This window comes from Stackebrandtia soli, from assembly GCF_965137155.1.
Taxonomy (GTDB): Bacteria; Actinomycetota; Actinomycetes; order Mycobacteriales; family Micromonosporaceae; genus Stackebrandtia; species Stackebrandtia soli.
Genome location: NZ_CBCRZX010000016.1, coordinates 30,694 through 87,828, shown reverse-complemented (window position 1 = coordinate 87,828; position 57,135 = coordinate 30,694). Strand labels below are relative to the sequence as shown.

Here is a 57,135-nt window from a genome sequence, read left to right as displayed (position 1 = left end):
GTCCCAGTCCCCGTTCCCGTTCCCGTCCCCGTCCCGGTTTCGGGTGTCGGGGTGCCGTGCGCGGTGGTCGCGTCGGGCCGCAGGACGAGTGGCGGTGTCCGGTCTCGTTGTCGGCGTTCCCGCGATTGTTCGTCGACACGGTCGCGGTGGGCGTTGAGGACGCGTTCACGCCAACCGAGCCGATCCCACCCGGTACCGGTCGGCTCGGGTATCGGGTACCGAGCCCGCCGGATCTCCCTCGCCACATCACGTTCGGCTTCGCGAGCGACGCGTTCTCTATGCGGATCCCGTTCACCCGGAACCGGCCGGACAGTCCTCAACAACGACACCACCGACACACGATCAGACCGAACACAACCAGTACCGAAACCCACGTCGGACCCGGTGTCAGTAACGGCTTCCGTCCCGGTATCGGGCACCGAAACGGAACTGAGTCCAGGAACCCTCCCGGCCCCGGGAACCGAGCCGAGTCCAGGAACCGGCCCGATTCCAGCGCGGGCGTCGGGACCGGCCCCGACCCCAGTTCTGATGCCTCGACCGCTGTCCGTATCGGAGCGTCGCGACGTCAGTGGTTCTTCTTTCGGGTTGGTGGGGCTGTTGACGGGACCGCGAGCCGACACACCGGCCGGACGAGAATCCCACCGAGCCGGGGAACCCGAAACCGTTCCGGTAGGACGATCGTCAAGGTCAACGCCGGGACCGAAAGCGGGACCGGGCTCTGGATCGAGGTCGAGGTTCCAGACGAGCGTCGTCACGACCGCACCCCCATTCGCACGGCGCGAGCACTACCGACAGCGGGTGTCGGATCGGGATCCGTTGGCGGACAGGTTGATCCGCCAGCGCTTTCAGGACTGATGCCGGTCTCGGTGTCGGAGTCGCGGACGGTCCCGGTGTCGGGAACGGTGTCCATGCCGGTGCCGGGTCCAGTGTGGAAGGCTCGCGGCGTCGACGGTTCTCCTTTCGACGTGGTGGGGCGGTTGACGGAACCGCAGGACACACCGGCGGGAGGAGAGACCCACCGAGTAGGGGAACCAGCCGAAACCGTCCCTGTCTGACGATCGGGTTCGGGTGGTCCGGTCGGGATGGTGGTATCCGGTGTCGATCGGTACCGGTCGGTGGTGGTGCGGGTGAGATACCAGACCGTGGCGGGTTCGGACAGCCAATACCGCTGAGTCGGATGCGGGAAGAACACCGGATCCGTCAGGTCGAGCCCGGTGATCGCCCCGACGGGTGACGCGATCGCCCCACCGGCACCGAGAAGATCTAGACGAGCCTCACCGGCCCCGACATACGTCGCGGCGATCAGACGATGCCCAAGCTTCAACAGACCCAATGGACGCGGCGAATCACCATCGGGACATGACTTGTCCGACGACGACTCGGCCGAAAGCTGAGCGATGGATGCATGGGGAGGCATTGGAACGTGTGACGGCGACAGGGAATACGTGAGCGACGTCCGTCCGGCGGCAGTACGGTCCGTGTTTCGCGGCGCGGGATGGTCGGCCGTGGTGCGGTCGGTGATGCCCGGTGCGGGATGTTCGGCGGCGGCGCGGGGCGCGGTCCGGTCGGCGGTACCCGATGACGACGTGATGGGAAGCGGCTCGATGGAACCGTTGGGGAGCAACGGAAGCCGCGACGGCGACAAGCACAACGTCCGTTCGGGGGTGGTGCGGTCGGTGGTGACCTGCACGTGATGATCGGTGGCGCCCCGGTCGGACGTGGGGTGAGCGGGTGGGCTGTGCCGGTCGGTCGTGGCCGCCGGGTGGTGGGCTGGGTCGTGAATGGGCATGACGATTGAACCCCCATAGAGGACGTGGCGTATGACCGTCGTGTCATCCCTAACGGACGGTCGATGGTGGTGGTGGGTTGAGAGGGCACGCGCGTTGACGGGTTCGTCGCGTGTGTCCGTTGTGGTGGGTCGCGGCCAGGCAGGCTCCGCCACGGTTGACATGCGCGGGGAGGACGAACCGGGGTCGCGGGCGTTGGGTCCCTCTCAACACCACCGGGGAGCCTCGCGTGCCCATCGTGTGGGGCGCGAGGTCAAGGCCGACCCGAGCTCAGGGCGCGGAAGTGCGACTTCGCAACGGTTCGGGTATCACCGCAGGTCAGTGGAGTCGATGTATCGACGCTGGTGGACGCGTGCGGTATGGGGTAGCCGGGTTGTCACCCGGCTGGCACAATGGGTGCAGCAGAGGGTCGGTTACCGTCCATGACGGGAACCTCCTTTCTTGTGAGACCGGAGCGGAAGGCTGTCTAGGACTAGCCGCTCCGGTCGTTCTATGTCTCCACACCCGATACGGCACTGCCGTATCGGGCGGGACTCTTGTGGAGTGACCCCACCCGCGTTACGCAGTGTGACGGCCACTCCGAAACCGTAGCGCATGGTGTGTAGTCGATGTCAAGCACCACCGCCCACATCGGCACAAACTTTCTTCCCTACACGCCTACCGGTCCCTTCCAGACAGATGACCGACGATCGGGCGCACCGACGTCGATGTGCGCCTTTCGGGTGCGCCTCCTATTGCGGGCCAGGCGTTCCCAACTTTGCCGGGTGGCCCGGTTTCCCGGCTTGGTGGGTCTCGACCACCGTCCCCGCAAAAAGGCGCCAGTCCGTACATCACCCCACCAAGCCGAAAGTCTGTGGGTACCCAGGCAGACCGGATTCGGAATCCTGTGGTGTGTCGCCCCCACCAAGCCGAAGGAAGAGGTTCGGTCAGGTGTTCCGCTTGGTTGGTTAAATTGCTCGCTTGGTTGGGCAAATTGCGAAAACACGCCTAATTCGAGAATTTGCCCAACCAAGCGGAACTTTTGCCCAACCAAGCGGAGTGGTGGGAGTCGGGGTTCAAGTCGGAGCCTTCGTGGCGTTTCCTTTAGGACGCCAGTGATTGCCCGTTGGGGCCGGGTGGTCCGAGAGTTTCGGCTTGGTGGGGCGGGCGTACGTGACTACTGTTTTCTGCGGTGACGGCAACGGAGACCCACCAAGCCGGGGAAGGTGCCCACTGGGGGTTGCAAGGCTCTTGGTCGGGTTCGTTTTGTGAGTCGGTGGCCCGGTTTCCCGGCTTGGTGGGTCTCGACCACCGTCCCCGCAAAAAGGCGCCCGCGCCGTACATCGCCCCACCAAGCCGAAAGTCTGTGGGCACCCAGGCAGACCGGATTCGGAATCCTGTGGTGTGTCGCCCCCACCAAGCTGAAAGTCTGTGGGCACCCAGGAAAGCTGGGCCGGTATGCCCGTGTGTCGCGTCGTCGAACCGAGAGTCTGTGGGCACCAGGCGAAGGGGGCAAAGGGGTCGGTCTGCGTGTGAGCGCGGCGAACCGAAAGTCTCTGGGCACCCGGGAAAGCCGGGGCCGAGCGTCTGCCCCTGTGCCGCGCCGTCACGCCGAAAGTTCGTGGCAACAGCGAAAACGGGGCGGGACCGTCGACGGCGGGTCGAGCGTGGACACTCGACCCGCCGTCGACCGCTACTACTTGTCGCGGCCCAGCGCGAAGCCCTTCATAAAGGGGCGCTGGAGAAGCAGGAACACGAGAATCGGCGGGATCGACGCGATCAGCGCGCCGAGCATGAGCGGTCCGTAGTTCGTGCCCTCACCGGACTGTTTGAGCGAGGCGAGGCCGACCTGGACGACCTGGTCGTCGCCCTGCATCGTCAGCAACGGCCACAGGTACATGTTCCAGCCGTAGAGGAACTCGATGACGGCGAGCGCCCCGAGAACGTTCCACGACAACGGAATGAGCACCTTGACGAGGAACTGAAGCGGGTTCGCCCCGTCGAGTTGGGCCGCCTCGGAGAGGTTCGCGGGAAGGTTCGCGAAGTGCTGCCGGAACAGGAAGGCCGCGGTCGCCGACGCGAGGAACGGGATCGTCAACCCCGCGAGGTTCCCCGACATGCTGAGGTCGTCGGCGATGCCGAACAGCGCGAGGATGGAGATCTCCGTCGGCATCATCAGGGTGATGAGGACGAAGAAGAACACGATCCAGCGGCCGGGAAAGCGGAAGTACACGAAGGCGAGACCGGCGAGCATTCCCGTGGCGGCCTTGCCAACGGAGATGATGATCGCCATGATGGCGGAGTTCACCATGTACTTGCCGAGGTCGCGGCTCTCCCACACGGTCGCGAAGTTCTCGGCGAAGGACTCTCCGGGGAACAGGTCGAAGCTCGTCATCTGAGCGTTGTCCTGTGTCGACACGAGCAGTGCGTACAGGACGGGCGCGCACGATACCGCGCAGATGATCGCGAGTGCCACGTGCAGGTACCAGGATCGCCCGCGCCGCTTGCGGTTCATGGGCGGTTCCACTGCGTCCGTTGTGGAGGAGCCGACCAGTTCGGTCACGTTGATTGCCATGACGTCCTCCCTAAGATCCGTAGTGGACTTTGCTGCCCGTGGCACGGAACTGCCACGCCGTCACGGCGAGCACCATCGCGAACAGCACGAGCGAGGTCGCCGCGCCGTCTCCGATGTTGCCCTTCTGGGTCTCCACGATGTACGTCATGGCGTCCGTGGTCGCCTTCGCCGGTCCGCCGCCGGTCAGATAGTCGATCGTCCCGAACACCTGGAAGAACGCGTAGGTCACGTTAGTGACGATCAGGAAGAACGTGATCGGCATCAGGCTCGGCAGAATGAAGTGCCGGAAACGCTGCCACGCGTTCGCGCCATCCACTTTGGCGGCTTCGAGCATCTCGACGGAGACGTTCTGGAGCCCCGCGATGTAGAACAGGATCGTGAAGCCGAGCGTCTTCCACACGCTCGCGAGGATCACGACGATCCGGGCGAGCGTCGCGTCGGTGCGGTAGTTCGGCATCGTCCACGGCGTGAACGTCTCCCACAGGTGACCGATGATGCCGGTCAACGGGTCGAACATGACGAAGAACAGCACACCCGCGATCGGCGGGCTGATCGCATACGGCCAGATCAACAGGGTCCGATAGATGCCGCGTCCACGGATCGGTTGCGACACGAGCAACGCGATGGCCAGGCCGACGGCGAGTCCGGTGAGGACGACGCCGCTCGTCAGGATCATCGTCGTCGTGAAGACGGGACGGTAGTCCGGGCCGAACACGGAGGCGGTCGCCGCGACGACTGTCAGGATCATCAGCAGGCCACGGACGCGACGCCAGACGGAGGCCGAGTTCCCGAGGTTGTCGGGGTCGCGCCGCTCGGCGACGATCGTCGCCACCCAGGCGAGCGCGAGCCCGGCGGCGGCCGTGATGAGCCACCATTCGAGGCTCGGTCCGAGCAGGGCCGTGTAGTTGTCGACGCAGACGAAGCGCTCGATGGGGGCGCCGCGCCGAGTCAGCAATGTCGACAGTCGGAACGTCTCGACCAGCGGCCAGTACAGGAAGACCGCGAGGATCGCCAACGTCGGCAGCAGCAGGCCCCACGGGATGAGGTTGCGGTGCCGGTAAGTGCCGGAAGCGTCACTCGTGTCGAGGTTGGACAATCCGCCGGGTTGGCTGAGCGCCTTGCCGATCCAGGCGACGACGCCGATCAGGACGGCCGCGCCGGCAACGAAGGCGACGACGCCGACCGCGACGTCCATGGTGCTGCGCCCCGGCTCGAAGGTGCACGACTCGAGGGGGACCATGGTCAACAGTGGACCGAGTGCGCCCGCTGGGGCGACGATCAACGCGCCGGAACGGCCGGACAGCCCGGCAGAACGCCAGACCGCCCGACCGACCAGGGCTCCTGCCGCCGCCGTCACGATGAACAGCGGCAGCATCAATGGATAAAACGCCACGGTGTCGACTCAGCCGACGTAGAGCGCGTTGTAGTCGTCGAGCAGCTTCTGCGCGTTCTCCTGCGCTTTGGCGAAGCGGTCGGCGGGATCGGCGCCGTCGGTGAGGATCTCCTCGATGGCCTGGGTCACCTCGGCGCGGATCGCGACGAAGCTGCCGAGCAGCACGCCGGTCGCGGCGGGGGAACCGTCGGTCTGGGCGAGCTGGTCGGTCGCGACCTTGTGGTACGGGCGTTCGTCGTACCAGCCCTCCTTCTCCAACAGTTCGACGGCGGCGTTCGTGATCGGGATGTAGCCGGTCGTCTTGTGCCAGTCGGCGGCGTTCTCGGGGTTGTTCAGGAACTGCATGAACGCGAGCGCGCCGTCCTGCGTCTTGGTCTCCAGACCGTCGACGAGCCACAGGGTGGCGCCGCCGATGAGGTTGCCGTGGTAGTCCTTGTCGGCGAAGCGAGGCAGCATGCTGACCTCGACGTCGAAGCCGGTCTTCTCGGCGTCACCGACGACGGCGGTCGCGTCGCCCGAGGAGGTCATGAGGAACGCGACCTGCTGACCGCCGAAGGCGTTCTTCGGTCCGTCCCAGTCCTCCTGGACACCGGAGTAGTAGTAGTGGCCCTTGTCGTTGAGCTCCTTCCACCAGTCGATCCACGACAGCCATTCCGGCGAGGTCATGTCGACTTCGGTGGCGCGGTCGGAGCGGCCGTTGTCGGCGTTGGCCAACAGGCCGCCCTGCTCGGCGAGGACCTGCTCGGGGAACCAGGCGTGGTTCGGCCAGCTGATGCAGCTCTTCGGCGCGTCCTTGAGCTTCATGATGGCGTCGCACGCCTCGGTGAGCTCTTCCCACGTCTGCGGCGGCTCGATGTCGGCGGCCTCGAGGAATTCCGAGTTCGAGTAGAAGATCGGAGTCGAGGTGTTCCACGGCATCGACGAGAACTCGCCATCCACAGTGTAGTAACTGCTGGCGGCCTCGACGATGTCGTCGAGGACGACCGGCTCGCCGAGGATCTCGTCCCGACCGTCGATCGCCTTCTCCACCGAGACGAAGAGCGGGTCGCCATCGGCGTTCACCGCGTCGCGCGACTCCTGGGTCGCGGCCTCGAAGTTCTGGACGATCGTGGGGGGCTTGCCCTGCTGAGTGGCGGCCGTGAGCGCGTCGAACAGCGTCTCGTAGGTGTCGTAGCCCTCGACGTTGATCTTGTAGTCGGGGTGCTTCTTGACGAACTCGGCGGCGCGTTCCTTCGCCCAGTCGAGACGGTAATCGGTGAACCCGATCCATACGTCGATGACGCCTTCGTCCTTGGCCTCGCCGGAGCAGGCGGTGACGCCCGTCAACAGCATTGCGGCCATCGCGGCGCCGACAAGCTTTTTAGCCCGTCGCATTTGTCCTCCATTATGGGCGTGAGGGGAAATGCCGAGCCGAGGAGACACGGGCACGCCTCACTGGACGAATGCCCCGGAAGCCACCTCGGTTCCGGCGAATGGACGATACCCATACACTCCGCGCTCGCGCAACAGCGGCCACGCGACCCTCCACTCAATTCAATGTGAATCGCGCGTGAACAGCCGTTGCGCCCCAAGGCTTCGATGTGACGCTCAGATGGTCACGTGGTTGCTCACCGATGAACGGGACATGACATCGCAATGATGGTGATCGATTGATGGCACATTGTGAAATCTGAAAGCATCTATGACCTTGTGGTGTCGACTTTCTGCTTCAAGTGGACTTCGGTGGCGCGGTCGGGTGTGGGTGCCTTCGCCCTGCGACCTTCTGGTGGTCGTCTTTTGCGGCTTGGTGGGTCTCCCTTCCTGTTGGGTGGTTCGTGTTGGGGCCTCGTACGCCCGCCCCACCAAGCCGTGGGTCTGGGGCCACCTGGCCTCGGCGGAAGTCGATGGCGGGCAGGGGAAGGCGTGCCCGGTGGGCACTCGTCGAACTCAAGGCGACCAAACGTCTGACCAGGCATCTTCTTCGGCTTGGTGGGTCTCCCTTCCTGTTGGGTGGTTCGTGTTGGAGGCACGTATGCCCGCCCCACCAAGCCGTGGGTCTGGGGCCACCTGACCTCGGCGGAAGTCGATGGCGGGCAGGGGAAGACGTGCCCGGTGGGCACTCGTCGAAGTTGAGCGGTCGACGTCTGACCGGGCTTTTTCTGCGGCTTGGTGGGTCTTCCTTCCTGTTGGGTGGTTCGTGTTGGGGCGTCGTACGCCCGCCCCACCAAGCCGTGGGTCTGGGGCCACCTGACCTCGGCGGAAGTCGATGGCGGGCAGGGGAAGACGTGCCCGGTGGGCACTCGTTGAACTCAAGGCGACCAAACGTCTGACCAGGCATCTTCTTCGGCTTGGTGGGGCGATGTACGGACAGGGGCCCTTCTGCGGTGACGGCAACGGAGACCCACCAAGCCGGGAGACCGGGCCACCCGGCGATCGTTGGCGTACGAGAAAAGGTGCCCGGAGGCACTCGTCGAGATCAAACTGAGCGACGTCGATAACGAGAAATTGAAGAATGCCGATGTCGCCCGTTCGTCGCTCCGTGACATCATCGTTGCCGTGTCAACGGATGGACCGTCGACGATCCGGCCGGGAGCCCCGCATATGACCGCCATTCTCATCACCGGAACCTCCTCGGGCATCGGACGCGCCACGGCGCTACGGCTCGCGCGAACCGGGCACACCGTGTACGCGACCGCCCGCGACGTCGACGCGATTTCCGACCTGGCCGAATCCGGTTGCCGGACCCTCGCCCTCGACGTCACGGACGAGAAGTCGATGCGCGCCGCCGTCGAGACGGTCGAGGCCGAGCACGGCGCGGTCGGAGCCCTCGTCAACAACGCCGGCTACGGCGAATACGGGACCATCGAAGAGACCGACCTGGACGGGGTGCGGCGCCAGTTCGAGACGAACGTCTTCGGCCTGGCCCGGATGACGCAACTGGTCCTGCCGGGCATGCGCGCCGCACGCTGCGGGCGGATCGTCAACATCGGCTCGATGGGTGGTCGCCTGGTGTTCCCCGTCGGCGGGTACTACCACGCCAGCAAGTACGCGATCGAGGCCATCAGCGACGCCCTGCGGTTCGAGGTGGCGCCGTTCGGCATCAAGGTCAGTCTCGTCGAGCCCGGCCTGATCCGAACCGGCTTCGGAGCCGTGGCCGCGAGAAGCCTCGCCGAGACCGCGACACCGACGGGGCCGTACGCCGCCCTCAACACCGCCACCGACCGGCAGATCGCCGAGTCCTACGCTTCGCGGTTCCTCAGCGCCGACCCCGACGCCGTCGCCGCGGTGATCGCGCGAGCCGTCACGGCCTCCCGGCCCCGGATACGCTACGTCGTCACCCCGGTCGCCAAGTTCCTGGTCCACACTCGACGACTGTTGGGCGCGCGATTCTTCGACGCCTACCTGCGCGGCCAGTTCCGGGGTTGGCCGTCCGCGCCGTCGATCGCGCCCGACAGCGGCCAGAAAGTACGGTCCACATAGGCGACCGGTTTGGTGACCGGGCGCGGCGTCAACACCTCGTCGACGATCGCGATGACGACGGTCGAACCGCCGACCGGGCGCCGCTCGAACACGTGACAGCGCAGCACCGACGGGACGTCCGTCAGGTACGGCTCTCCGGTCGGCAGCCGACCCCACGATTCCGGGTCGGTGAAGCGCGTCGTCCCGCGAGTCGCGAAGACGCGGGCCAGTTCGATGTTCTCGGCGTCGAGCAGATGCACCGCGAAGGTCTCGGCGTCGAGGATCGCCTTCGCGGAACCGCCCGATGTCGCCAACGAGAAGACGATCGCCGGGGGATCGATGGCGACCGATGTCACTGACGACAGCGTGAGCCCGGCCGGTCCGGTGCCGGAGTCTCCGGTGACGATGGCGACCCCGCCCGCATGCTGCCGGAACGCCGCCCGCAACTCCGCCTCGACGCTCGACGGCGGCGTGGACGCCCCCGCGTCGGCGGCCTGTGTGTCCTCAACCATGCCGCCACCCTATGCCGGTTCCCGGTTTCGAAACAGATCCGGACGGCATCGCCCGTCTCACAACTCGGCACCGCCTAGCCCGGGCAGTGCGGCGTCCGGCCCCGTCGCCGAACCGCTCGGACGGTTCGCCGCGTCGTGATCCAGCCGGAACGGGTCCGCGGACAGTCGAGAACCGGTCTTCCGCGGCGAGCACCGGGACAAAGGACCGGCGCATCCACCCGGAGCCGCTCGCGATCGAATTCCCAGGGACAGCCTCTAGACGTCGAACAGGGTGTCCTGGTGCGAGATCTCGCCCTCGTCGCCCGGCGCGTCCTTCAACCGGACGAACGTCGGCTTGTGAACCCGGCCCGGTTCCTCGCGGACCTCCGTCGTCCACCGTCCCGGGTACAAGCGGTCGAGCGCGCGGGTGACCAGTCCGACTCCCCACTCGAAGCGTTCGTCCGAGGATTCCGCGAACGGCGCCTTCTCCCCGAGCAGGTGCGCGATGTGACCCCACTTGATACCGCGCCCGCTCGCCATCAGCTCGTGGAACTCCGGCTTCCTGTTCAGGTGGTCGATCGCGATGGCGCTGTCGTCGGCCGCCGGTTCGGCGTCCGGGGAGTCGGGGGACGGCGCGAGTCCGTGCGGCAGCCGCGCCTCCGCCTCGACGGCCTCCCGTCGCCGCGCCTCCACGGACGCCCGCAGCCGCGCCGCGAAACTGTCGGGCGTCGGTAGTGTCCCGTCCGGGTCGAGCGGTGTGTAACCGTCCTCGAAACTCAACACCCGCAACGGAACCGGGTACGGACGCGAATGCCGATCGCTGCCCGGCGCGCTCGACCAGTAGACGCCGCTGCCGACGAGCGGTTCGTTCAACAGCGCCGCCAACAGGTCGTCCGAGAAGTGCGCGTTCGCGTTCCGCAGCGACGCCAGGTCGCCCTGCGAGAGGAGGTGGAACACGAAGAAGTTGTCGCCCTGACTGATCAGCTCCTGCGGGAGGCTGCCCGGTTGCTGAGTGACGAGCAGCGCGCCCAGGTCGTACTTGCGGCCCTCCTTCACCCACGACACGAACGGGCTGTCCTCGCTCGGCGCCGTCCCGCCGAGGACGGACTGGGCCTCCTCGACGACCGCGATCGTCGGTATCGCCTTCGGTTCGGCCTCCGTGAACTGGGACTGGTTGTGCTCGAAGATGTCGGCGAGGATCACGCCCGCCAACTGCAGACCCTGAGCGCCCCGCATCTGCGAAATGTCGACGACGCACAGTTTTCCCTGGCGCAGACAGTCCTTCAAGGACGTGAGCAGTCGACTCGCCGGATCGTGCAGGGCGGTGACGACCCGGGCCATGTTGCCGATCGCGGCGTTCGTCTGCGCCTCGTCCTTCGCGTCGAGGCCGAGTAGCCGCTGGACGACCGATCGATCCACGCGGTACCGGTCTCGATGGATCACGTCGACGAGCTTCGCCCACTTCGACGGGTCCAAGGACTTCAACCGGACGACGTTCTGCTGATCCTGTTTCTCGGGGGCGAGCACGACACCGAGTACCTGGGCGGGGCTCAACTCCTTGATGTTGAGCTTGACGCCGCCGACGGCGAACGACTGGTAGAACGCGCTCGGCGCCGTCCGATTCGTGAAGACCACGAGCGTGTCCCGCAGGTGTTCGACGTCGCACAGCGCGGGGCGGCCCTTGAAATCGGGCCAGAAGTACTCGCCGTCCGGGTCGAAGACGACGGTGCCGACGGGTGCGGCGCCGTGTCGGCGGGGGACCGTCGGCGGTCGGCGGTACAGCTCCGCGAACAGCAGTTTGACCAAATTGGACTTTCCGAAGCCGGCTCGGGCGAACACGAAGCTGCGCCGGGCGACGAGCTTGCTCACCTCGAAGGTCGGCATGATCGCCGGGTGCTGCACCCGCATCCACGAGGAGTCACCGACGCGCGGATCGTCGCCCGCGTAGACGAACTCGCCGAAGGCTAGATAGCCGATCGGGGACGCGTCGTCGTTGTCGGCGTCGACGATCGCGGCGAGCAGTTCGTCGGACGGCAACGCGACGCGCGCGCCGACGCGGGGAAGCCGCCGGTGACTGGCGACGAAGAGGTGCCGGTCGCCACTCCCGCGCAGCACCCCGAGAACCCGGATGTCGACCTGGTGATGTGGGTGCAGCCGCCGCAGTTCCTCCGATATCGGGCGTTCGCCGGGTGTCGGATGAGCCGGGCGACCTTCCCCCGTCGGCGTGGTGAGCGGCCCCTCGGCGGTGACCATGGTGATGCGTCCCAATAGGACCTCGTGGTCGTCGTCGAGCTCGACGNCGACGAAGCGTCCGAGCACGGGTCGTCCGTGGAAGGCGTCGCCGCGCGGGAGCACGAGTTCCGCGTGGAACTCCATTCCGCCGTCGACGAAGCCGAGAAAGGCGCCGACTACCTGGGCGTTCTCGAACATGCTCATCGCGATGATCCTTCCACCGACGAGGCTCGGGCCGCGTCGGCACCCGTCGGTTGGCAGGGGCGATCATGATATGAATACGAGTTCAGACCATAAGTGAGGGATAAGTCGGATGGCATACCGAAAGACCGATCGCGAGTTGGATCGGTTGCGCCAACGACGGGAGAGCATCGTCGCCGCAGCGTCCTCTGTGGTGCAGCGGGCGGGTTTCGGTGGGGCGAAGGCCCGAGAGACGGCGGAGGCCGCCGGTGTCAGCGTGGGCTCCCTGTACTCGAACTTCGACGGTATCGACGGCCTTCACGTCGAGGTGTTCCGATCGCTGGCGGAGCGCGAACTGCGCCGAGTCGCCCATGACGTCGACGATGCGGCCAGGCCTCGCGACGCGCTGGTGGCCCTCGTCCAGGGGTTCGGGGCCCGGTGCCTGGCAGCGCCGATGGTGGCGTGGGCGTTGCTGCTCGAACCCGTCAGCCCGGCGATCGAGACCCTGCGTCTGCGGTACCGCCGGGATTACGCGGATCTCGTGGCGAGCGTCATTCGCGACGGCATATCCACAGGGGAGTTCGGGTTCCAGGCCGTCGAGATCTCGGCTCCGGCGATCGTCGGCGCGATCGCCGAGTCGTTGGTCAGGCCATTGGATCCCTTCGTACGAAACGATTTCACCGGAGACACCGATGCCGTGCCCATCGGTGCGGGTCTGATCGACGAGATCGCGCAGTTCTGTCTTCGTGCGGTGGGCGCCGAACCCGCACAGACGGGGCCCACCACCCCCGGTCGGCCCTGACCCGTGTCCAAGGGAGCGGAGTGACAATCAGATGAAGCAACACGAGCAGGTCGCCATGCTCAAACGCCTCCTCGCCTTGCGGGAGACGCGTCGCGACGAGGCGATGCTGGACGAGGTCGTCCGCATTCCCATCAGCAAGTACACCGATCAGGCGCTGCTCGACCAGGAGCTGGCCTCGACGTTCACGCGCTACCCGCTGGTCGCCGGTCACGTCTCGGCGCTGAGCGAGCCCGGCTCGTACATCGCCAGCGATTGGGACCAGTTCCCGTACTTCGTCATCCGTGGCGAGGACGGGCGGATTCGCGCCTTCTACAACCAATGCCGGCATCGCGGGGCGCGACTACTCGACCAGTGCGCGGGAGCCGTCAAGAATCTCATCTGCCCATTCCACGGTTGGGTCTACGGACTCGACGGTCAACTCAAGGGAATCACGCGTTCGCACGACTTCCCCGGAGTCGACAAGGGCGATTATGGACTCGTCGAGCTGCCGGCCGCGGAAGCGGGCGGTTTCGCCTGGGTCGCGCGCGATCCAGGCGCATTGTTGAACATTCCCGAGTTCCTCGGTGAATTCCACGACGACCTGGTGAACTTCGACGTCGCGTCCCTGGTGCAGTACAAGAAGACCAGGGTCGTCAAGGAGGCGAACTGGAAGCTCCTCATCAAGACGTACCTCGAGGGCTACCACGTTCCATATCTACATAGGACTACGCTCGCCTTCGCATTCAAGAACGGCGTGATCGCGCACGACGAGGTGGGCCCCCACATTCGACTCGCCGCGGCGCGCACCAATATCCAGGACACGGCGCTCAAACCGGAGAACGAGTGGCGCATCCTCGACTACGCCTCCGTCTACTACACCCTCTTCCCGAACACCTTCTTCATCCTTCACCCCGATTACGTCTCCATCAACACCTTCTGGCCACTGAGTCCCGACCGGACGGTGTGGACCCACGAGATGCTCTACCGGGCGGAGGAGTTCCCCGGGTCCGCGGGGCAGGGCGCGTTGCAGAAGCGGTTCACGTTCACCAACGACGACGTCTTCGACCAGGAGGACTTCGCCATCGCCGAAGAGGTGCAGCGGACGCTCGAACACGGGGGCAGCGACCATCATGTACTGGGGCTCGCCGAGGGCCTCCTGGCCATGTTCCAGGACAACATCGACCAACGACTCGCCCGCGCCACCGAACCGGGCACAGAGAGGCTGTCATGACGACCGATATGACTGAGTTCGCGCGGGGAATCTTCCAATCGCAACCGTTCTCGCAATTCCTCGGCGCCGAGTTGACCGCCGTGGGCGAGGACTCGGCTGAGATCCGCGTTCAGAACCGGAAGGAACTCCAGCAACAGCACGGATTCATCCATGGTGGAGTCATCAGCTACCTCGCCGACAACGCGCTCACCTTCGCAGGTGGACTGGCACTCAAGGGCGACGCGCTCACGGCCGAATACAAGATCAACTACGCGAAGCCCGCGCTCGGCGAGACGATCATCGCGCGGGCCACGGCCGTCGTGACCACGCGACGCCAGGCGGTCTGCACGTGTTCGATCTTCGCCGTCAACGGGGACGAGGAGAAGCTCGTCGCCGTCGCGCAGGGCACGATCGTCGCCGCGGACAAGAAGAACTGACCCGGCCGGGGCGGCACCCTTCTCGAATAGGGCCGCCGCCCCACTTGACTTCGACGCTTCGTCGCATGATCATCCATTTCGGATCCCTGTTCGATTCTCGGCCGCGTGTCGTTCCCGCGTCGTTCGATCGGAGGGCGGCGAGTGATCGTCCTCGTCCTCGCAAATCTTTCGTCTTCGTTACACATCACGTGCGCTTAACGCTGGTCGCTATATCGTCATTGCTCCCCAGTCGACCACACGAGTCGGAGTGGGCCCGACATATCGATATAGCGAACTACGTAAATAGCGTCGATTCACCGACTTGCCCAAAGTCCCACATTGGACCGGTTCTTTCGAGGTGGTGGTTCGACGTTGAGAGGACTTGCCCGATGGGTTTTGACGAGCCGCACCTCCCCACCCAAGCCGAGGCCAATGCCGGAAACATGCGGATGCTCGACGACATCATCGACATCATCGCGGACCGGTACATTCAGCACGACATGGGAGGAATCCCCTACGACGGCGGAACCAATCACCATCTCTACATCAATGACGACACCCCCTGGGAATGGGTCACGTCGAAGCCGGTCGACGGCTATGGCGGGTCTCCGGCGGAGGCCAAGGCCTTCTACATCCAGACCGGGAAGGCCGTCGACAACGGCGACGACTCGTGGACCATCGAAACCCTGTCGGGCGGCCACCCCTCATACGACGTCTGGGTGAAGAAGGGCGGCGCGAAATGGCGGGAGGTGCGCAGCTGGTTCGAAGGAATCAAGAAGCCCTACGAGACCGCGTTCTCGTTCAAGCAGAGCGCATTCGTCGCGCCGAGGATCAGCCTGGAATTCGCGGTGGACGACCTGATACCCGCCGGGCAGATCACCGACGCCGACGTGGGTGAGCTGTCGGCGGTCGACGTCCTGAACACGGACGACTCGCCGACCTACAGCTCGAACCTCCAGCAACGCCTGCTCGGCAACGACTCCTGGTCCGACGCCCGGACCGCGGACAGATTCCTGGAGGGCTGGCAGGGACGGGGCGCCCAGGTCTTCAAATGGTCCTTTCTGGAGCGGTTGCCCTCGGTGCTCGTCGGGCAGGCGACGACGGCCAAGGCGCTCCAACAGTCGGTGGACATCCTGGAGAGGTCGTACACCAACGTCCGCGTCGAATCGATCGGGAGGATGTTCGACGCCGAGAGCATCTTTGAGCTGTACCCGTACCACGACGTTCCGCCGTCGGACCCGGCCGGCTGGGCCGACATCATCAAGGGCATCGGCGGCGTGGCCGAGGACATCGGCACGGTCGCCGGGTGGATCCCGCATCCGGCCGCCCAAGCCGTCGGCAAGGCCGCCGGAGGTGTCGCGACGGTGGCGAAGATCTTGACGGAACCGTTGCCGCTCATCGGTGTGACCATCATCCAAAGTCCCGAACACCAGGAGATCGAGCAGAAGCCGCTCGCCATCGAGGGATCGACCGTCAACGAGCTGTACGAGAACTGGTACAGCCAGATCACCGCCTTCATCAACACGGTGCTGAACGCCGAGAAGATCATCGGCGAGAACCTCGGCGAGTTCACCCAGTTCATCAACGAGACGAAGAGCTCCGACGGCGCCCAGTTGGAGACGACCTTCGGTGACACCGTCCAGTTGACGATGTACCACTCGTTCTTCTGCGCCCCCGCGCCCGGCAGCGGTGCGTTCACGCTGAACACGAACTCCGGTCTGGGTCCGTCCACTCCCAACGGTGATCGCGGGACCGCGTTCTCCGGCGACCTCAACGAACTGTTCAAGGTCGCCATGACGCATCTTCCCGCCACGGCGTGGACCTTCGGGACGCAGTCCGATATGGACGACACGTCGAGCATGGCCGCCGACACCACCCGCACGATCTACGAGTCGTCGCCGTACAGCGGTGGGGACAGCTACGCCACGAGCAGCAACGGCGCGGCCCTCCAACCGTGGATGGACCTCTACGCCGAGTACGACACGATGATGCAGGACTCGAAGACCAATCTGACGAGCGCCGCGGCCGCCCTGAAGGCCGCCGCGATCCAATATGGTCAGACGGACGCCGAGGCCGCCGCGAACCTGGACAAGAAGTTCCAGGACGCCATCGCGGCCGGCTGACCGAGCACAGAACGGAGCACGTCATGACCAGTTCCCCCATCCGAGGTCTCGCCGCCGCCATGGCGGGACTGCTACTCCTCGCGGGGTGTTCCACGGAAGAACCAGGCGATGACATGGACGACCCCACCGTCACCGAGGACGCGGCCGGATTGCCCGAGGAATGCGAGAAGTGGGCCGATCCGCCGGAACTCGGCATGCCGATCGAAGCCCACACCTACGTCTCCAACGCGGTATGGGAAAAGGTCGAGGGCTACATCGAACTCGACGTCACCTGGACCAACGAGACCGAGCTCACCGCCGTTGGTGTCACAGTGGACGTACGGGTGCTCGTCGACGGCGAGGACATCACCGACGAGCTGCCGCAGACACCACAGCTCACCGCGTTGCGGCCGTACAGCGTCGAGTTCATGCTGCCGCAGGTCATCGCGGCCGAACGCGGGGAGGTCTACGTTGTCCCGGAGACCGTCACCCTGGACATTCCGGCGAACCCCGACTGGGCGGAGAGCGGCGGAGCCGTGATGACACTCGACGCCACACCCGTCGTGGAACGCTGGTGCGTACCCGCCGAACCGACCGTAACCGCGTGACGAACCCCTGAACGCCACCACCCCGGAAGGGAGCTTTGCCATGGGAGAGTTCGGAAGACGGCTCGACGACCTGACCATCCGCGCGCTGTCGCCGGACGGCCGGATTCGGGCCGTCCTCAGGGGACGCGGCCAGGCCGTCGTCTCCTTCGCCGACCCCGAGGACTTCTACGACTACAACGACGCGGATCGGGTGTGCGACCAGGTCTCGGAGCTGCTCGACCGCGTCTACGACGGCTTGAAACGCGGCCGGGCCGAGCTGGTCGCGAAACACACGAGACTGGAACCGAACACCGGCCCCCATTGGGATGTGCGGGTGCGTCGGATGCGGGAGGAACTGGACGGCCTCACCGTCGACGGCGAGGCCCAGGGGGACGCCGTCCGCGTGCGGACCGTGGGACTTCGCAGCTGGCGGGTACGCATCCGGCCGGGAATGTACGAGAACATGACGGCCGAGCAGTTCTGCCGCGCCGTCAACGGCTGCGTCCAAGACGCTTGCGGCCGATACCTCTCAGAGATGCGTTCCGTGAAGACGAAGACCCTCGGAGACCTGGCGCCGGACGCCGCCCGCCGCTGACGACGCGAACGCGAACGGCGGCGTCGCACCCCAACGGCCTCGCACGGCGTCACGAACGCGCCGCAGCCGGCAGTCGGTGTGGAGCGCGAGACCGTTGGGGTGGTCGGCGCGGACGGGCCGACCCGCGGTCGACCTGAGGCGAGAACTGTCCGACGCGAGCCCTTCCCGCGCGTCCCGACCACGGCGCGGGCCTCGACGTTCGCGGTTTTGTCCCACACGCGTGAGATCGTCTGGGGGACACCGCGAACGACGAACACGAGGAGCAGTCCAGTGAACCGGGCGCGATCCACGGACGGCACCCTCATCGCGTTTGAAGCGGTGGGCGACGGCCCCACCGTCGTCCTCGTCGGCGGCGGTCTCGACGACGGCGCGGAGAACGCGCCTCTGATCCCGGCGCTCACCGCACACGGATTCCGGGTCGTCAACTACGCCAGGCGCGGCCGGGCCGACAGCGGCGACGCCGACCTCTACTCCGTCGAGCGAGAGATCGACGACCTGGCCGCCGTCATCGTCGAGACGGGCGGACGGGCACACCTCTTCGGGGCGTCCTCGGGCGGCGCGCTTGCGCTGGAGGCGTCGGCGGCGGGCGTCCCCGTCGATCGACTCGCCGTCTACGAGGTGCCGTACGCGCTCACCGACGAAGCGGTGGGCGCTTTCCGGGCCTACGTGGGCGAACTGTCGGCGGCGCTGTCGTCCGGCCGTCCCGACACGGCGGTCGAGCTCTTCATGCGCCTCGCCGGGGCGCCCGAACCCGATGTCGCGGTCGCCCGGTCCTCACCGGAGTGGCCACGGCTGACGGCGCTCGCGCCGACCCTCGCCTACGACGCCGCGTGCCTCGGCGACGGCCGACCGCCGATGGAGCGGCTGGCCCGCGTCACCTGTCCGACGCTCGTCCTCACCGGTGGCGCCGTCGACCCGCACACGGGCGACCTGCACCCGAGCTTCTTCGACAACGCGGCCGACGCGATCACCCACGCGGTCTCCGACGCCGAGCGTCGCACCCTTGCGGGGCAGACCCACGTCGCCGACCCCGTCGCCCTCGCCCCCGAACTCGTGGACTTCTTCACCAGGCCCCACGACCCGGTCGGCGAACGTCCATCGTCCAGCGACCCAGGCTGATCGAATGGACGCTATGTCCATTTAAGAGTTCCACGCGAGCGGCTGTCCGCAGGTCGCACAGTCGATCTACTTCTCAGAGTTTCGTCATTCGATGTTCGGAGGCAACATGCGCAAGCTCATCGTGCAGGAGCTGGTCAGCGCGGACGGGTTCGTTTCCGACGCCGAAGGCGGCCTGGACTTCTTCGACGCGGTCTCCGACTACGGCGAAGTCGATCGGGACAACCGGGAACAGATCACGACGATCGACACGATCCTTCTCGGGGCCGACACGTACCGCATGTTCGTGGAGTACTGGCCGACGGCCGAGGCCGAACCGATGTCCAACGCCGTCAACACGGTACGGAAGCTGGTGTTCTCCTCGACGCTGGAAAGCGCGCCGTGGGGCGAATGGGAGCCCGCCCACGTCGTCAGCGGCGACGCCGTCGAGCACGTGTCCGCGCTGCGGCGGGAATCGGGCGGGGACATCATGGTGTGGGGTTCGATATCGCTGGCGCAGTCGCTGTTGCGAGCGGGGCTCGTCGACGAACTGCAGTTGCGCGTCGTTCCGGTCCTGATCGGGGCCGGCCGCGGTTTGACGACGGCGGACGGCGGCATCCACGACCTGCGTTTGGAAGAGGCCAAGCCCTACGCCTCCGGCATCGTGTCGCTGCGATACCGCCTCGATCGGGAATGAATGGCGTCATTTTCCACTGCGCCAACCGATCTCAGGACCGGCGCAATCGAGGACATGACCACCCGGGTTGCGCAGATCCGAACCAAGCGGCCACCCCTCGGACCCCAGGAACGTCGAGGGCGGTCACCCGACATCGGATGACCGCCCTCGACCTGCTGTGGAGCCTAGGGGAATCGAACCCCTAACCTCTGCCTTGCAAAAGCAGCGCTCTGCCAATTGAGCTAAGGCCCCTGGCCGGTGCTCCCGTTACAGGGCACCGGTAATGCCGCCTCTTGACGATAACGCCCAGGGCGGCACGCACGAAAACGAATTCTAGCCGAGCCGGAACCCGGCTCTAGCGGACGTCCTCCGCTGAGGTCGTGGCCTCGTGCCACAGAGCCTCTTCGGCCTGCTTCGCCTTGACCTTCTTCGCGATGACGGCGGCGACGCCCACGACGCCCGCCACGATGAGTAGCTTCTTCCACATCGGCACAGTCCCCCTAATTTAGACGATAGACAGCCGGTGAAACGTGCCTCAGCATACCCAAGCGATGCACCTCAGACCGGGTGGGTTCGCGCGCGGCGCCCGAATCGGATATCCCGCTTTCGGCCCCGCCGCGGCGACCGGTATGCTCGCTGGGTCGAAAGGCTCTATCAGGCCATCGATGGAGGATTCGCCTAGTCCGGTCTATGGCGCCCGCCTGCTAAGCGGGTTTGCGGTTAATCCCGCATCGAGGGTTCAAATCCCTCATCCTCCGCCACCGAGGCCCCGACCAGCGGAAACGCTAACGGTCGGGGCCTTTCTCATGCTCCGACCCCGATCCGCGTCGGTCGGGATCGACCGTCCTCCGTGCGTGCTCCCATGTGGACATGAGGCTTCGGGTCGGAGGGCCTGGGGGCGAGTCGGGCATCGCGGTGACGACCCGACTACTCCTCAGTGGATTCGGTGCTCCACAATCGGCTCGCGGTGCCCTCCGCGAGGCGTTCCTCATAGACGCCCACTTTGTACGTGATGGCCGTGTGGGACGCCGTCAACGCGGCGAGCTGGGCGTCGACCCGGGGCTTGATGTTCGCGCAGCACCGCGAGCCGTTCGGCCTCGTCGCCCGGACCGGATCGGACCAGGTCGACGTAGCGGTGAATCCGTGAAACCGGCATGCCCGTCCCAGCTTGGTGCAGAAGTCGATCCACCCGATGTGATTCTCGTCGTAGCCGTGCCGATCGTTCGCGTCTCGCGGGATCGCCTGGGGGAGAGGGGAGCAGCCCTTCCCGCTCGTAGGAACGCAGGATGTGGACGCTGAGCCCGGCGCGTTGGGTGACGTCGCCGATGCTCAGTCCTGTGATTGTCGCCATCCCGGACTCCTTCACCCCGGGAACCTGTACGGGGCGTCGAAGTGGGCCGTCACCGTCCTCGCCAGGAACACCCGGCTCATGGTGACGGGCGACGGAATCGGCGTGACGCCGGTGGCGCCCGGCAGCGTCGTCAGCGAGTTCTGGGACGGCGTCGGAGGCCCTCCCGAGGGGCTCTGAACCTGACGAGCGAGCAGCTGGCCGCGTCGATCATCTGGGCACTCGGCCGACCGTCGGGCGTGGACGTGAACACGATGACGGTGCGCCCGATCGGCCAGCCGAGGTGGCGAGTCGGGCGTCGACGGCCTGATCCCCTATCGATCGCTTCCCGCCGCGCGAGCCGCGCGCCAGATCGGATCGAAGCGGCGGGTCCTTCGCAGCTGCTCGAGGTTGTCCGCCAGCCGGCGTGCGTGGGCTCGGGTCTTCGGCTGCGCCGACGCCTCGAACTGCCGGATCGCCGAGGCGAACGTGTCCTCGGCGGCGCGCACGTTGGCGCGGTACGCGTGCCGATAGCTCCGCAGGACGTCGATCTCGGTGTACTCGTCGGGGGCGAACATCGCCTCCAACGCCTGGGGCGCGCCCTCCTCGCACAGGAACAGGAATCGGGACAGCCCGAGCCGCAACAGGTCGACGTCTCCGACGATCGTCTGCGCGATCTGGCGGTGCCCGGGGAGCCGGTCGTGGACCTCGATGAAGTCGCGGTCCGAGTCCGGTCGCGCCGTGCCGTACAGGCGCGATCCGCTGATCACCCGGAACAGGATCATGAATCGCCTTCCATGCCGAGAACGAAGCCGCCCCCGCCCGGTAATCCGGGCGGGGGCGGCTGTCGATCGTGATCGATCTAATCCGTGACTAGGCGCGGACGTTGATGATCGTCGACTCCAGGTAGGCACCCTTGGCGTCGGTGTAGTTGACGATGCCGAGGTAGCGGCTGCCGGCCTCCAGGCCCTCCCACGCGAAGGTCGCGTTGAAGCCCTTGGAGACACTGACCTTCTGGCTCTCCGGCGAGACGGAGGCGTTGCCCTCGTCCGCGCCGACGATCCAGCTGTGGAACTTGACGTCGAGCGAGCTCGCGCCGCCCCAGAGGTCCACGTACACGACGTAGGTCGCGCCACCGGGGAGAGTCGCCGACTCGTCCGAACCACCGGACGCCGAGGCGCCCAGGTAGTACAGCTCGCCGTCGACCTTCTGGTACACGAACAGGTCGAGGTCGTCGTAGGTTCCGTGGTCGGACTGGAACGTCGCGAAACGAGCCAGTTCGGCGTCCTCGGGAACGGTGACCTCGAACGCCTTCGTGTGCGGGCCCTCGGCCGGAGCGTCGGTGTTGAAGTCCTCGCTCGTCGGGTCGGTGAGGGTCACCTCGTCAACGGTGCTGGCGGTCAGGCCGGCCACCGAAGCGTTCAGCGTGCCCTCGAAGCCGGCGACACCGGTCAGGTCGAGCTCGCCGTCGGTTCCGTTCGTGTTGAGCTCCGCGTCGGTGGCCAGAGGCACCGGACGGAGAACGATCGGGCTGCGAACCTCGTGGCCGGACAGGTCCTTCCACGTGATCGAACCGGACGTGTACTCGCCGAAGGCGGCGTCGGTCCGCGTGAACGTGACCTTGAACGTCGCCGACTTGCCCGGCTTCAGGGTCAGGCTCTTCTTGTTGACCTTGACCTTGACGCCCTCGGGGGCGTCGACCTTCAGGAAGTAGGTGTCGGTCGTGTCGGAGACGTTCGTGACGGTACGGGTGATCGTCTGCGAGCCGGCGAGCGAGCCGATCGCGATGGACGGGTAGTTGAAGTCGCTCGGGTCGATCGTCTCGTACGCGTCGCACAGGTCCTCGTAACCGATCAGCTGGAACTGACCGATGGAGCAGCCGTACTGGAGCCACTCGTCCGGGCCCGAGTCGTAGACCAGACCCGGGTCGAACATGGCGGACGGAACGACGTGGCCGGAGCCGTAGTCGAACTCGTTGGCGTCTTCACCAGCACGCTGGATCTGCTCGCCACGGTTGTCCGTCTGCGTCGCGGTGGTCATCATCGCCGAACGGATCGCGATGGGCGACCAGTCGGGGTGGATGGCCTTCATCAGCGCGCCGAGGCCCGCGATGTGCGGGCTCGACATCGAGGTGCCCTGGTAGGACGCGAAGTCCGCGCCACCGTTTCCGGGCGGAGCGACCGCGGCGACCACGTCGACACCGGGAGCGGTGATGTCGGGCTTGAGCAGGTCGCCGTTGCCCGCGAGGGCGGGACCGGCGGAGGAGAAGGACGCCATCTGCGGAGCCTGGACGTCGATCTGCTCGCTGGCGTTCAGCGTGACGGTCGCGTCGGCGGCACCCAGGTAGGTGACGATCTCGGCACCGTCGGCGGCGTTGACGTGGACGGTCGGCACGTAGTGGTCGACGGCGGCCATGTCGGTCGCGCCACCGGACACGTTGTACAGAACGACACCGACGCCGCCGTTGTCGGCGACTTCCTGGCTCTTCTCGACGAGGGCGTTCGCGCCGCGCTCACACGCGACGATCTTGCCTTCGACCTTCGCCGGGTCGAGCGACCCGAGGAAGCAGCGACGCGCGTCGGCGGCGCTGACACCGTCGGCGGCGAGGGTCTCGGCGAGCACGGCGCTGGTCGCGTCGACCGCCCCGTCCTTGCCGACACCTTCGTAGGTCGCGCCGTTGCCGAGCGTCAAGCTGGCGGCGTAGCCACGGTTGTGGCTGCTGGCGGCGACGGTCGTCAGCCACGGGCTGTTGTGAGCCACGGTGCTGGCGCTCGGGCCACTGTTACCGGCGGAGGCGGCGACGAAGACGCCCGCGGCGGCGGCGTTGAAGAACGCGATCTCGACCGGGTCGACGACGTACGTCTGCGAACCGGAGATCGAGTAGTTCAGCACGTCGACACCGTCGTTGACGGCGTCTTCGATGGCGGCGACGGAGTCGGACGACGCACAGCCGCCCGAGGTCTCCCAGCAGACCTTGTAGACCGCGAGGCGCGCGGCCGGGGCCATACCGGAGAGGGTTCCGAACTTGCCCGCGTCGACGCCGTAGTTACCGGCGGCGGTCGAGGCGGTGTGGCTGCCGTGTCCACCGAAGTCACGCGGAGAGTTGGCTTCACCCTCGGTCGGGGCGCCGCCGTTGTTGTAGTAACGGGCACCGATCACCTTGTTGTTGCAGGTGACGTTGTTGTCGGCGTTCTCGTCGGCGCCTTCGTCGCAGGTGCCGGACCACTTGTCGTCGATGATGTCCTGGTCGGGGCGAGGCTCCGACAGCGGCGCGAACGACGGGTTCTCGGGCCAGAAGCCGGAGTCGACGATACCGACGACGACGCCTTCACCGGCGTTCTCGTTACCGCCGAACTGGTTCTGCCAGACTCCGCTATCACCGGTCAGGCCGAGGAAATCGGGGGTGGTGCTGGTGTCGAGACGCAGAATCTCGTTGGGCCACATACGGACGACGCCGTCAGCCTTGGACATCGCACGGGCCTCAGCGGCGCTGAGGTTGACCGAGAATCCGTTCAGGACGGTGTCGTACTGGTGGACCGTGTCGGCCCCGGGCACCTGGCCGAGGACTTCTTCTCGCAGCTCGGCGAGATAGTCACGATAGCGGTCGACGTTCTTGCCGTCCGTGGACAAACGCGCGCCGTCTTCGGCGGCGGTGGCGGAGAAACCGTCGACATCACCGGTGTAGCTGGCGACGGGCGTGCCAGCCACCTGGACGATGTACTGACCGGCCTGGTATTCGTCGGTGTTGAGGCCGGAGTCTTCCGCCCACACCAGACTGCTGACGCCTGCCACTGCCACCGCGGTCGCGGTGACGGCAGCTGCCGCCAATACCGCCGGACGTCTCCGTCCGAGGGATTTCAATTTCACTTGGGGAACCTCCATGCCTCCCATGGACCGTGCGCACGGGACAGCGCACGTGGCGGAATCGTAGAGGAATAGAGCCATCAATGGTCCGGTTCACGGTGACATTAATATGAATCGATAGGTAACCGGACCGGAATTGATACCCCTCCGTAATATCCACCCTGGACATTTCGTGACTGTTGGTGATCATACCGCCGCCGCACTTCTTTTTTGGCGATTGCGCCGCAGGTAGTGACAGTGACCGACCAGTGTCCGAGATGGGCGTGGCGGACGGCCCCTCGCTTCCTAAACAAAGTCTTAAAGGAGTGATATTTGTCAATGTTTATTCGTTTAGGCATGGAAATAGGAGAGTGGATCCCCACTCTCCTGTGGTTTCGGAACCGTTACCGCGCGGCCTCGCCGGGGGCGGCCGGAAATGGTGACAGAACGCCGTTTAAGTACGTTCGCACTCGCGTCTGTGTCGTGTTCGCGCCACACGTGCGACATGTCGTCACATCGATGGACCGCCGCTCCAATGGATGATGCCCGACGTGGTCGAGCGCTGTCACCAACCGGTCGGACGGGTTCCGCGAGCCTCGGGGACAGTGCCCGATCGGTCCCGGACGTCGAATGGCCGGGCCCGTCGGCCCGGCCAAGAATGTCGAACGAGATACATGGGGAGACGTCGATCGTGGAACCTGGTCGGTGACGAACCGCCGAGTGGCCGGGCTGACGGGCCCGGCCAGAGGCACATCTCGGCGCTGCCGTGTTCCTGCTCTACGCCGGGTCCCCGGCGGCGGCTCGCGCTCGGGTTCCGAGCGATTCACGCCCGGTCCCGGCGACGTTGTCCTTTTACTTCACGCCTGGTTCCCGGCGATGCGGTGTTCCTGCTTCACGCCTGGTTCCCGGCGATGCGGTGTTCCTGCTTCACGCCTGGTTCCCGGCGATGCGGTGTTCCCGCTTCACCCCTGGTTCCCAGCGATGAAGTCCTCCACGGCCTGGTGGGCGTCGTGGTCGGAGTACTGCTCCGGCGGCGACTTCATGAAGTAGCTCGACGCGGAGAGGACCGGACCGGCGAGGCCCCGGTCGAGCGCGACCTTGGCGGCGCGCAGCGCGTCGATGATGACGCCCGCCGAGTTCGGCGAGTCCCACACCTCGAGCTTCAGCTCCGCGTTCAGCGGAGTGTCCCCGAACGAACGGCCTTCGAGCCGGATGTACGCCCACTTGCGGTCGGACAGCCACGGCACGTGGTCGGAGGGGCCGATGTGCACGTCGCTGCCGCGCATCTCGTGCGGGATCTGCGACGTCACCGACTGGGTCTTGGAGATCTTCTTCGACACCAGTCGCGAGCGCTCCAGCATGTTCATGAAGTCCATGTTTCCGCCGAAGTTCAGTTGGTAGGTCCGGAGCAGTTCCACACCCCGGTCCTCGAAGAGCTTCGCCAGGCCACGGTGGACGATCGTGGCTCCGACCTGGGACTTGATGTCGTCCCCGACGATCGGCAGCCCGGCGTCGGTGAACTTCTGCGCCCATTCCGGGTCCGACGCGATGAACACGGGCAAGGCGTTGACGAACGCGCAGCCGGCCTCGATGGCGGCCTGGGCGTAGAACTTCGCGGCCTGATCGGAACCGACCGGCAGGTAGCAGATCACCACGTCGGCCTGGGCCTCACGCAGCGTCTCGACGACATCGACCGGCTCGTCGTCGGCTTCCTCGATCATCTCGACGTAGTACTCGCCGAGCCCGTCGAGCGTCGGCCCGCGTGAGACCGACACCCCGGTCGGCGGGACTTCGCAGAACTGGATCGTGTTGTTCTCGCTGGCGATCAGCGCTTCGGACAGGTCGCGGCCGACTTTCTTGGCGTCGACGTCGAAGGCGGCGACGAACTCGATGTCCGAGACGTGATAGTCGCCGAACTGGACGTGCATCAGCCCAGGCACTCGGTCGGACGGGTCGGCGTCGCGGTAGTACTCGACGCCCTGAACGAGCGACGAAGCGCAGTTCCCGACACCGACGATGGCGACACGGATGGTACCCATCGCGCATGCCTCCTGTTTCTAGATGAATCTGATCATGGACGTGGTACTGGTGGATCGGCCGATGTCTGGTCGTCCCCGTTGTCGCCGGGCACTTCGACGCCGCCTCGACCGGGCAGTCGCACCGACGGTGGTCGGCCCGCCTGCTCCGAGGCGATCAGCTCGTTGAGCCAACGGACTTCGCGTTCGCACGCGTCGAGTCCGTGATGTTGCAGCTCGAGTGAGTAAGCGTCGAGTCGTGACGCGGCACGGTCGATCGTTTCGCGAAGCGTCTCGCGCCGCTCCTCGACCCGTCGGCGGCGGCCTTCGAGGACGCGCAGCCTGGTGGCCGGATCGCAGCGGGAGAAGAACGCGAACCGCACCCCGAATCCGGAGTCCTCGTAGCTCTCCGGCCCCGCCGACGACAGCAGCGACGTGAATCGCTCCTTGCCCTCGGTGGTCAGTCGGTACGAGATCCGGCCTCGTCGCCCGGTCAGCGGCGGCACATCGTCTATAGAGGATGGTTCGTCGGCGATGATCCAGCCGTCTTCCCGCATCCGACGCAGGGTCGGATACAGGGAGCCGTAGCTGAACGCCGCCCGGAACGCGCCCAATAGTGCGGTGAGCCGCTTCCGCAGTTGATAGCCGTGCATCGGGGACTCGTGCAAGAGACCGAGCACCGCCAGCTCCAGCATGATCCCTCCCGTCGTTTATTGCGTACCGATGTATCGAATCGATACATCGTCACGGTACCTCCTCACCCTACTCTAAGTCGCGGAGCGGCGTCGACGGTCGTATACGGCCGTTCCGGCACACCACCGAACGGCCCAAAACCCGCCTGATTTAGCGGACAAAACAGGACAACAGCGACGCACTGGAAACCGACGTGGGCGACTGGTGAGTACGCTGGCTTGCGTGCATTCGACATCGGCAGACGTGGATTACTCGCTTCAGCGGCGCTCGCTGCTGAGCGACGTCGCGTCGGGTCTCGTCGACACCCTCGATGTCTGCGACGCTTCGCCTTATCTCATAAGCGCGTCGCGATATCACGGCGAGGAGACCGAGCAGCGCTGCCCGATCTGTCGCAGGGAGAACCTGTGGCTTGTGCACTATATTTACGGCGACGAGCTGCGCTCCTCCGCGGGGCAGGCACGCAGTCGAGCCGAACTTGCGATGCTCGCTAAGCAGTATCGCGCCTTTGACGTATACGTCGTCGAGGTGTGCCGTGGTTGCGGTTGGAACCACCTGACCCACCGTTTCGGTATGGGACAGGACCACCCCAACACCCCAACAACCAGGACCGACGTCACGACGTCACGTCCACCACGGCAGGTCTCGACCCGGACGGACGGGTAACACAAGAGAAATGAGCGATTACGGATCCAGGGGCCAAGGTAACGGCCCCGATGACTACGGCTGGCCGGGTTCCCGGTCCGGCCGAGATGACCGCGGACATCCGGAATCCGACTATCGGCAAGGTCGGTCGCAGCATTCCGATCATGACGATTCCTATTCACGCTCCGATCGTGACGATTCCTACTCGCGCCACGACGATCCCTACACGAGCGGTCGAGGGACCACCTCGGTCCGGGGAAGCGCGTCGATGGGCTCAGCCTCCGTTCCGGGACGGTCTGACTACTCCGATTACGATGAACCGGTGACGTCGGGCCGCGCCCGAGTGCCGGGGTCCGATTCGACCGGCCCCGCGCGAGGCACCGCCCGCGTCGGCGCCAAACGGCGCGGCGGACGTGCTCTGAGCGACGAAGAGGCCGAGGCGCTTCGCAAGGCCAACAAGAAGAAGAAGCGCCGCCGTCGTCTCATCGCGCTGTCGTGCGTGCTCGCGGTCTTCCTCGGCGGCGTCACCGTCGTCGGGTCGATCTTCTTCGAGAGCGTCCCCGTTCCCGAGGACATCGACTTCGACCAGAACGCCACGATCCTGTACGCCGGTGGCGAGGAGATGGCCACCGTCGGGAGCATCAACCGCAAGGTCGCCTCCCCCGAGGAGATCCCCGACATCGTCGAGGAGGCACTGATCGCCGCCGAGGACCGGACCTTCCGGTCGCACCCCGGTGTCGACTTCTGGGGCGTCATGCGTGCCGTCTGGAACAACGTCACGGGCGGCGACACGCAGGGCGCGTCGACCTTGACGCAGCAGTACGTCGGCGCGATCGCCAACATCCGTGGTGACGACTCCTACCTCCGCAAGGCGCGCGAGGCCGTCATGGCGATGAAGATCGGCGACACGATGTCGAAGGACGAGATCCTCAACGCCTACCTGAACCTGATGCCGTTCGGGCGTCAGGCGTACGGAGTGGGTGCCGCCGCGGAGGCGTTCTTCGGCAAGGACATCACCGAGATCAGCGTCTCCGAGGCCGCGCTGCTGATCGCTCAGCTGAAGGGCACCGGCGGCCAGTACGACCCCGACGACCCGACCGGTCTCTACGGTGACGAGGCCCGCAAGAACGCCGAGGGTCGCTGGAACTACGTACTCGACTCCCTGGTCGAGGTCGGCAAGCTCGACAAGGCGGAACGCGACGAGATCACCAAGCTCCCGAAGACGGAGAAGCCGAACAACCTCGGCGGCAGTCTGGGAGCCGACAAGCCGACCGGTTTCATCTCGCACGACTACGCCCTGCAGGAGGCGTCCGAGATCCTCGACGTCCCGATCGACCAGATCGGTCTGCACGGCTACACGATCACCACGACGATCAACAAGGACCTCCAGGACGCGGCCAAGGCCGCGGCCGGTCGCGGCAAGAACAGCTACATGAAGACCCTGCCCGACAACCTCGCGGCGGGACTCGTGGCGGTCGATCCCGCGACGGGCGCGATCCTCGCCTACTACGGCGGTCCCGACGGCACTGGCATCGACAAGGCCGGGCACGAGAACATGCACCCGCCGGGATCCTCCTTCAAAGAGTTCACGATGATCGCGGCCCTGGAGGCCGGGATGTCGATCGAATCCCTGTGGGACGGCACGTCCCCCCGCAAGTTCGCCGAGCGTGGCGAGGCGGAGGACGTCGTCAACTCCGGCAACCAGAGCGTCAAGCAGATCTCGATGAAGGACGCGATCATCAAGTCGCTGAACACTCCGATCTACGCGATGACGAACAAGGTCGGCGCCGCGACGGTGGCGCAGGTCGCCGCGAAGATGGGCATCACGAAGATGGTGGTCCCCAACCCGGAGGACCGGGACGGCGATCGGATCATCGTCGACCTGACGACCGACGAGCGTCTCGACCCCTCCGACCCGCGTGCCCTCGTCGACAACGAGATCGGCTTCGGTCAGTACCCCGTGTCGGTGCACGACATGGCGGTCGCCAACGCGACCCTGGCGGCCCAGGGCGTCTACCACAAGCCGCACTTCGTCCAGGAGATCAAGGACGGGTCCGGCGAGGTCGTCTACGACGCCGCGACCGACCCGGACCTCGAGGGAGATGAGGTCGTCAACCAGGCCATCGCGGCCGACGCGACCTTCGTCTCCTCCTCGGTGTGGCCGAACGTCGAGGGCGACGGTGCCCTCAACAACGGCCAGCGGATCGCCGGCAAGACGGGAACCTGGGAGCGTCACTGCCCTGAGGACAGTCCGAACTGCGACCAGAACTCCGCGGTCTGGTACGCCGGTTTCACCCCGCAGATCTCGGCGGCGGTGTGGGTCGGCGACAAGGAGAGCGAGAACGGGGTTGTCCTCGACGAGTACGGCGCCAACGCCTATGGCTCCGGCCCCTCCGGCACCGTGTGGTCGAACTTCATGAACAAGGCCGTCGAGGTCTTGGAATCGCAGCCGCAGCCCTTCCCGGAACGGGGCAACCACGGCGACGCCGACGCCGGTGAACTCGGCAAGGGAAAGCCCCCGGAGGATGAGGATGACAAGGATGACGAGAAGTGTCGTCCCGGCGATCCTCGTCCGAAGTGCAACGAGGGCGGCGAGCAGTGCGTGCCGGGCACCCCGGGTTACCCGGACTGCAACGGCGACGGCGTGTGCGATCTCGACCCGGCGGATCCGGCCTGTCAGGTCCCACCGCCGGACGGCACGTGCGATCCGACCCTGCCCGGTGATCCGGACTGCACTCCCCCCGGTGGTGATGAGAACGGAACCGATGACGCACCACGGGATCGGCAGCAGCCGTTGTCCCGGTCGACAGATGTTCCAGGAGCTCATGACGAGCCGATGATCCGGGAGGACTACGCCCGGATCGAGTGAGTCGTATCGATTGACGACGGCCCCGCCTCCCGATATGGGGGAGGCGGGGCCGTCGTCATGAGCCGCCCGTTGCCGTGCCCGACGTCCGGATGACATCGTGCGACCCGACGTCCCACCGGACGCGGCGCGGCCGGAGAGGGCTCGACCCGATGGCGTTGTCGGGCCGCGCGCAAAAAAGTACACAATGCACAATTCTGTGCATTGTGTACTCATTGACCTAGGGGCCGACCCGTTCGGGGTCGGCCCAGGACGGGTTCTAGAACGCCGCTTCCGGCAAATCCATGATCGTCAGGTCGGCCGATTCGACGATCTTGCGGTCGGCGTACAGCCGGGGCAGGACCTCGCCGGCGAAGAACTTCGCCGCCGCGACCTTGCCGGTGTAGAAGTCGGCGTCCGCGCCGCTCGCGCCGTCGGCGAGCTTCGCGGCGGCGATCTCCGCCTGGCGGGCCAACAGCCAACCGATCACGACGTCGCCCATCGCGAGCAGCAGACGCCGCGAGTGCAGACCGACCTTGTACAGCTCGCGCGGCTGACCCTGCTGGGACGCGCCCATCGAGGTGCCGAGCGAACCGAGCATCGCCTGCGCGTTCTCCAGCGCCTCACCGAGCGCCTTCTTGACGCCCGTGAGCTCGTCGGCGCCGTCCTCGGAGAGGAACTGCCCGATCTCACCGGCGACGGTGCCGAGCGCGACGCCGCCGTCCCGGACGATCTTGCGGAAGATCAGGTCCAGGCTCTGGATCGCGGTCGTACCCTCGTACAGGGAGTCGATCTTGGCGTCGCGGACGTACTGCTCCAGCGGGTAGTCCTGGAGGAAGCCGGAGCCGCCGAAGACCTGCAGGGATTCCGAGCCGAGCAGTTCGAACGCCCGCTCGGAGCCGCAGCCCTTGACGATCGGCAGCAGCAGGTCGTTGACCCGGTCGGCGAGCTTCTCGGTGTCGGTATCGCCGGAGGCCGCCGCGATGCGGGCCTTGTCCTGCCAGGTCGCCGTGTACAGCACGAGCGCGCGGAGGCCCTCGGCGTACGACTTCTGGAGCATCAGCGAGCGGCGCACGTCGGGGTGGTGGGTGATGGTGACGCGCGGCGCGGTCTTGTCGGTCGCCTGAAGCAGGTCGGCCCCCTGAACGCGGGACTTCGCGTAGTCGAGCGCGTTGAGGTAACCGGTCGACAGGGTCGCGATGGCCTTCGTGCCGACCATCATCCGGGCGTATTCGATGATGAGGAACATCTGGCGGATGCCCTCGTGCTTCTCGCCCATCAGCCAGCCCTTGGCGGGCTCCTTCTCGCCGAAGGTCAACTCGCAGGTGGTGGAGACCTTCAGGCCCATCTTGTGTTCGACGCCGGTGGCGTAGACGCCGTTGCGGTCGCCGAGTTCGCCCGTCTCCGCGTCGAAGTGGTACTTCGGAACGATGAAGAGGCTGAGCCCCTTGGTGCCGGGGCCGCCCGCGCCTTCGACGCCGACGGGCCGCGCGAGCACGTAGTGAATGATGTTGTCGGTGAGGTCGTGCTCGCCGGAGGTGATGAACCGCTTGACGCCCTCGATGTGCCAGGAGCCGTCAGATTGCAGGTATGCCTTGGCTCGCCCGGCGCCGACGTCGGAGCCCGCGTCGGGCTCGGTCAGCACCATGGTGGCGCCCCACTGCTTCTCGACGAACAGTTCGGCCCACTTGCGTTGTTCCTCGGTGCCCTCCTTCTCGAGGGTTCCGGCGAAGCTCGGGCCGGCGGCGTACATCCACAGCGCCGGGTTCGAGCCGAGCACCAAGTCGGCGAGTGCCCACCACAGGGTGCGGGGGGCCGCCGTGCCGCCGAGGGCCGGCGACATGTCGAGGCGCCAGTATTCGGCGCTCATCATGGTCTGATAGGCCTTCTTGAACGCCTCGGGGATCTTGACCGTGTTCGTCGCGGGGTCGAACACCGGTGGGTTACGGTCGGCGTCGGCGAACGGTTCCGCCAGATCGTTTTCGGCGATCCGAGTGACCTCGCGCAGGATCTCCTTGGCGGTGTCTACGTCGATGTCTTCGTACAGACCCTGACCCATGATGGCGTCGGTGCCGAAGACTTCGTACAGGTTGAACTCAAGATCGCGAAGATTGCTCTTGTAATGGGTCATGCCCAGCCTCCTACTGCTCAGTAACTCAAGGGTATTACCCACCAGTAACCACGGCAAGTCGGGCGCCGGTATTGGCACAGCATGCCGTGTCGTGGACCACCCCGACCGAAAACCAATGAATAGAAATCCGTGACGATCTTGGGCGGCGATCGTTGTATTTGTTGACGTCGTAGGCGAGTACGAATGGCGCGATCGACGTCGAACCGGCACGACGGCCACCAAACGGGGGAGGGGCGCCGTCGTGAGAGGCCTCCTCGGTGGGGAGGGGGTCGGCATGGCGCACCACGTGTCGCCGAACCGTTGGGAGGACCGTGACACATGCTGGCGAGGATCTTGATGCCGTGGAAGCTGACGAGAAACGCCTATGTCGGTAGACACCGGGCCTCCGTACGGTGGAACGGGACGGAGAGCGGGTTCGTCTATGTTGATGAGATTCCCGACGCGGGCGAGCAAGTCGAGTCGCCCGCGTGACGGTCGCCCCGTCTATTGACGGCGCGACCGCGCAGGGGGTGGGGTTGATGAGGGGGAACCGGTGCGGCGTGCCGGTTCCCCCTCATCCATGTTCACGGGGTCATCTCGACGGGCACGTCGGCGGACCAGCTGGTCGCGGGTTGATCGGCGGGGCCGATGTACTCGACGAGCATCAGCGCGATGTCGTCTCCGAGGGGCCCGCCGACCCAGGACCGCAGGGCGCTCTCCAGCGACGCGAGGCCGTCGACGATCGAGCCGTGGCCGATGAGGCCCCACGCGCGTTCCGACAGGGGGAAGAACACCCCGTCGCGCCGCGCTTCGGCGAGGCCGTCGGTGTAGAGCAGGATCCGGTCGCCGGGTTCGAGCCGCAGCGTCAGCGGTTTGACCGTCGGCATGAAGCCGAGCGGTGGGGCCGCCGAGTCGGGCGACAGCAGCTCGAGGCTGCCCTGCCGGAGCAACAGCGGCGGCGGATGTCCACAGTTGAGTATGGTGAGGGTGCCCCCGCGNTCCTCGAGGAACGCGGCCGTCACGAAGTCCTCGTAGCCCGCGCTGCGCGCCACCGCGCGATCGAGATCGGACACGACGTTGGCGATCTCGGCGCGCTCGTGCGCGACGTGCCGGAACGAACCGAGGACGGTCGAGGCGAGACGCACCGCGGGCAGGCCCTTGCCCCGGACGTCGCCGATCACCAGACGTGTCCCGTATGGAGTATCGATGGCCTCGTACAGGTCGCCGCCGATGTCCGCCTGCTCGCTCGCCGACACGTACCGGCCCGCGAGTTTCAACTGGCCGACGATCGGTCCGATCGGGCGCAGCACGGCCTGCTGGGCGACCGACGCGAGCTGGGACAACTGGGTCAGGCGCCGATACTGCCGCTGCCGAAGGACGGAGACCCCGATGGCGGTCCCCAGGGCGAAGACCACCGCGAGCAGATCCGTCAGGTGCGACGTTGGAGTGTCCTGAATGGATGGGAACTCGGCGAAGGTGATCCCGATCGCCGCCACCAGACACGTCACGCCGACGGCGAGAACGGCCCGCCAGCCGGCGAAGGTGGACGCGATGAAGGGCGGGAACACCAACAGCACCACGACGTCCGGTCCCGGTCCCATCGCCGATTCGACGACGATCACGAGCGCCAAGAAGACGAGCGAGGCACCGATACTGGTGCGCGTGTCCGCGCGGACCCTGCGCGGGGCAGTCGTCGCCATCATCCGTCCCGTGTTCGTCAGTGGCCGCTGAAGTCTCCACACAGCATGCCTTGACGGCGACCACGAAGCACACCGTCCGGTGCCGCCGTTTCGGAGCTTTTTGTTTGACCGAACGGACAGGTGATCATGGAGCGACCCCGTGAGCACGCCCGCCGTGGTGATCACAGAGCACCACGTGATGGCCGTCTCCGTGCGTTCCGGTGGCATGCTGGCCTCATGCATGTGGAGTTCCGCCCCGAGCGTTTCGACGCGCCCCCGTCCGGACGCTCGACGCCGAGATCTACGCCGAATACGTCGCCCGCTACGGCGAAGGCGACGCGACGACGCTCGGCGTGGCGGATTTCCTGCCGCCCAACGGCGCCTTCTTCGTCGGCTACGCCGACGGTGAGCCGGTCGCGTGCGGCGGCTGGCGCACCCACGACGTCGACGCCGAGATGAAACGCGTCTACGTCGCCTCGTCAGTGCGGGGCCTGGGGCTCGCGAAGCGAATCGTCGGGTTGCTGGAGGAGGACGCCCGAGGCGCCGGGAAGCGACGAATGATCCTCGAATCGGGTACGGGCCAACCGGAGGCGTTGGCGTTGTACGCGGCCCTCGGGTACGGGGCCGTCACCCCGTTCGGGCACTACGCGGGGTACCCGAACGCGCGCCACCTCGGTAAGGACCTGCTGCCGGACCACGCCGGTGAACTAAGCTCGGCCGAGTGACTACGCCCACGCCGCCACCAGCGTCCCCCCGCCCGCCTGAGCGTCGCATCGCGATCGAGACGCCTCCCGACATGGAGACGGGCGTGTACGCCAACTTCGTGGCGATCTGGCACGACTCGGAGACCTTCACCCTCGACTTCGCGACGATCACCCGCCCCCCTAAACCGACCGAGGACCCGCACACCGGCGACACCTATCTGCACACCCCCGCGCGGGTCGTGTCACGGGTGAAGATCCCGCCATCGCAGGTCTTCGAGATCATGAAGGCCCTCGAACAGCAACTCTCCTCGTGGGAGAGGGAAACCGGCCGCCGCGACGGGCAGGCCTGACGATCGCGAAGCCCCGTTTCGATTCGGGCCTCGTCGAGGACGCGGGTCCCCCTGACGGCTGAGGCCGAACGTGCCACGGACCGAGGTCCGAGTCGCGTGCCTTCCGTGTCTCGAGCGTTCAGCGAGTCGGGGGCGCCCGGGAGGAACCCGTCGTCGCCGAAGCCCGAGCGTCGATCTGAGCGAGACCGGCCGACGAGGAGATGACGCGCGCCAGAGCCGCACTTCCTCAGCGTCAATACGACCGCCTCCTCCTCCGCGGCCACCAGACCGTGGCTTCGGACGACGGGACGGCGCGAGTCTGCCGGGCGAGACCGTCCAATCCGGTGAGTCCTCGCGATCGGCCGCGTGGTCGATCGCCGCATCCGACTGGCCGTCGGACCGGCGACACCATGTCGTGCAACTTCAACGATGATGAAGTCCACATTGTTGTGATCCGCGACTTCCGTGAAGCGACGTCGCGGGACGCCGGAAGGCGCGTCTGTTCCAAAGAGAGCTTCGGGGCAGCCGGTCTCGACGCTCGGAAACCTTGTCGCCCTTGGCGATCGTCACGACCGGTCGGCCGAAATCCCGGCCTTCGATCACGATCATCGCCGAAACACCGTACGGCGACAACAGAAAAGCCGGTTCCTCTTGGTGAGGATCCGGCTTTAGCTGGTAGAACGTTGCGGTCCCGACGGGATTTGAACCCGCGACCTCCGCCTTGACAGGGCGGCGAGCACTCCATACTGCTCCACGGGACCTGGTCCGGTTGAACCCGGTCGTGTAACGCGTGCCCCCAACGGGATTCGAACCCGTGCTACCGCCTTGAAAGGGCGGCGTCCTAGGCCACTAGACGATGGGGGCGCTTAGTCATCATGCCACACGACCTTTTCGGGTCGCGCGCCGGTTTTGACTTCGCCTGCCACCGTCTGCGCGCCGTCGGAGGCTTGGAAAGCATACGACACGCACGCGAAGCGCCGATTCACGGGGGTCGCACTTTCGTCGATGTCCGCCGTGAGCTGCGAATTCGCTTCACTTTGCGGCGGCGAGCGCGATGACGCCGAGGAGGACCACGGCCGCCCCGGTGATGCGTCGTCCCGCTTGGGGTTCCCGCAGCAGCAACCACGCGAGGATCCCGCCGATGACGATGCTCAACTCGCGGGCGGGTGCCACGAAGCTGATCGGCGCGTACCGGTAAGCGAAGAGCACCAGGATGTAGGCGGCCGGGGCGATCGTGGCGACGACGAGCACGGCGGTCCGGTGCCGGCGCCACACGCGGCGGATCTCGTCGCGCCGCCGGAGCGAGTGCGGCGAGAGCAGCATGGTGCGGGTCAGGTTGTTCCCCCAGTCGAGCAGGATCGGGGAGATCGCGAGCGCCCCGACCGACATCGCGTCCCACACCGTGTACGACGCGATGAGCGTGCCGGTGATGAGCCCGTACCCGACTCCGGCCGCCAGTTTGCCGGTGCCACCGGCCCTGCCGAGCCCGATGATGAGGATGCCCGCGATGACGGCGCCCGCCCCGATCAGCCCGATGACTCCGGGGCGCTCGCCGAGGACGACGACGGCGAACGCGACCGACAGGGCAGGTCCGGTGCCGCGCGCGAGCGGGTACACCACCGACATGTCGCCGTGCTGGTATCCGCGTTGAAGCGCGACGGAGTATCCGGAGTGGAGGATCCCCGTCACGAGCATCGCGCCGGGCAGTACCCAGCTCCACTGCGGCGGGTAGAGGAGGGACGCGCCGATCGCGACCGGTAGGTACAGCACCGTCGATACCGCGCTGTTCAGCCAGACGAAGACGGCACCGCCGTCGGCGGCGCGTTTGGCGTAGAGGTTCCACACCGCGTGGCACACGGCGGCTATAGCGACGAGGAGGATCGCGATGGGGTGCACGTCGGGCCACGGTAGTGGTCTGACGGGCCGGTGAACAGTGCGTGAACGGATGCCCGGGCCGTCGGTCTCGGGTGTCGCCGGTACCGTGGGCGGCGTCCTCAGTGTTGCGGAAGGCGGTACTTCGACAATGGATCGTTTCGTGGTGGTCGGTGCGGGGACGATGGGTGCCGGCATCGGCTACGTCGCTGCTCGCGCCGGATATGATGTGACCATAGTGGAGATCGATTCGGGTCGCGGCTCCGCCGCCCTCGAACGCGTCGGTTCCTGGGCCGACAGTGCCGTCGAACGCGGTCGGCTCGACGCGGAGACGGCCCTGGCAATCCGGGATCGCCTGTCGACGGTGACGGAACTCACCGCCGTCGACACCGGGGCGGACGTGATCGTCGAGGCCGTTCCCGAACGCCCCGAACTGAAGCACACCGTTCTCGCGGCCGCCGAGGAGCGGGAGCCGAAACTGTTGGCGTCCAACACGTCCAGTATCTCCATCGCGACCCTGGCGGAACCGCTGGCGCGTCCCGACCGGTTCCTGGGACTGCACTTCTTCAACCCCGTCTACGCCATGGCACTGCTCGAGGTCGTGACCGGCCCGCAGACCGCGCCCGAGGTCGTCGCCGACGCTCTCGCGCTCGCCCGGCGTCTCGACAAGGAACCGATCGTCGTCGCCGACGCCCCCGGCTTCGCGACCTCCCGCCTCGGCGTCACGCTCGGCCTGGAGGCGATTCGCATGCTGGAGTCCGGCGTCGCCTCCGCCGCTGACATCGATACCGCGATGGTGCTCGGCTATCGGCATCCGATCGGTCCGCTGGAACTGACCGACCTCGTCGGGCTGGACGTCCGCCTCGACATCGCGCGCACCTTGCAGTCCGCGTACGGCGACCGATTCGAACCACCATCCCTTTTGGTGCGTCTGGTCGAGGAAGGTCGACTCGGAAAGAAGACCGGCCACGGGATCTACCGCTGGGTCGACGGGAAGCGGGTCGCGGAATGAGCGCCCTGGAGATCACCGAGACCGGCGAGCACGTCGAGGTCCGCCTGAACCGGCCGGAGAAGCGCAACGCCATCGACCAGACGATGGTCGACGAACTGCACGCCGTGTGCGCCGACCTGGAGCGGCGGCCACGGCCGATGCTGTTGACCGGCGGCGACGACGGCGTGTTCGCGGCGGGCGCCGACATCGCCCAACTGCGCGACCGCACGAGCGCCGACGCGCTCCGCGCCATCAACGCGGGCATCTTCGACCGCATGCGTCGCCTGCCGCTGCCGACGGTCGCCGCGATCGACGGCCCGGCGCTCGGTGGGGGCGCGGAGCTGGCGTACGCGTGCGACATCCGGATCTGCACGACTCGCGCGTTCTTCGGGCAACCGGAGGCGCGGCTCGGCATCATCGCGGGGGCCGGCGCGACGTGGCGACTGCCTCGACTGGTGGGGGAGTCGCTCGCGAAGGAGCTGCTGTTCACCGGACGCCGGATGCTCGCCGAGGAGGCGTTGTCGGCCCGACTCGTGTCGTCCGTCGTCGAACCGGGGGAACTCCTGGACGCCGCCCGGGCGATGATCGCGCGGATCGCGAAGGCCTCGCCGATGGCGCTGCGACTGACGAAGCTCGCGGTCGACGCCCCGGAGGGGGCGCACCCACAGGTCGAGCTGGCCGCCCAGGCGTTCCTGTTCGACGACGACGAGAAGCATCGGCGCATGACGGAGTTCCTGACGAAGAAGTCGTGATCGGTGGACGTCGTCGCCTCGGCGCGGACGCCCTGGCCGTGCGGAGTACCCGTGTCGCGCGACCACCGACGGCGACGGCGACCACAGGTCACAATGGAATCCATTGTGGTTATTTCGATTGATCGTGCCTGCTAGTCGCCGCGCGAACGACCGAGCGGCCGGAATCCTTGTCGCCCAAGCGTCGTCGGTTCCGCCAGCGTTAGACCCGGTGTGAGTTTGTCAAGGCCCGAACCGGCACAGTCGCCCCCGCGAAAAGGTCATGGAACCGTGACATTGGCGTGTCCGGTTGGTATCGTATTGACGCCTAATGTCGTGGTATGTCTGTCCCCGCGTCACCGGCAGTGACACGTGGGGAATCCGCCTCGGATCCACGCGTGGTGCAATCGGTGTGCGCCGCGATCATCGGATCCCTGCTCAGCGTCGGTCAGATCCTCGGCGCCCACGCGTTGGGCGCGTGGGACGGTACCGACCGGACCCACACCGTCGTCGTCAGCGCCCCGATCATGATCTGGACGGTTGCGCTCTCCGTCATACTCGGCTCCGTCGTCCCCCGCGCCATCTATAGAGGGCCGTCTCGCCGCCTGACCCTGTCCGCGATGTCGGCGTTCGGGGCGTCGCTCGCCGCGCCGGTCGCGGCCGCCGTCGCCTCATGGGCGGGCATGTACGGCGGCGACCTCAGCCAGCTCGACGCGGTCCGGCTCGTCTTCCTCGGAGTCGCGCTCGGCTGCGTCGCCTCGGTGACGATTCCACGCGGTCGCACCTTCTATTGGGCCCTGATCGGCTGGTCGTGCGTCGCCTGGGCGCTCCTCGTCGCGGCTTCCACGACGCAACGCCGGGCGCAGCCCGTTCTCGGGGTGCTCGACCCCGGTCCTGACTGGCCGGACGGGAGTCGGCTCTTCCAGGCGCTGCTGGTGGCCGTGTTCTTCTCCGCCGTGATCGGCGCCTTCCTCGGCACCGCCTCCACGGTCTGTCAATGGGGCGTGCCACTCGGGTCGCGCTCCGAGCTGCTGCGATACGTCCCGACGCCGTGGCTCGCGGCGACGATCGGTCCGATCCTGGCGATGGCGTCCTATGTGCTCGCGGGTTTGGCGGGCCATCCCCCGGACGGCGCGGGCCTCGGCGCGACCGCGGTCGCCGTGGTCGGAACGGCCCTCACCGCCGTCGCGGGCAGCGCGATCGCCCGCGCGATGTTCACACCCCGGTGACCCGCCGCGGCCACGCTCGTCGGACAGGAGCGTGGTTTGGCGGCGCGGCTGAGGAAATGCCCGGAGACGACTGGCCGGCTTGCATTCGACGATTGCCTGGGGCACGGTTCTTCCCGTCTCGGATTTGGACCGGATTCATGCGCGCCTTCTGTTGGACGTCAGGGCTTCCCTGACATAGGCGGGCGCCCGAGACCTACGGCTTGGTGGGGCGGCGTACCGGGTGGCCTGAGATTTTCGGCTTGGTGGGGCGGTGTACGCGACCACGGCTTTCTGCAGGGACAGCGCGGAGACCCACCAAGCCGTGAATGAGGACCACGCTGAGCCCGCAGGGTGCAGGTCGGAGCCTTCCTGCGAGCCGGTGGCCCGGTTTCCGGGCTTGGCGGGGCTCGACCACGGCCACCCTGGAACGTCACCTGTCCGCACATCGCCCCGCCAAGCCGAAAGACCGCGGTCACTTGGCAAAGAACGGACACCTGGCGGGCCGAAAAGTATGGCGCCGTCTGGGACCAGTGCTTCCAGACACGCCTTCGGCTGAACGCCAGCGATTCCCGGTGAGAATCAACGCTTTCCATATCCGCAACCTGGCCATGGTCCATGAGCAGGATGGACTCGCAGTCGCCGATAGCCGCTCCTCGGCTCTTGAGCGAGAATGGCCGGACGGACGCTGCCGAAGGAGGTCGGCCGTGAAGGCGAGCCGCAAAGTCGCGACTCAGATCGCAGATCGGGTCATGGTTGTCGGCTGTTCCGGAGCTGGAAAATCCACATTGGCGGTCGAGTTGGGGAGGCGGTACGAGCTCCCGGTGGTGCATCTCGACGCGCACTACTGGCGGCCGGGTTGGGTGCGTCCGTCCGACGAGGAGTGGGCGGCGACCGTTGGCGAGCTCGTCGAGAATCCACGATGGATCCACGATGGGAACTACAACGCGACCCTGCCGGTTCGCCTGCCGAGAGCCGAACTGGTCGTGTTCGTGGACCTGGCGCGGTGGCGTTGTCTCTGGCGGATCACCCGGCGTCGCTTGGCGGGCGCGATGATCCACGACCTGCCGGGTTGTCGCGAGCGATTCGACCTCGACTTCTACCGGTACGTGTGGCGGTTCCCGCGACATAGCAGGAATCGGTTGCTAGACAACCTGAATCGTCATCTCCCGCCCGGCGTCCGACTCGTCCGGCTGCGTTCCCCCCGACAGGTGCGAGGCTTTCTTCGATCCCTGAGCGCGAACTGACACTCGACGGGGACGGGGAAACGAGTTCCGCGAACCGAGTCGGGGGAGGTGACCGCTCCCGTATCGGTCGCCTCCCCCGGCGTTCGTGGTCAGGTGGGTTCGCGCAGCCAGCGGCGGGTGTCGGGGTGACCGAGGCATCCGAGTGCCACGACGGCCAGCCCGAGGTAGGCGAGCCATGCCGTACTGAACGGGTCCATCAGCGCGATGTTGAGCACCGTCGCGATCTGACTGACGACCATGAGTCCGACGACGATCAAATGTCGTGTGTGGAGGGTTAGTGCGGTGATGAGCAACGCCGCCGCGATGACGCCTTGGATGATCACCGTCGTCATGGGGAGACCCTCGGCGAGTTCGGTGAAGCCCGGCACCCGCGACGCGCTCCGCAGTGCGTCCCGTAGTAGGGGCGCGAACGCGAGATCGAATGCGGCGTAGCCGATCTGGAGCCACAGCAGGACACGGAGGGTCGTGACGGACGTCGGTGCGGGTGGGGTGTCGGTCATGGGTCCGTCCTCGTCGTCGCGGGCCGTCAGCGGCTGCACCATTCGGCCGCGTCGCGGCTGGCGAGCGAGCCGAGCAGGATCGCGGCGACGATGATGCCGATGACCACGGCCCAGGCCCCCTGCGCTCCCGAGTTGAGCAGCAGTCCGGCGATGGCGAGACATTCGAGGACGATGGTGGTGATGCGTGCCCACTTGCGACCGTTGCCGATGTTGAGGACGAGGACGACGAGCAGGATCGCGTACAGCACGTAGACGACCAGCAGGATCCCGAGCGCGTCGCTGAGTCCGGCGTTGGCGGCTTGGTCCATCAGGGCGCCGAGGGAGCAGACCGCGATGGCCAGCAGGGCGACCTGAATCCACATGATCACCTGGACCAGGGTGATGACGCTGGGCTTTTCCATTTCGTACGGTTTTGACATGGTGTCGTTCTTCCCGTGGGGTTTCGGCGACCTCGTGTGGTCCGCCATTGACATCACGGTATGTCGACATGTCAATAGGTCTGGGCGATTTCAACTCCACTCGGAGGCGCCTTGATCACGAAGTGCGCGGGGTCCGGGCCCAGGTCCGACCGGCGGAGCCGACGAGCGCCGCGACGGTCAGTCCGCACACGACCGCGGTCGGAACCAGGTCGGGCACGGCCGGGCCGGGGATGAACACGGCGGCCACGACCAGCGCCACCTCCGTCGCGATGGCGATGATCCAGGCGGTCAAGCGGCCCGGTCGTGCCAATTCGACGGCGCAGTACGCCAGGACCGTGGTGATCGCGACGCACACCGCGATGATCGGGATCGTGATCGACGCGGGCGTTCGCGAGCCGATCGCGGCGAGTACACCGCTGAGAGTCACGAAGCCCGCGACGACGGCTTGTATCCACAGGAGAAGAATCGCGAGGAACACGGTCAACGGCCGACCGACCAACTACAGGACCTTTCCGGGGTTGAGGATGCCCAAGGGATCCAAGGCGTCCTTGATGGACCGTTGGACCGCCATCGCGATCGGTCCCGCCTCGTCGGCGAGCCAGTCTCGCTTCAGGAGGCCGACACCGTGTTCGCCCGTGCAGGTGCCGCCCATGTCCAGGGCCATCCGCATGATGTCGTCGAAGGCGGCGCGCCCGGCGGACACGCTGTCCGGGTCGGCGCTGTCGACGATGATGTTCGGGTGGAGGTTTCCGTCGCCCGCGTGCGCGATGACGCCGATCTTGACGCCGTGTCGACGCGCGGTGGCGGCGACTCCGTCGAGCGCCTCGGCGAGTCGGGAGCGAGGCACCGCCACGTCGTCGACGATGACCGTGCCGAGACGTTCGATCGCGGGGTAGGCCAGACGACGGGCCGCGAGCAGCGCGTCGGCCTCCGTCGCGTCGGTCGCTCGGTACACCTCGGTCGCGCCCGCTTCCTCGCACAGTGCGGCGATCTCGTCGAGGTCGGCCTCGACACCGGAATCACTGGCCGCCAACAATAGTGCGGCCGCGCTCGTGTCGAGTCCCATCGGTCGGTAGTCCTCAATGGCTCGCAAGTGGACGTCGTCGATCAGTTCGAGCAGGCTCGGCACCGATCCGGCGGCCGTGATGGCGGTGACGGCCGCTCCGGCGTCCGTGGTGGACGGGAAGACGGCCGCAAGCGTCAACGCCTGACGCGGGATCGGCTGCAGTTTCAGGACGATTCGGGTGATGACGCCGAGCGTGCCTTCGCTCCCGCAGAAGAGGCGGACGAGGTCGTAGCCGGCGACGCCCTTGGCGGTGCGTCGCCCACAGGTCATGACCTCCCCGGAGGCGAGTACGACCTCGAGCTCCAGGACGTACTCGGTGGTGACGCCGTACTTCACGCAGCACATGCCGCCGGCGTTGGTGGCGACGTTTCCGCCGATCGTCGACGATTCGAACGAACCGGGATCGGGGGCGTAACGCAGCCCGTGTTCGGCGGCGGCGCGTGAGACCGCGGCGTTGACGACGCCCGGTTGAACCACGGCGATCCGGTTGACCGGGTCGATCTCGATGATCTTGTTCATCGCCTGTGTGGACAGCAGGACGCAACCGTCGATCGCGTTCGCCGCGCCGGACAGACCGGTGCGGGCTCCCTGCGTGACGACGGGGGTGCCGGTCTCGGCGGCGACGCGGATGACCGCGGCCACCTGCTCGGTGTTCTCCGGCCGCACGAGGACGGCGGGCGTTCCCGCTTCGCACAGGCCGGCCTCGTCTCGGGCGTGCGTGGCGAGGATGTCCGGGTCGGTGAGGACGGCGTTGGGGGGCAGCGCGGCCCGGAGTCGTTCGAGCATGTGCCGAATACTGCCACGGAGACCCGATTCGCGAGGACCCCGGGAACGGCTTCGGGCGTTGTGTCGGGAGGAACTCGTCGGTTTCGAGGAGGTCATGGGTTACGGGATGCCCGGTTACCTGCGCGACGGGACGGCCGAGTTCGGGTTCGCCAGTCAGAAGCGGTACATCTCGATCTATGTCGTTCGCACGGACGTCTGCGCCGATTTCGCCGCCGAGCTCGCCGGGCACGACATGGGCAAGGGTTGTCTTCGGTTCCGCAATCCGTCGAAGATCGACTTCGATCTGGTCCGCAGACTGCTGCGAGCGACGGCCGCGACGACCGGGCCGGTCTGCTGAGTCTCGCGGTGCGCGGACGCGACCTGACGTTCACGGTTGGTGAGCGGTGGTTCTTTCCCGGTACGAGGGTCTTGGCAAAGCGGGCGAGCGACGTTACGGTGTGACGCAGCCCCCCGGCTCTCGTCGTGGTGCTTTCTACTCGGATCGTCCGGCACGTTCCTGCCGGTGGAAGGACACACAATGGCTACGGTCACCTACAAGGGTGCCTCGCGGATCTACCCCGGAACCGCCAAGCCCGCCGTCGACAAGCTCGACCTGGAAATCCAGGATGGTGAATTCCTCGTTCTCGTCGGCCCCTCGGGCTGCGGAAAGTCGACCAGCCTGCGCATGCTCGCCGGCCTCGAAGACGTCGACCAGGGTTCGATCTTCATCAACGACACCGACGTGTCGAACCTGCCCCCGAAGGCGCGCGACATCGCGATGGTCTTCCAGAACTACGCGCTGTACCCGCACATGACCGTCTTCGACAACATGGCGTTCGCGTTGAAGCTCCGCCGCACCCCCCGGGCCGAGATCCGTGAGCGGGTCCTCGAGGCGGCGAAGCTGCTCGACCTCGAGGAGTACCTCAGCCGCAAGCCGAAGGCGCTCTCCGGTGGTCAGCGTCAGCGGGTCGCGATGGGTCGCGCGATCGTGCGTCAGCCCCAGGTCTTCCTCATGGACGAGCCACTGTCCAACTTGGACGCCAAGCTCCGGGTGCAGACCCGTTCGCAGATCGCCTCTCTCCAGAAGCGCCTCGAAGTGACGACCGTGTACGTCACGCACGACCAGGTCGAGGCGCAGACGATGGGTCACCGCGTAGCCGTGCTGAAGGACGGCCTGTTGCAGCAGGTCGACACCCCGCGCAAGCTCTACGACGAGCCCGCGAACGTCTTCGTCGCCGGCTTCATCGGTTCCCCCGCGATGAACATCAAGACCGTCGAGCTCACCGAGGAGGGCGCGCAGTTCGGCGACGTCACGATCCCGCTGACGCGCGAGCGCCGCGAAGCCGCCGCCGAGGGCCGCGCCGACGGCGAGAAGGCGTCGATCACGCTGGGGATTCGTCCCGAGGACTGCACTCTCGGCACCGCCGACTCGGGCGGCATCGCCGTCGAGGTCGACCTTGTCGAGGAGCTCGGTTCGGACGCGTACGTCTACGGGCACGCGGTCTACAGCAAGGGCACCGAGCGGTTCGTCGTCCGGACCGACGGCCGGACCGTCCCGGGCCTCGGCGAGACCGTGCACGTCGTCCCCGAGCCGGGTCGTGAGCACGTGTTCCACGCCGACAGCGGACTGCGCATCGGCTAGAGGTCGCGCTCGGCGGTCGAGCTGACCACCCGAGTCCCAACGTTCACGGTGCCCCGTCCGGTTTCGGACGGGGCACCGTCGTGTCGTCAGCGTGCGCGTCGGACGTCGGCCAGGTCGCCGGGCGACCCGCCCGAGACGGACCCGCCGAGCGGGATCGAGCCGAGCAGGTCCGCCGTCATGCCCGGCGAACCCGCCTCCGCGATCTCCGCCTCGCCGCCGGCCTCGGTCGTCGTACCCGCTCCCGTCGCCGGCCCTCCCGCCGGTCGAGCGCCGATGACGGCCCCCGTCGTCGGTGACGCGACCACTGCCGCGGGCGCGGTCGCCAGCGCGGCCCCCAGCCCGACGGCGAGAATCCCAGCCCCGAGCGCGGCGCGCGTGATGTGCCGCATGTCAGTCCCCCAATCAATCGTGTGTCCCGGTTTCAACGACCCAGGGCGGGTTTTGGGAACCCTCTCCGTCCCGCCCGCGCCGAGCCGCGCCGTTACGACGGCGTTGGTGGACCTGGTGGACGTCGAGCGATACGCGTCCACCGGAGCCCAGCTTGCACGCCCGGTCGTTCCGTCGCCCCAGGTCGTCGTCCGTAGTCAAGCTATGGGGTAACGGGGCGCCCGGCTGGTGTTTCGCGATCGTCGGTTCACGCCCCGCCACCGGACCTTTTGTCGACAAGGGAGTGTCTATGATGATTAATACTCGCTAGTGACCTAAGTCACCGAAGCCTTGGGCTACCGTCCGTAGTGCCACTACGATCAGTTCGTGTCCCCGGTATCGCTGCGCCGCAATGTGTCTCGTGATCATGTCATCGTCTGTGGCGATGACGGCATGTCGTTTCGGCTCGTGGAAGAGCTGGTGCACCGCCACAACGAGGCCGTCACGGTCATCCTGCCGTCGAAGCGCCGCAACCACGGCCCGCAGATCTCGCGGGTGCCGACCGTGCGCGTCGTCGAGAACGAGCAACTCGACGCCGACGCGTTCACCGCCGCCCGCATCGGGCACGCGAAGGCGCTCGCGCTCATGGTGCAGGACGACGTCGGCAACATCCACGCGGCCATGAGAGCCCTGGAGATCACCGACATTCGCGTCGTCGTCCGCGTCTACAACACCGGCCTCGGCACCAAGATCGAAGGACTCCTCGGCGACTGCGTCCTCCTGTCCGACGCCTCGATGGCGACACCCTCCTTCGTGGCCGCCGCGTTGGGGCAGGTCGAGCCCCGCTACCTCTCGATCGGCGATCGGACGGTCTTCGTCACGACTCCGCAGGCCGCGCGTTCCAACGATCCGGTGTGGCCCATCTCGTCCGCGGAGAGCGAGATCCTGCTTCCCGGTGACGACGTGTCCGCCGACCTGGTCATCACCGCGACGGCGCGCCGTCCGCGTCGGCTCGGCGAACGATCCCGGCACCGGGTTCGACGGCTGTTCAGTCGGTTCTGGGACGAGATGCGCGAGATCCTCGACCGCAAACTCCGTTTCGTCACGCTGTTCCTGGTGCTCGTCATAGCGGCCGGGACCTTCCTGATCTGGGACTTCCACGACCAGTACGACCAGACGAAGTCGATCTCGTGGGCGACGGCCGTCTACATCACGCTGCTCGCGGCGGCCGGCGGCATCGACCCCGACCTGGCAGCACCCGCCGCCGAGAAGTTCGCGCACACGCTGGTGTCCTTCGCCGGGGTGCTGCTCGTCCCCGTCTTCACCGCATCCATAGTGGAGAACATGGTCGGTCGGAAGCTGGCGATGGAGGCCGGCCGCCTGCGCGGTCCGATCAGCGACCACGTCATCGTCGTCGGACTCGGCAATGTCGGCACGCAGATCGCGACCCAGCTCAACGCGCTCGGCGTGCCCGTCGTGGCCATCGAACGGGACGAGCGGTCGCGCGGTGTCGACGCCGCGAAGGGCCAGGGCATCCCGGTCGTCTACGGCGACGCGAGCCAGCTGGAGACGCTCGAGTCGGCACAGGCGCGGACGTGCCGCGCGTTGATCGCCGTCACGAGCAACGACATCGTCAATCTGGAGGCGGCCCTGCACGCGCGCGAGATGCGCGACGACTTGAAGACCGTGTTGCGGCTTTTCGAACCGGATCTCGCCGAGCGGGTGCAACGCAAGTTCGGACTGTCCTCGTTGAGCGTCGCCGGGGTCGCCGCGGCCGAGTTCGCCGCCGCGATGACGGATCAAACCGTCAAGGGCTCGATTCCGGTCGGCCGACACCTGCTGCTCGTCGGGGAGGTGACCATCGAAGCGGAATCCGATTTGGATGGTCACCCGGTGAGCGAGGTCGCCATGGACGGACACCTGCGGGTCATGGCCCTGTCAAAGGGGAACGGCCTGATGTGGGCTCCGCATCCGAACCTGGTGATGACCCCGGGCGACCGGTTGTTCGTGCTCGCCACCAGGCGCGGCCTATCGACTCTTGTCAATATAGCCAAGGTGTCGCAGGAGCCGGAACCGGCGCAGCGGCCCATTGTCCCGCCGCAGAATTTTCGTTTTTAGTCCGTCACAGGGCGTGGCTTATCGTCTGTTGGCTCGTTGATAAAACGGAAGGCGCGACCAACGCGCGTCCCCACCGGCATTCAGCGAGATTCGCAACGACAAGGAGGCCACATGAAGCGGACCGCCACCTTCGTGGCGCTGGGGCTGTTCGCCGCCTCGGTCCCGTTTCTCATCGGATACGGCGCCGACGCCGGCGCCGAGGACGTCAGTCCGAAGCCCGAGTCCGCGTCGACGGGGACGCTCGACATCGGCACCACCGAGCTCCTCGACCTCGACTTGACCAAGGTCGCGCAGCCCGAGCGGGTCCTGCACTACCCCGGCTCCGACTACGTCAAGGTCCACTTCGAGCGGTTGGTGCTGCTCCCCGGCGACTACGTCACGGTGGCCAACCCGGACGGCACCGAGAGCTACCGCTACGAGAGCAGCCTCGAATCGAACTGGGCGACCTCGATCACCGGTGACACGGCGGTCGTCACTCTGCACACGACAAAGGGGGTCGCGTCGACCGCTGTCGGCGCGGTCGGTGCGCAGATCGACAAGGTCGCCCGCAGCTTCACGCCCGAGGAGATGGCAGAGCGAGACGATCGGCGCCCCGAGAGCCTGTGCGGCGGAGACGACCAACTCGACGCGGAGTGCTACCGCGAAAGTGAACCCAAGATCTACGCCAACGCGGATCCGGTGGCCCGGCTCCTCATCAACGGCACCACCCTGTGCACGGCGTTCCGCGTCGGCGAGAACAACCGGATGCTGACGAACAACCACTGCTTCGACTCCACGACCACGGCTCGCAGCACCGAAGTCTGGTTCAACTACCGGTGTCCCACCTGCGGTGGCGCCGGCGTCGAACAGCCGGTCAAGGTCCGGGGCGACAAGGTCTTCGCCACCGACCGCACCTACGACTTCACGCTCTTCAGCGTCGACGACTTCAACGCCATCGAGAAGTTCGGTTCGCTCAAACTCGCGAACCGGCAGGCGAAGGCCGGCGAGAAGCTGTACATCCCGCAGAACCCAGGCGGCGCACCGACTCAGATCGCACTCAACTCCGATGTGGAGGGCGGTTCCTGTCGAGTCGACGACCCGACCTTCGACGGCTACGCGACGGACTCGGACGTCTCCTACCACTGCGACACCGAGTTCGGTTCCTCCGGATCACCGGTCCTGTCGCGGGAAACGCACGAGGTCATCGCGCTGCACCACTTCGGAGGGTGCCCGAACTCGGGCGTCCGCTCGGATCGCCTGATCTCGATGCTCAACGGACTACTCTAAGACGGCTCGGCGGCCGGGGCACAGGCCGCCATCCGTCACACGTGGGGCGCGGCATTTCCGGGGGGCTATATCGCGTCACCACGCAAGGGCGNCGCCTGCGATGCAGGCGGCGCCCTTGAACTCGTAGAGGTTCCGGTCAGCGTGGCTTCGACTGTGGAAGCCCCATGACCGGAACCTCTATCCGTACTACTTCTTCGCGGTCGCCTTCTTGGCGGCCGGCTTCCGCGTGGCCTTCTTGGCCGCGGGCTTCTTCGTCTCCGGGAGAAGCTCGGCCTCGACCGGGTCGGTCTGCGGCTCGTCGTGCTTGCCCGTGATCGTCGCGATGACCCTGATCGGGCTGCGCTCACCGGCGGCGACGCGCTCCCCGCGCTCCACCAGCTCGGCGTACGTGTCGGCGGCCTTCTCCCGCGCCTCCTTGGCCTTCTCGCTCAGCGAGGCGGCCGTGTCGGACGCGGTCTTCTTGACCGTCTCGCCGTCGAGATTGCGCAAGGTCTCGATGCGGTCCATGATGCCGTCGCGAACGGCCTCCACGTGTTCATCCATCTTGGACTTGTTGCGGAGTTCGTCGAGCTTGGCCGGGATCTTCTTCAGCTGCTCGACGACGGCGTCGCCCGCGCCGGCCGCCGCGTACAGAGGACCTGGAAGCTTCGGTGTGGTGGTCATGTCATCTCCTACTCGGTGCTGTCGGTGTTCGTCGGGCGCGCGACGTTGCGCTTGCGTGCCCTGGCCCGCCCCGCCCTCGACGCCGTCGGCGTCACGGGAGTGGTCGTCTCGGGGGCTTCCGGCGCCGGTGCGGCCGAATCGGCTTTCGTCGGTTCGGGCTCGGCGTCGTCGGAAGCCGGTGTGGTTTCGGGTGTGACGTGCAGTTCCGCCGCGATGTCGTCGGCGGCCTCCGCCACGTCCTGATCGGTGACCACGACGTCAGCGTCGGGGTCGTCATCGAGATCGGTTCCCTCGTTGCGAATGTTCTCGCGACGGAACGCCTCGTAGATCTCGGTCAGCGTCTGCTTCTGCCGGGTCGTCAGGCCCGTGTCGGCGGCGATCGCGGCGAGAGCGCCGGGCCCGTCCTTCTGGTTCAGCAGTCCGGCTCGCAGGTACATCAACGGCGTCGAGACCTTCAACGCGTTGGCGATCTGCTGAAGTACCTCGGCGCTGGGTTTGCGCAGCCCGCGCTCGATCTGGCTGAGGTATGGGTTGGAGACGCCCGCCTGGTCGGCGAGCTGCCGCAGCGACACCTTCGCGTTGCGCCGCATGTCGCGAATGAACGTTCCGATATCTCTTTCGGCCATGTTCTCGACCATAGGTCGATTCGCTAGCAATTGCAAGCAAAACGCTTGCAAAAGTTTGTCTCACTATCTCAGGTCGTGCGAGGCCGCCGCAGCCGATCTGCTGGGTAACGAGACGAACTGTCGTGTTGCGTTTCTCTCCGCGGGCACTGGTGAGGCGGGTGGGGAGGGCGAGGACGGGCGTCGGCGATCGGGCAAGATCGTCGCGTGGCGACTCTCGGAATGATCACGCTCGTTGTCGACGACTACGACACGGCGATCCAGCACTACGTCAACGACCTCGGCTTCACCCTCGTGGAGGACACGCCGCTCGGCGAGGGGAAGCGATGGGTCGTCGTCGAGCCCGGCCCCGGTGGGGCCCGGCTCCTCCTCGCTCCGGCGACGACGGCCGCGCAGCGCGCCGCGATCGGTTCTCCGGCGGGCGGACGCGTCGCGTTCTTCCTGTACACCGACGACTTCGACGCCGACTACGAGCGCTTCCGAGCGGGCGGCGTCACCTTCGAAGGTCCCGTTCGGGACGAGGTGTACGGCAAGGTCGTCGTCTTCGCCGACGCGTACGGCAATCGCTGGGACTTCATCCAGCGTCGGTAGGGGCGTGCCGTGGTGTCCAGGTCATGCTTCCTGGTCACCCTCGACGTGTGCGGCGTATCCGCGCTTCTCACTCGTGCGTCGATGCGTCCACCAGTAGACCGCCCCCGTCGCGGTGGCGATTCCGGTCAGGACGACCGCCGGAACGAAACCGACGTGGTGCGCGACGAGTTCGACGGCCAACCAGGTCTCGCCGTTCGGGTCCAGCAACAGGACGGCGACGAACAGGCCCGAGACCACGAAGGTGAATCCGTACAGCAACCACTGGACACCGCGCCGTGGCTCCAGCCTTCGATTGACTACGCGGGCCGCCGTGACGATCCGCCGAACGCGCATCACGCGAAGCGTCCCGACGACGAAGGCCAGCCTCAACAACTGCGCGGGTCCGAGCGTGAAGAGCACCGCCGGAACCGACAACAACGCGACCGCACACGTCCATTTATGACGCTTGAGCCAGCCGAGTCGGTCGGTCGACAGGACGAACAGAATCAGCCACTCGAACCACAGCACCCCGGCCGCGATCCAGTCCACCACGAAGCCGACGGTCGCCCACGTGCCGTTCCCCCACGCCGCCAGGAACACCGCGGGGACCGAGGCGATGGCGGCGACGGTCACCGGGGCGGCGAGGCGGGACTCGATGCGGACCACCAAGGGCGGACCGGGCACAGTAGGCATCGATAGTTGACGATACCGGACGTCGCGTCCGCCAACCCTCGACGATCCGCGCGGCCCGTCGCTGTGGTCCCCCGTTCTTGCTCGTGGCCGTCTTCTGCGGCTTGGTGGGTCTCCCTTCCTGTTTGGCGGTTCGTGTTGCGGCTCCGTACGCCGCCCCACCAAGCCGTAAGTCTCTGGCCACCCGGCTCCCACCGGGAATCTTTGGCAGTCAACAGAAGGGCACTCGTCGAGATTGAGGGGCCGACCCAGCTCAGCTGCCCAGTCGCCGGTCTGTTGCGGCGGACCGGCAGGCGGTCATTGTCGTCCTCGCCGGGTGGCCGCAGACTTTCGGCTTGGCGAGGCGATGTACGGGGGTGTGTCTTTCTGCGGTGACGGTGGTCGAGCCCCTCCAAGCCGGGGGACCGGGCCACCGCCCTACCGGAGGAAACCCGGTCGACTGCGCGAGTTTGTGGCCTGGACGTGGTCGCCTTCTGCGGCTTGGTGGGTCTCTCTTCCTGTTCGGTGGTTCGGGTCGCGGCCCCGTACGCCGCCCCACCAAGCCGAAAAGTCTCGGGCCACCCAGCAGAGACGGACAGGTCCGCTCGTACGCCCCGCCAAGCCGTAAGTCTCTGGCCACTCGGCATGACGCCCCACCAAGCCGTGGTGCCCAGGGGCACCGCTTGGGGAATCGGGTGATTCCGTCGGGCGGGCGATGGACGGACTCGTCAGCCGAGGCCGCGCGCGGCCAGTGCCGCCGCGACGTCCACTATGCCCGCCCCCGCGGCCGACTCGGGGTCGACGCAACCGGTCAGTCCTTCCTCGTTGATCGGACTCGCGGTGTCCCGCAGCAGTTCCCTGGTGGCGGCCGGATCGCCGAGCAGTTCCGGATCGGCCGACCACAGCAGCGCGACAACCCCCGCGACGTGCGGCGCCGCCATGGACGTGCCGGGCAAGCGTCCGTAACCGTCGCCGGGAAGCGCCGAAAGGATGCCCGCCCCGCCTGCCGTGTCCTGGCCCGGCGCCGCGATGTCGGGTTTCGAGACCTGGACCCCGTCGACGGTCGCCGGGCCACGACTCGAGAAGGACGTGACGCGGTCCGAGCCATCGACCGCGCCCACCGCGAAGGCGTCCGGGTAGCCGACCGGTTCGGTGTCCGCCGAACCGCAGGCCGGCCCGCTGTTTCCCGCGGCGACGACGAAGAACACTCCGGCCGCGTCGAACGCCGCGATCGCCTGCCCGAACACGTCACCCGCGCAACCCTCGATACCGGGGCAGCCCCACGAGTTCGACACGATGTGCGGCGCCCGAGTCGGATCCCCGTCGGAGAACGGGTCCTCTCCCGGCGCGTACGGGGCCAGCATGAACTGTAGACATTCCACATAGTCCGCCGGGTTGCCCGCGTTGCGGGGCAGGTTCGCGCAGCCCATCCACGTCGCGTCCGGCGCGACACCGATGCCGTCCGAGCCGACGGCGATGCCCGCCACGTGTGTTCCGTGGCCGTTCGGGTCGATGGGGCTCGTCGTTCCGTTGACCGGGTCCGCCCAGGAGTCGTCCCCGCCGCGATACGCCGAGGCGAGCGCCGGGTGTCGCGCGTCGACCCCGGAGTCCGGGATGCCGATAGTGATGCCGTCGCCGGTCACGCCCCGCTCCCAGGCCACGGGCGCGCCGATCTGGTCGATGTTCGGTTGCACGGTGGGCTGGTCCGTCATGGCGTGACCGGTGATCGGCGCCGGGGTCACCCGGGACGGCCGGTTTCGCGGGTTGACGAGGACGGTGCGGACGTCGTCGCGATCGGCGATCCAGTCCCGGGCCAGGATCGAGGCGTCCACGCGCAAGGCGTTGACGAGGTACATGGGCGTGTACGCGATGCCGCGCCGGTCGAGTTCCGCCCGGAGTGGTTCCTGGGTGCGTTCGGCGGTGGTCTTGAGTCGATCATGGACGATTGTCAGGCGTTCGGTCCGCGTGCCCTCCACGCCGGATAGATCCGCCTGCTCGTCGAGGACGACGAACAGCTCCTCGCCGTGGAAACCGGGCTGGCTGAAGGAGTACACGGCGCCGACGCCTGCCGCGACGACGATGGCGCAGCCCGCCGCGACGGCCGGAATCGCGGACCACCGGCGGCCCTGCCACGTCAAGGCGGCTCCCGCGAGCCAAGCGATCACAATGGACGCGCCGATCGCGAACGGTTGCCACGAGGTGTGCTCGGGCCCGAACACCAACGGCAGGAACTCGTCCGCGTCCGTGAACAGCAGCGGCCCGGCGACGGCGGGACCGACGACGGCCGCGACGATCCGCCCCGTGGCGTCAGTTCGGGTCACGAGCGCGGCGATCGCGTACCCGAGGGCGGGCAGGATCAACATCGGCAGCAGTGTCACACCCGTCGCCCCGACGGCGCCGGACAGCGGCACCAGACCGACGGCCACGGCCGTTCCGCCCCCGAGAACGCGCACGACCGTTGAGGACTCGGCGAATCGGGCCCAGAACCGGTCACCGAACACGACGCCCGCGCACCCGGCGAACGCCGCCGCCGTCACGAGCCCGATCGCGAGGTCCGCCGGATCACCCAGTGACGACAGGAACGGCCACGGGAGCAGGGCGAGACCGCCGACGCACAGCCCGAGCCCCACCGCGCCAGGGGAACGACGTTGTCCAGTCCACCTGGCTCTGCCGGTTCGGCGCCCCAGGAACCAGCCGACGATCGCGATGACGGCGAATCCAGCCGCCTGCAACAGGAGCGTCACCTGGTCCGTCGGCAACGGCGCGAGCCGGGATGCCGCGAACACCGCCATGATCGCTGCGGCCGTCACCCACGCCGTCCCGACGCCGCGCAGCGCGGGAGACAGTCGAGCGAACAGCAACGGCGCCGCCAACAACAGCGCGAGAACCGCGGCGATGGCGGTGAGCGTCCACGTGATCGGCCCCGTCCACGGCTGGTCGGCCACGAACGCGGCCTGTGCGATGACCCACTCCGCCGCGGCGCCGACGATCGCGAGCAACACGATCGCGAAGCCGACGACGATCGCGTAGGCGAGTGCCACCGCCTTCCAGGCGGACGAACTCGGCGCGGCCGTTGACTGCTGTTGAGCACCCTCATTCACGGGGCAAGTCTATGGCCCGGCCGGTCTCGCGCCCATCCGAGAAACACCCGGAGAAACCTTCGGGCCGCGACGATTCGCGGGTCCACCGGTGCGCGAAACCGCCTGACAGCAACACTTCCGGGTTCGATCGACGCGCGGGCACGGCTGTCCGGCTGGAGGTCGCGCAGTCCGTCAGGGCGCCGTATCGCCGCGGAGACCGCCCCTTCCGGTAACGCCCCAGTGATGCGCCGTCCCACCCAGCCGTGATCTTCCTCGGCTCGCGTCGAACTTCGAGGCGAACACCCACCTCAAAGCGGGTCCGAACTCGCCCTGGGTAGCCCGTTCGCGACCGTGCTCCTCCCGAGTGACATGGCGAACCTTCGCCAAGGGGACGGCAGCGGCTACGGTAAACGGTGTGCGAAGCAACCCGAGCGTTTCCCGAAACACGGCCGGCGAGCTCTCCGCGCGGCGACGCGCGGACGACCTGGACCGCATGCGCGATGAGCATTTCGACGTGCTCGTCATCGGCGGCGGTGTCACCGGCACGGGGGCCGCGTTGGACGCGGCCAGCCGTGGGCTGAAGGTCGCCCTCGTCGAGGCGCGTGACTTCGCGGCCGGGACGTCGAGCCGTTCCAGCAAGCTCATCCACGGCGGTCTCCGGTACCTCGAGCAGTTCGAATTCGGGCTTGTTCACGAAGCGCTCACCGAACGCGATCTGCTGAGCCGTCGCCTCGCCCCGCATCTGGTGCGGCCGTTGCCCTTCCTGGCACCCCTGTACGGGCGGGTCTGGCAGCGCGCCTACTACGGCGCCGGTCTGGCGCTGTACGACACGCTCGCGGCCACCCTCGGAAAGGGTGGCGGACTGCCCCGCCACCGACATCTGTCCAAGAAGGCCACACGGCGGGTCTTCCCGGGTCTCGACGGCGACGGGCTCACCGGCGCGGTTCAGTACTACGACGCGCAGACCGACGACGCCCGTTTCGTCGTCACGCTCGCCCGCACCGCGGCGTCCTATGGGGTCGCCGTCGCGACATCGACGCGCGTCGTCGGCTTGAACCGGGACGCCCGCCAGGTGACGGGCGCGCGCGTGCGCGATCTCGAGAGTGGCGAGGAGTTCGACATCTCCGCCACGACCGTCATCGCCGCCACGGGTGTGTGGAGCAACGACCTGACGGAAATGCTCGGTTCCAAAGTGGGCCTTCGGGTGCGCGCGAGCAAGGGCGTGCATCTCGTCGTCCGGCGCAGCGCCATCTCGGGCGACAGCGCCGTCATTCTGCGCACCGCCTCCAGCGTTCTGTTCATCCTTCCGTGGGGCGGCCACTGGATCATCGGGACGACCGACACGGATTGGGCCCTCAACCGGGACCATCCGGCGGCGTCCGCGATCGACGTCGCGTACCTCCTCGAACTCGTCAACCGCTCCCTCGACAAACCACTGTCGATAGACGATGTGGAGGGTGTCTACGCCGGACTGCGACCGTTGCTGTCCGGCGAGGACGAGGACACGTCCGCCCTGTCCCGCGAGCACGCCGTCGTCGAGCCGATGTTGGGGCTGTTGATCGTGACCGGCGGCAAGTTCACGACCTATCGGATCATGGCGCGCNACGCCGTGAACCAGGCG

General features: G+C 66.9%; 46 protein-coding genes, 4 tRNA genes and 5 pseudogenes. 26 read left to right on the top strand and 29 right to left on the bottom strand.

Annotation, left to right across the window (positions count from 1 at the left end; translation table 11 throughout):
- The 5 genes and pseudogenes from ACM9NP_RS11870 to ACM9NP_RS11850 form a co-directional block, all read right to left on the bottom strand.
- Positions 1 to 245, bottom strand: a pseudogene (locus ACM9NP_RS11870) (hypothetical protein); the annotation flags it as partial.
- A gap of 506 nt (positions 246 to 751) precedes the next feature.
- Positions 752 to 1,789, bottom strand: a complete 1,038-nt coding sequence (locus ACM9NP_RS11865; RefSeq protein ID WP_415646708.1) for a hypothetical protein — start codon at positions 1,787 to 1,789, stop codon at positions 752 to 754.
- A gap of 1,673 nt (positions 1,790 to 3,462) precedes the next feature.
- Complete coding sequence (locus ACM9NP_RS11860) at positions 3,463 to 4,341, bottom strand: carbohydrate ABC transporter permease (protein ID WP_415646707.1); 879 nt, start codon at positions 4,339 to 4,341, stop codon at positions 3,463 to 3,465.
- A gap of 10 nt (positions 4,342 to 4,351) precedes the next feature.
- Positions 4,352 to 5,734 (bottom strand): carbohydrate ABC transporter permease, encoded by a 1,383-nt coding sequence (locus ACM9NP_RS11855; protein WP_415646706.1) that lies wholly within the window; start codon positions 5,732 to 5,734, stop codon positions 4,352 to 4,354.
- A 9-nt stretch (positions 5,735 to 5,743) separates the two neighbouring features.
- The gene (locus ACM9NP_RS11850) at positions 5,744 to 7,108 is read right to left on the bottom strand and encodes an extracellular solute-binding protein (protein WP_415646705.1); all 1,365 of its coding nucleotides are present in this window, start codon (positions 7,106 to 7,108) and stop codon (positions 5,744 to 5,746) included.
- A 1,206-nt stretch (positions 7,109 to 8,314) separates the two neighbouring features.
- Here ACM9NP_RS11850 and ACM9NP_RS11845 point away from each other — a divergent pair.
- Complete coding sequence (locus tag ACM9NP_RS11845; RefSeq protein WP_415646704.1) at positions 8,315 to 9,193, top strand: oxidoreductase; 879 nt, start codon at positions 8,315 to 8,317, stop codon at positions 9,191 to 9,193.
- Here the strand turns inward: ACM9NP_RS11845 and ACM9NP_RS11840 are convergent.
- Positions 9,112 to 9,684, bottom strand: coding sequence for a flavin reductase family protein (locus tag ACM9NP_RS11840; protein WP_415646703.1), 573 nt, complete (start codon positions 9,682 to 9,684; stop codon positions 9,112 to 9,114). The genes ACM9NP_RS11845 and ACM9NP_RS11840 overlap by 82 nt on opposite strands.
- A 255-nt stretch (positions 9,685 to 9,939) precedes the next feature.
- Positions 9,940 to 11,547, bottom strand: coding sequence for an ATP-binding protein (locus ACM9NP_RS11835; RefSeq protein ID WP_415646712.1), 1,608 nt, complete (start codon positions 11,545 to 11,547; stop codon positions 9,940 to 9,942).
- Between the two features lie 661 nt (positions 11,548 to 12,208).
- Here ACM9NP_RS11835 and ACM9NP_RS11830 point away from each other — a divergent pair.
- The 8 genes from ACM9NP_RS11830 (at position 12,209) to ACM9NP_RS11795 (ending at position 19,558) form a co-directional block, all read left to right on the top strand.
- Positions 12,209 to 12,877, top strand: coding sequence for a TetR/AcrR family transcriptional regulator (locus ACM9NP_RS11830; protein ID WP_415646702.1), 669 nt, complete (start codon positions 12,209 to 12,211; stop codon positions 12,875 to 12,877).
- A gap of 31 nt (positions 12,878 to 12,908) precedes the next feature.
- The gene (locus ACM9NP_RS11825; RefSeq protein WP_415646701.1) at positions 12,909 to 14,087 is read left to right on the top strand and encodes an aromatic ring-hydroxylating oxygenase subunit alpha; all 1,179 of its coding nucleotides are present in this window, start codon (positions 12,909 to 12,911) and stop codon (positions 14,085 to 14,087) included.
- Positions 14,084 to 14,503, top strand: a complete 420-nt coding sequence (locus ACM9NP_RS11820) for a PaaI family thioesterase (protein WP_415646700.1) — start codon at positions 14,084 to 14,086, stop codon at positions 14,501 to 14,503. Before ACM9NP_RS11825 ends, ACM9NP_RS11820 begins: the two co-directional genes overlap by 4 nt.
- A gap of 368 nt (positions 14,504 to 14,871) precedes the next feature.
- Positions 14,872 to 16,605 carry a hypothetical protein gene (locus ACM9NP_RS11815; RefSeq protein WP_415646699.1) on the top strand — a complete coding sequence of 578 codons (1,734 nt, stop codon included), beginning with the start codon at positions 14,872 to 14,874 and terminating at the stop codon, positions 16,603 to 16,605.
- A 23-nt stretch (positions 16,606 to 16,628) separates the two neighbouring features.
- On the top strand, positions 16,629 to 17,192 hold the full coding sequence (locus tag ACM9NP_RS11810) for a hypothetical protein (protein WP_415646698.1): 564 nt from the start codon (positions 16,629 to 16,631) through the stop codon (positions 17,190 to 17,192).
- 40 nt (positions 17,193 to 17,232) lie between these two features.
- The gene (locus ACM9NP_RS11805) at positions 17,233 to 17,766 is read left to right on the top strand and encodes a hypothetical protein (protein WP_415646697.1); all 534 of its coding nucleotides are present in this window, start codon (positions 17,233 to 17,235) and stop codon (positions 17,764 to 17,766) included.
- A gap of 270 nt (positions 17,767 to 18,036) precedes the next feature.
- Entirely contained in the window at positions 18,037 to 18,885 is an 849-nt protein-coding gene (locus ACM9NP_RS11800) for an alpha/beta fold hydrolase (RefSeq protein WP_415646696.1), read from the top strand.
- A gap of 106 nt (positions 18,886 to 18,991) precedes the next feature.
- Positions 18,992 to 19,558: a dihydrofolate reductase family protein gene (locus tag ACM9NP_RS11795; protein WP_415646695.1), complete on the top strand. Its 567-nt coding sequence runs from the start codon at positions 18,992 to 18,994 to the stop codon at positions 19,556 to 19,558.
- 158 nt (positions 19,559 to 19,716) lie between these two features.
- Here ACM9NP_RS11795 and ACM9NP_RS11790 read toward each other — a convergent pair.
- A tRNA-Ala gene (locus tag ACM9NP_RS11790) sits at positions 19,717 to 19,789 on the bottom strand.
- Between the two features lie 103 nt (positions 19,790 to 19,892).
- Positions 19,893 to 20,024 carry a DLW-39 family protein gene (locus tag ACM9NP_RS11785; protein WP_415646694.1) on the bottom strand — a complete coding sequence of 44 codons (132 nt, stop codon included), beginning with the start codon at positions 20,022 to 20,024 and terminating at the stop codon, positions 19,893 to 19,895.
- Positions 20,025 to 20,204: 180 nt separating this feature from the next.
- On the opposite strand from ACM9NP_RS11785, the gene ACM9NP_RS11780 reads away from it, so the two are divergent.
- Positions 20,205 to 20,298, top strand: a tRNA-Ser gene (locus tag ACM9NP_RS11780).
- Between the two features lie 251 nt (positions 20,299 to 20,549).
- Positions 20,550 to 20,684 carry a hypothetical protein gene (locus tag ACM9NP_RS11775; protein ID WP_415646713.1) on the top strand — a complete coding sequence of 45 codons (135 nt, stop codon included), beginning with the start codon at positions 20,550 to 20,552 and terminating at the stop codon, positions 20,682 to 20,684.
- A 126-nt stretch (positions 20,685 to 20,810) separates the two neighbouring features.
- Here ACM9NP_RS11775 and ACM9NP_RS11770 read toward each other — a convergent pair.
- Positions 20,811 to 20,888, bottom strand: a pseudogene (locus ACM9NP_RS11770) (hypothetical protein); the annotation flags it as partial.
- Positions 20,889 to 20,903: 15 nt separating this feature from the next.
- Here ACM9NP_RS11770 and ACM9NP_RS11765 point away from each other — a divergent pair.
- Positions 20,904 to 21,166 (top strand): annotated as a pseudogene (locus ACM9NP_RS11765) (short-chain dehydrogenase); the annotation flags it as partial.
- Between the two features lie 33 nt (positions 21,167 to 21,199).
- On the opposite strand, the gene ACM9NP_RS11760 reads toward ACM9NP_RS11765, so the two are convergent.
- The 4 genes from ACM9NP_RS11760 to ACM9NP_RS11745 all read right to left on the bottom strand — a co-directional run bounded on the left by ACM9NP_RS11760 (position 21,200) and on the right by ACM9NP_RS11745 (position 27,417).
- The gene (locus tag ACM9NP_RS11760; protein WP_415646693.1) at positions 21,200 to 21,649 is read right to left on the bottom strand and encodes a DNA polymerase beta superfamily protein; all 450 of its coding nucleotides are present in this window, start codon (positions 21,647 to 21,649) and stop codon (positions 21,200 to 21,202) included.
- An 88-nt stretch (positions 21,650 to 21,737) separates the two neighbouring features.
- Positions 21,738 to 24,731, bottom strand: coding sequence for a S8 family peptidase (locus ACM9NP_RS11755; RefSeq protein WP_415646692.1), 2,994 nt, complete (start codon positions 24,729 to 24,731; stop codon positions 21,738 to 21,740).
- A 938-nt stretch (positions 24,732 to 25,669) separates the two neighbouring features.
- Positions 25,670 to 26,746: an inositol-3-phosphate synthase gene (locus ACM9NP_RS11750; RefSeq protein WP_415646691.1), complete on the bottom strand. Its 1,077-nt coding sequence runs from the start codon at positions 26,744 to 26,746 to the stop codon at positions 25,670 to 25,672.
- A 32-nt stretch (positions 26,747 to 26,778) separates the two neighbouring features.
- The gene (locus ACM9NP_RS11745; RefSeq protein ID WP_415646690.1) at positions 26,779 to 27,417 is read right to left on the bottom strand and encodes a PadR family transcriptional regulator; all 639 of its coding nucleotides are present in this window, start codon (positions 27,415 to 27,417) and stop codon (positions 26,779 to 26,781) included.
- A gap of 220 nt (positions 27,418 to 27,637) precedes the next feature.
- On the opposite strand from ACM9NP_RS11745, the gene ACM9NP_RS11740 reads away from it, so the two are divergent.
- Both ACM9NP_RS11740 and ACM9NP_RS11735 read left to right on the top strand, forming a co-directional pair.
- Positions 27,638 to 28,078 (top strand): DUF5318 family protein, encoded by a 441-nt coding sequence (locus ACM9NP_RS11740; RefSeq protein ID WP_415646689.1) that lies wholly within the window; start codon positions 27,638 to 27,640, stop codon positions 28,076 to 28,078.
- A gap of 301 nt (positions 28,079 to 28,379) precedes the next feature.
- Complete coding sequence (locus ACM9NP_RS11735) at positions 28,380 to 30,926, top strand: transglycosylase domain-containing protein (protein WP_415646688.1); 2,547 nt, start codon at positions 28,380 to 28,382, stop codon at positions 30,924 to 30,926.
- Between the two features lie 256 nt (positions 30,927 to 31,182).
- Here the strand turns inward: ACM9NP_RS11735 and ACM9NP_RS11730 are convergent, their stop codons facing one another.
- The 3 genes and pseudogenes from ACM9NP_RS11730 to ACM9NP_RS11720 form a co-directional block, all read right to left on the bottom strand.
- On the bottom strand, positions 31,183 to 33,033 hold the full coding sequence (locus ACM9NP_RS11730) for an acyl-CoA dehydrogenase (RefSeq protein WP_415646687.1): 1,851 nt from the start codon (positions 33,031 to 33,033) through the stop codon (positions 31,183 to 31,185).
- 563 nt (positions 33,034 to 33,596) lie between these two features.
- A pseudogene (locus ACM9NP_RS11725) lies at positions 33,597 to 34,010 on the bottom strand (PP2C family protein-serine/threonine phosphatase); the annotation flags it as partial.
- A 1-nt stretch (position 34,011) separates the two neighbouring features.
- The coding region (locus ACM9NP_RS11720) for a PP2C family protein-serine/threonine phosphatase (RefSeq protein ID WP_415646686.1) at positions 34,012 to 34,715 on the bottom strand (704 nt) is incomplete at its 3' end.
- A 197-nt stretch (positions 34,716 to 34,912) separates the two neighbouring features.
- On the opposite strand from ACM9NP_RS11720, the gene ACM9NP_RS11715 reads away from it, so the two are divergent.
- Both ACM9NP_RS11715 and ACM9NP_RS11710 read left to right on the top strand, forming a co-directional pair.
- Positions 34,913 to 35,416 carry a GNAT family N-acetyltransferase gene (locus tag ACM9NP_RS11715; protein WP_415646685.1) on the top strand — a complete coding sequence of 168 codons (504 nt, stop codon included), beginning with the start codon at positions 34,913 to 34,915 and terminating at the stop codon, positions 35,414 to 35,416.
- Positions 35,413 to 35,745, top strand: coding sequence for a DUF3467 domain-containing protein (locus ACM9NP_RS11710; RefSeq protein WP_415646684.1), 333 nt, complete (start codon positions 35,413 to 35,415; stop codon positions 35,743 to 35,745). Before ACM9NP_RS11715 ends, ACM9NP_RS11710 begins: the two co-directional genes overlap by 4 nt.
- Before the next feature lie 665 nt (positions 35,746 to 36,410).
- On the opposite strand, the gene ACM9NP_RS11705 is transcribed toward ACM9NP_RS11710, so the two are convergent.
- From ACM9NP_RS11705 to ACM9NP_RS11695, 3 genes are all read right to left on the bottom strand, one after another.
- A tRNA-Asp gene (locus ACM9NP_RS11705) sits at positions 36,411 to 36,485 on the bottom strand.
- A 30-nt stretch (positions 36,486 to 36,515) separates the two neighbouring features.
- A tRNA-Glu gene (locus ACM9NP_RS11700) sits at positions 36,516 to 36,588 on the bottom strand.
- A gap of 168 nt (positions 36,589 to 36,756) precedes the next feature.
- On the bottom strand, positions 36,757 to 37,620 hold the full coding sequence (locus ACM9NP_RS11695; RefSeq protein ID WP_415646683.1) for a DMT family transporter: 864 nt from the start codon (positions 37,618 to 37,620) through the stop codon (positions 36,757 to 36,759).
- Between the two features lie 127 nt (positions 37,621 to 37,747).
- On the opposite strand from ACM9NP_RS11695, the gene ACM9NP_RS11690 reads away from it, so the two are divergent.
- From ACM9NP_RS11690 to ACM9NP_RS11675, 4 genes are all read left to right on the top strand, one after another.
- Positions 37,748 to 38,608, top strand: a complete 861-nt coding sequence (locus ACM9NP_RS11690; protein WP_415646682.1) for a 3-hydroxyacyl-CoA dehydrogenase family protein — start codon at positions 37,748 to 37,750, stop codon at positions 38,606 to 38,608.
- The gene (locus ACM9NP_RS11685) at positions 38,605 to 39,339 is read left to right on the top strand and encodes an enoyl-CoA hydratase/isomerase family protein (RefSeq protein WP_415646681.1); all 735 of its coding nucleotides are present in this window, start codon (positions 38,605 to 38,607) and stop codon (positions 39,337 to 39,339) included. Before ACM9NP_RS11690 ends, ACM9NP_RS11685 begins: the two co-directional genes overlap by 4 nt.
- Before the next feature lie 374 nt (positions 39,340 to 39,713).
- Positions 39,714 to 40,544 carry a hypothetical protein gene (locus ACM9NP_RS11680; RefSeq protein ID WP_415646680.1) on the top strand — a complete coding sequence of 277 codons (831 nt, stop codon included), beginning with the start codon at positions 39,714 to 39,716 and terminating at the stop codon, positions 40,542 to 40,544.
- Between the two features lie 683 nt (positions 40,545 to 41,227).
- Positions 41,228 to 41,767 carry a P-loop NTPase family protein gene (locus ACM9NP_RS11675; RefSeq protein ID WP_415646679.1) on the top strand — a complete coding sequence of 180 codons (540 nt, stop codon included), beginning with the start codon at positions 41,228 to 41,230 and terminating at the stop codon, positions 41,765 to 41,767.
- 89 nt (positions 41,768 to 41,856) lie between these two features.
- Here ACM9NP_RS11675 and ACM9NP_RS11670 read toward each other — a convergent pair whose 3' ends face one another.
- The 4 genes from ACM9NP_RS11670 to ACM9NP_RS11655 form a co-directional block, all read right to left on the bottom strand.
- Complete coding sequence (locus ACM9NP_RS11670) at positions 41,857 to 42,267, bottom strand: hypothetical protein (RefSeq protein WP_415646678.1); 411 nt, start codon at positions 42,265 to 42,267, stop codon at positions 41,857 to 41,859.
- A gap of 26 nt (positions 42,268 to 42,293) precedes the next feature.
- Positions 42,294 to 42,686: a hypothetical protein gene (locus ACM9NP_RS11665; RefSeq protein WP_415646677.1), complete on the bottom strand. Its 393-nt coding sequence runs from the start codon at positions 42,684 to 42,686 to the stop codon at positions 42,294 to 42,296.
- A gap of 115 nt (positions 42,687 to 42,801) precedes the next feature.
- Positions 42,802 to 43,185, bottom strand: coding sequence for a hypothetical protein (locus ACM9NP_RS11660; protein ID WP_415646676.1), 384 nt, complete (start codon positions 43,183 to 43,185; stop codon positions 42,802 to 42,804).
- Positions 43,186 to 44,547, bottom strand: a complete 1,362-nt coding sequence (locus tag ACM9NP_RS11655; RefSeq protein ID WP_415646711.1) for an FAD-binding oxidoreductase — start codon at positions 44,545 to 44,547, stop codon at positions 43,186 to 43,188.
- On the opposite strand from ACM9NP_RS11655, the gene ACM9NP_RS11650 reads away from it, so the two are divergent.
- Complete coding sequence (locus ACM9NP_RS11650) at positions 44,537 to 44,875, top strand: DUF1801 domain-containing protein (RefSeq protein ID WP_415646675.1); 339 nt, start codon at positions 44,537 to 44,539, stop codon at positions 44,873 to 44,875. The genes ACM9NP_RS11655 and ACM9NP_RS11650 overlap by 11 nt on opposite strands.
- 180 nt (positions 44,876 to 45,055) lie before the next feature.
- Positions 45,056 to 46,159 carry an ABC transporter ATP-binding protein gene (locus ACM9NP_RS11645; RefSeq protein WP_415646674.1) on the top strand — a complete coding sequence of 368 codons (1,104 nt, stop codon included), beginning with the start codon at positions 45,056 to 45,058 and terminating at the stop codon, positions 46,157 to 46,159.
- 86 nt (positions 46,160 to 46,245) lie between these two features.
- Here the strand turns inward: ACM9NP_RS11645 and ACM9NP_RS11640 are convergent, their stop codons facing one another.
- Positions 46,246 to 46,548 (bottom strand): hypothetical protein, encoded by a 303-nt coding sequence (locus tag ACM9NP_RS11640; protein WP_415646673.1) that lies wholly within the window; start codon positions 46,546 to 46,548, stop codon positions 46,246 to 46,248.
- 364 nt (positions 46,549 to 46,912) lie between these two features.
- Here ACM9NP_RS11640 and ACM9NP_RS11635 point away from each other — a divergent pair, with 364 nt between their 5' ends.
- Together ACM9NP_RS11635 and ACM9NP_RS11630 are read left to right on the top strand one after the other, a co-directional pair.
- A complete protein-coding gene (locus ACM9NP_RS11635; protein ID WP_415646672.1) occupies positions 46,913 to 48,643 on the top strand; it encodes an NAD-binding protein in 1,731 nt (576 codons plus the stop codon).
- A 111-nt stretch (positions 48,644 to 48,754) separates the two neighbouring features.
- Positions 48,755 to 49,909, top strand: coding sequence for a trypsin-like serine peptidase (locus tag ACM9NP_RS11630; RefSeq protein ID WP_415646671.1), 1,155 nt, complete (start codon positions 48,755 to 48,757; stop codon positions 49,907 to 49,909).
- A 186-nt stretch (positions 49,910 to 50,095) separates the two neighbouring features.
- On the opposite strand, the gene ACM9NP_RS11625 is transcribed toward ACM9NP_RS11630, so the two are convergent.
- Both ACM9NP_RS11625 and ACM9NP_RS11620 read right to left on the bottom strand, forming a co-directional pair.
- On the bottom strand, positions 50,096 to 50,572 hold the full coding sequence (locus ACM9NP_RS11625; protein ID WP_415646670.1) for a hypothetical protein: 477 nt from the start codon (positions 50,570 to 50,572) through the stop codon (positions 50,096 to 50,098).
- A gap of 8 nt (positions 50,573 to 50,580) precedes the next feature.
- The gene (locus ACM9NP_RS11620) at positions 50,581 to 51,210 is read right to left on the bottom strand and encodes a helix-turn-helix domain-containing protein (RefSeq protein ID WP_415646669.1); all 630 of its coding nucleotides are present in this window, start codon (positions 51,208 to 51,210) and stop codon (positions 50,581 to 50,583) included.
- A gap of 192 nt (positions 51,211 to 51,402) precedes the next feature.
- On the opposite strand from ACM9NP_RS11620, the gene ACM9NP_RS11615 reads away from it, so the two are divergent.
- Positions 51,403 to 51,786, top strand: coding sequence for a VOC family protein (locus tag ACM9NP_RS11615; RefSeq protein ID WP_415646668.1), 384 nt, complete (start codon positions 51,403 to 51,405; stop codon positions 51,784 to 51,786).
- 21 nt (positions 51,787 to 51,807) lie between these two features.
- Here the strand turns inward: ACM9NP_RS11615 and ACM9NP_RS11610 are convergent, their stop codons facing one another.
- Both ACM9NP_RS11610 and ACM9NP_RS11605 read right to left on the bottom strand, forming a co-directional pair.
- Entirely contained in the window at positions 51,808 to 52,458 is a 651-nt protein-coding gene (locus ACM9NP_RS11610) for a metal-sensitive transcriptional repressor family protein (protein WP_415646667.1), read from the bottom strand.
- A gap of 704 nt (positions 52,459 to 53,162) precedes the next feature.
- Positions 53,163 to 55,535 carry a S8 family serine peptidase gene (locus tag ACM9NP_RS11605; protein WP_415646666.1) on the bottom strand — a complete coding sequence of 791 codons (2,373 nt, stop codon included), beginning with the start codon at positions 55,533 to 55,535 and terminating at the stop codon, positions 53,163 to 53,165.
- A gap of 472 nt (positions 55,536 to 56,007) precedes the next feature.
- On the opposite strand from ACM9NP_RS11605, the pseudogene ACM9NP_RS11600 reads away from it, so the two are divergent.
- Positions 56,008 to 57,117, top strand: a pseudogene (locus ACM9NP_RS11600) (glycerol-3-phosphate dehydrogenase/oxidase); the annotation flags it as partial.
- Positions 57,118 to 57,135 lie beyond the last annotated feature (18 nt).

What these genes read in the sequence shown, in the direction of transcription:
- ACM9NP_RS11665 (WP_415646677.1), bottom strand. Translation starts at nt 42,686, where the DNA reads ATGTCAAAACCGTACGAAATGGAAAAGCCCAGCGTCATCACCCTGGTC.
- ACM9NP_RS11640 (WP_415646673.1), bottom strand. Translation starts at nt 46,548, where the DNA reads ATGCGGCACATCACGCGCGCCGCGCTCGGGGCTGGGATTCTCGCCGTC.
- ACM9NP_RS11840 (WP_415646703.1), bottom strand. Translation starts at nt 9,684, where the DNA reads ATGGTTGAGGACACACAGGCCGCCGACGCGGGGGCGTCCACGCCGCCG.
- ACM9NP_RS11835 (WP_415646712.1), bottom strand. Translation starts at nt 11,547, where the DNA reads ATGCCGACCTTCGAGGTGAGCAAGCTCGTCGCCCGGCGCAGCTTCGTG.
- ACM9NP_RS11745 (WP_415646690.1), bottom strand. Translation starts at nt 27,417, where the DNA reads ATGCTGGAGCTGGCGGTGCTCGGTCTCTTGCACGAGTCCCCGATGCAC.
- ACM9NP_RS11805 (WP_415646697.1), top strand. Translation starts at nt 17,233, where the DNA reads ATGGGAGAGTTCGGAAGACGGCTCGACGACCTGACCATCCGCGCGCTG.
- ACM9NP_RS11815 (WP_415646699.1), top strand. Translation starts at nt 14,872, where the DNA reads ATGGGTTTTGACGAGCCGCACCTCCCCACCCAAGCCGAGGCCAATGCC.
- ACM9NP_RS11825 (WP_415646701.1), top strand. Translation starts at nt 12,909, where the DNA reads ATGAAGCAACACGAGCAGGTCGCCATGCTCAAACGCCTCCTCGCCTTG.
- ACM9NP_RS11860 (WP_415646707.1), bottom strand. Translation starts at nt 4,341, where the DNA reads ATGGCAATCAACGTGACCGAACTGGTCGGCTCCTCCACAACGGACGCA.
- ACM9NP_RS11760 (WP_415646693.1), bottom strand. Translation starts at nt 21,649, where the DNA reads ATGATCCTGTTCCGGGTGATCAGCGGATCGCGCCTGTACGGCACGGCG.
- ACM9NP_RS11670 (WP_415646678.1), bottom strand. Translation starts at nt 42,267, where the DNA reads ATGACCGACACCCCACCCGCACCGACGTCCGTCACGACCCTCCGTGTC.
- ACM9NP_RS11650 (WP_415646675.1), top strand. Translation starts at nt 44,537, where the DNA reads ATGTGCCGAATACTGCCACGGAGACCCGATTCGCGAGGACCCCGGGAA.
- ACM9NP_RS11750 (WP_415646691.1), bottom strand. Translation starts at nt 26,746, where the DNA reads ATGGGTACCATCCGTGTCGCCATCGTCGGTGTCGGGAACTGCGCTTCG.
- ACM9NP_RS11850 (WP_415646705.1), bottom strand. Translation starts at nt 7,108, where the DNA reads ATGCGACGGGCTAAAAAGCTTGTCGGCGCCGCGATGGCCGCAATGCTG.
- ACM9NP_RS11810 (WP_415646698.1), top strand. Translation starts at nt 16,629, where the DNA reads ATGACCAGTTCCCCCATCCGAGGTCTCGCCGCCGCCATGGCGGGACTG.
- ACM9NP_RS11775 (WP_415646713.1), top strand. Translation starts at nt 20,550, where the DNA reads ATGGCCGTGTGGGACGCCGTCAACGCGGCGAGCTGGGCGTCGACCCGG.
- ACM9NP_RS11865 (WP_415646708.1), bottom strand. Translation starts at nt 1,789, where the DNA reads ATGCCCATTCACGACCCAGCCCACCACCCGGCGGCCACGACCGACCGG.
- ACM9NP_RS11820 (WP_415646700.1), top strand. Translation starts at nt 14,084, where the DNA reads ATGACGACCGATATGACTGAGTTCGCGCGGGGAATCTTCCAATCGCAA.
- ACM9NP_RS11630 (WP_415646671.1), top strand. Translation starts at nt 48,755, where the DNA reads ATGAAGCGGACCGCCACCTTCGTGGCGCTGGGGCTGTTCGCCGCCTCG.
- ACM9NP_RS11730 (WP_415646687.1), bottom strand. Translation starts at nt 33,033, where the DNA reads ATGACCCATTACAAGAGCAATCTTCGCGATCTTGAGTTCAACCTGTAC.
- ACM9NP_RS11645 (WP_415646674.1), top strand. Translation starts at nt 45,056, where the DNA reads ATGGCTACGGTCACCTACAAGGGTGCCTCGCGGATCTACCCCGGAACC.
- ACM9NP_RS11830 (WP_415646702.1), top strand. Translation starts at nt 12,209, where the DNA reads ATGGCATACCGAAAGACCGATCGCGAGTTGGATCGGTTGCGCCAACGA.
- ACM9NP_RS11620 (WP_415646669.1), bottom strand. Translation starts at nt 51,210, where the DNA reads ATGGTCGAGAACATGGCCGAAAGAGATATCGGAACGTTCATTCGCGAC.
- ACM9NP_RS11610 (WP_415646667.1), bottom strand. Translation starts at nt 52,458, where the DNA reads ATGCCTACTGTGCCCGGTCCGCCCTTGGTGGTCCGCATCGAGTCCCGC.
- ACM9NP_RS11785 (WP_415646694.1), bottom strand. Translation starts at nt 20,024, where the DNA reads ATGTGGAAGAAGCTACTCATCGTGGCGGGCGTCGTGGGCGTCGCCGCC.
- ACM9NP_RS11690 (WP_415646682.1), top strand. Translation starts at nt 37,748, where the DNA reads ATGGATCGTTTCGTGGTGGTCGGTGCGGGGACGATGGGTGCCGGCATC.
- ACM9NP_RS11845 (WP_415646704.1), top strand. Translation starts at nt 8,315, where the DNA reads ATGACCGCCATTCTCATCACCGGAACCTCCTCGGGCATCGGACGCGCC.
- ACM9NP_RS11685 (WP_415646681.1), top strand. Translation starts at nt 38,605, where the DNA reads ATGAGCGCCCTGGAGATCACCGAGACCGGCGAGCACGTCGAGGTCCGC.
- ACM9NP_RS11795 (WP_415646695.1), top strand. Translation starts at nt 18,992, where the DNA reads ATGCGCAAGCTCATCGTGCAGGAGCTGGTCAGCGCGGACGGGTTCGTT.
- ACM9NP_RS11625 (WP_415646670.1), bottom strand. Translation starts at nt 50,572, where the DNA reads ATGACCACCACACCGAAGCTTCCAGGTCCTCTGTACGCGGCGGCCGGC.